Origin of the sequence: Mycolicibacterium pulveris (assembly GCF_010725725.1) — a bacterium.
GTDB classification, from domain to species: Bacteria; Actinomycetota; Actinomycetes; order Mycobacteriales; family Mycobacteriaceae; genus Mycobacterium; species Mycobacterium pulveris.
Window position 1 is genome coordinate 3,062,068 of the sequence record NZ_AP022599.1, and the last position, 55,141, is coordinate 3,117,208.

At 68.2% G+C, this 55,141-nt stretch carries 62 protein-coding genes and 4 tRNA genes (1 of these 66 cut by a window edge); 41 read left to right on the forward strand and 25 right to left on the reverse strand.

The features are described 5' to 3' along the window. The 4 genes in view from purB to G6N28_RS14845 are tightly spaced (each overlapping or abutting the next) and all read left to right on the forward strand, a layout consistent with a single transcriptional unit that may run on beyond the window. Positions 1–29 carry the 3' end of an adenylosuccinate lyase gene (gene purB / locus G6N28_RS14830; protein ID WP_163901456.1) on the forward strand. Its footprint begins 1,390 nt before the window's first position, so the window shows 29 of its 1,419 coding nt (coding positions 1,391–1,419); its start codon lies off the left edge, out of view; it ends in the stop codon at positions 27–29. Continuing rightward, positions 26–1,276 (forward strand): cytochrome P450, encoded by a 1,251-nt coding sequence (locus G6N28_RS14835; RefSeq protein WP_163901458.1) that lies wholly within the window; start codon positions 26–28, stop codon positions 1,274–1,276. The genes purB and G6N28_RS14835 overlap by 4 nt, the downstream gene beginning before the upstream one ends. Further along, on the forward strand, positions 1,273–2,250 hold the full coding sequence (locus G6N28_RS14840) for a tellurite resistance/C4-dicarboxylate transporter family protein (RefSeq protein ID WP_163901460.1): 978 nt from the start codon (positions 1,273–1,275) through the stop codon (positions 2,248–2,250). The genes G6N28_RS14835 and G6N28_RS14840 overlap by 4 nt, the downstream gene beginning before the upstream one ends. Next, positions 2,237–2,812 (forward strand): DUF1707 SHOCT-like domain-containing protein, encoded by a 576-nt coding sequence (locus G6N28_RS14845; RefSeq protein WP_163901462.1) that lies wholly within the window; start codon positions 2,237–2,239, stop codon positions 2,810–2,812. Before G6N28_RS14840 ends, G6N28_RS14845 begins: the two co-directional genes overlap by 14 nt. Positions 2,813–2,863: 51 nt before the next feature. On the opposite strand, the gene G6N28_RS14850 is transcribed toward G6N28_RS14845, so the two are convergent. Continuing rightward, a complete protein-coding gene (locus G6N28_RS14850) occupies positions 2,864–3,487 on the reverse strand; it encodes a hypothetical protein (RefSeq protein WP_163901464.1) in 624 nt (207 codons plus the stop codon). Between the two features lie 30 nt (positions 3,488–3,517). On the opposite strand from G6N28_RS14850, the gene G6N28_RS14855 reads away from it, so the two are divergent. Next, positions 3,518–4,423 carry a phosphoribosylaminoimidazolesuccinocarboxamide synthase gene (locus G6N28_RS14855; RefSeq protein ID WP_163901466.1) on the forward strand — a complete coding sequence of 302 codons (906 nt, stop codon included), beginning with the start codon at positions 3,518–3,520 and terminating at the stop codon, positions 4,421–4,423. Continuing rightward, complete coding sequence (locus tag G6N28_RS14860) at positions 4,420–6,525, forward strand: S9 family peptidase (protein ID WP_163901468.1); 2,106 nt, start codon at positions 4,420–4,422, stop codon at positions 6,523–6,525. Before G6N28_RS14855 ends, G6N28_RS14860 begins: the two co-directional genes overlap by 4 nt. Here the strand turns inward: G6N28_RS14860 and G6N28_RS14865 are convergent. Further along, complete coding sequence (locus G6N28_RS14865) at positions 6,487–6,933, reverse strand: DoxX family protein (RefSeq protein WP_163906265.1); 447 nt, start codon at positions 6,931–6,933, stop codon at positions 6,487–6,489. The genes G6N28_RS14860 and G6N28_RS14865 overlap by 39 nt on opposite strands. Positions 6,934–7,016: 83 nt before the next feature. Between G6N28_RS14865 and G6N28_RS14870 the strand changes: the two genes are divergently transcribed. The 4 genes from G6N28_RS14870 (at position 7,017) to G6N28_RS14885 (ending at position 10,513) form a co-directional block, all read left to right on the forward strand. Further along, positions 7,017–7,574: a TetR/AcrR family transcriptional regulator gene (locus G6N28_RS14870; protein ID WP_163901470.1), complete on the forward strand. Its 558-nt coding sequence runs from the start codon at positions 7,017–7,019 to the stop codon at positions 7,572–7,574. A 10-nt stretch (positions 7,575–7,584) separates the two neighbouring features. Beyond that, positions 7,585–8,082, forward strand: coding sequence for a glutathione peroxidase (locus G6N28_RS14875; protein ID WP_163901472.1), 498 nt, complete (start codon positions 7,585–7,587; stop codon positions 8,080–8,082). A 67-nt stretch (positions 8,083–8,149) separates the two neighbouring features. Then, on the forward strand, positions 8,150–8,854 hold the full coding sequence (locus G6N28_RS14880; protein WP_163901474.1) for a DUF2334 domain-containing protein: 705 nt from the start codon (positions 8,150–8,152) through the stop codon (positions 8,852–8,854). Between the two features lie 24 nt (positions 8,855–8,878). Then, on the forward strand, positions 8,879–10,513 hold the full coding sequence (locus tag G6N28_RS14885) for an FAD-binding dehydrogenase (protein ID WP_163901476.1): 1,635 nt from the start codon (positions 8,879–8,881) through the stop codon (positions 10,511–10,513). A 116-nt stretch (positions 10,514–10,629) separates the two neighbouring features. On the opposite strand, the gene G6N28_RS14890 is transcribed toward G6N28_RS14885, so the two are convergent. Then, the gene (locus G6N28_RS14890; protein WP_163901478.1) at positions 10,630–11,292 is read right to left on the reverse strand and encodes an MBL fold metallo-hydrolase; all 663 of its coding nucleotides are present in this window, start codon (positions 11,290–11,292) and stop codon (positions 10,630–10,632) included. A 44-nt stretch (positions 11,293–11,336) separates the two neighbouring features. Here G6N28_RS14890 and G6N28_RS14895 point away from each other — a divergent pair, with 44 nt between their 5' ends. Genes G6N28_RS14895 through purQ form a run of 3 tightly spaced genes read left to right on the forward strand, consistent with a single transcriptional unit; the run spans position 11,337 to position 12,949 of the window. After that, entirely contained in the window at positions 11,337–12,002 is a 666-nt protein-coding gene (locus G6N28_RS14895; RefSeq protein ID WP_163901480.1) for an ATPase, read from the forward strand. Between the two features lie 36 nt (positions 12,003–12,038). Beyond that, positions 12,039–12,278 carry a phosphoribosylformylglycinamidine synthase subunit PurS gene (purS, locus tag G6N28_RS14900; RefSeq protein ID WP_163901482.1) on the forward strand — a complete coding sequence of 80 codons (240 nt, stop codon included), beginning with the start codon at positions 12,039–12,041 and terminating at the stop codon, positions 12,276–12,278. Then, on the forward strand, positions 12,275–12,949 hold the full coding sequence (gene purQ, locus G6N28_RS14905; RefSeq protein WP_163901484.1) for a phosphoribosylformylglycinamidine synthase subunit PurQ: 675 nt from the start codon (positions 12,275–12,277) through the stop codon (positions 12,947–12,949). Before purS ends, purQ begins: the two co-directional genes overlap by 4 nt. An 83-nt stretch (positions 12,950–13,032) precedes the next feature. Here the strand turns inward: purQ and G6N28_RS14910 are convergent, their stop codons facing one another. Both G6N28_RS14910 and G6N28_RS14915 read right to left on the reverse strand, forming a co-directional pair. Next, on the reverse strand, positions 13,033–13,836 hold the full coding sequence (locus G6N28_RS14910; protein WP_163901486.1) for a family 1 encapsulin nanocompartment shell protein: 804 nt from the start codon (positions 13,834–13,836) through the stop codon (positions 13,033–13,035). Then, the gene (locus G6N28_RS14915) at positions 13,833–14,864 is read right to left on the reverse strand and encodes a Dyp-type peroxidase (RefSeq protein ID WP_163901488.1); all 1,032 of its coding nucleotides are present in this window, start codon (positions 14,862–14,864) and stop codon (positions 13,833–13,835) included. Before G6N28_RS14915 ends, G6N28_RS14910 begins: the two co-directional genes overlap by 4 nt. A 43-nt stretch (positions 14,865–14,907) precedes the next feature. On the opposite strand from G6N28_RS14915, the gene G6N28_RS14920 reads away from it, so the two are divergent. Then, positions 14,908–16,170, forward strand: coding sequence for a M18 family aminopeptidase (locus tag G6N28_RS14920; protein WP_163901490.1), 1,263 nt, complete (start codon positions 14,908–14,910; stop codon positions 16,168–16,170). Positions 16,171–16,177: 7 nt separating this feature from the next. On the opposite strand, the gene G6N28_RS14925 is transcribed toward G6N28_RS14920, so the two are convergent. Further along, on the reverse strand, positions 16,178–16,567 hold the full coding sequence (locus tag G6N28_RS14925) for a nuclear transport factor 2 family protein (protein ID WP_163901492.1): 390 nt from the start codon (positions 16,565–16,567) through the stop codon (positions 16,178–16,180). 67 nt (positions 16,568–16,634) lie between these two features. On the opposite strand from G6N28_RS14925, the gene G6N28_RS14930 reads away from it, so the two are divergent. Beyond that, a complete protein-coding gene (locus tag G6N28_RS14930; protein WP_163901494.1) occupies positions 16,635–16,985 on the forward strand; it encodes a VOC family protein in 351 nt (116 codons plus the stop codon). Positions 16,986–16,991: 6 nt separating this feature from the next. Here the strand turns inward: G6N28_RS14930 and G6N28_RS14935 are convergent, their stop codons facing one another. Then, positions 16,992–17,222, reverse strand: a complete 231-nt coding sequence (locus tag G6N28_RS14935) for a hypothetical protein (protein WP_163901496.1) — start codon at positions 17,220–17,222, stop codon at positions 16,992–16,994. Between the two features lie 107 nt (positions 17,223–17,329). Between G6N28_RS14935 and purL the strand changes: the two genes are divergently transcribed. The 3 genes from purL to G6N28_RS14950 are packed head-to-tail and all read left to right on the forward strand — an operon-like array spanning position 17,330 to position 21,986. Further along, positions 17,330–19,624 carry a phosphoribosylformylglycinamidine synthase subunit PurL gene (purL, locus tag G6N28_RS14940; RefSeq protein ID WP_163901498.1) on the forward strand — a complete coding sequence of 765 codons (2,295 nt, stop codon included), beginning with the start codon at positions 17,330–17,332 and terminating at the stop codon, positions 19,622–19,624. After that, positions 19,621–21,351, forward strand: a complete 1,731-nt coding sequence (locus tag G6N28_RS14945; RefSeq protein ID WP_235674579.1) for an alpha/beta hydrolase — start codon at positions 19,621–19,623, stop codon at positions 21,349–21,351. The genes purL and G6N28_RS14945 overlap by 4 nt, the downstream gene beginning before the upstream one ends. Further along, entirely contained in the window at positions 21,348–21,986 is a 639-nt protein-coding gene (locus tag G6N28_RS14950) for an Rv0804 family intramembrane glutamic endopeptidase (protein ID WP_235674580.1), read from the forward strand. The genes G6N28_RS14945 and G6N28_RS14950 overlap by 4 nt, the downstream gene beginning before the upstream one ends. A gap of 37 nt (positions 21,987–22,023) precedes the next feature. Here G6N28_RS14950 and G6N28_RS14955 read toward each other — a convergent pair whose 3' ends face one another. Continuing rightward, positions 22,024–23,226, reverse strand: coding sequence for an MCE family protein (locus G6N28_RS14955; RefSeq protein WP_163901500.1), 1,203 nt, complete (start codon positions 23,224–23,226; stop codon positions 22,024–22,026). A gap of 16 nt (positions 23,227–23,242) precedes the next feature. Between G6N28_RS14955 and G6N28_RS14960 the strand changes: the two genes are divergently transcribed. Both G6N28_RS14960 and purF read left to right on the forward strand, forming a co-directional pair. Further along, on the forward strand, positions 23,243–23,623 hold the full coding sequence (locus G6N28_RS14960; RefSeq protein WP_163901502.1) for a sterol carrier family protein: 381 nt from the start codon (positions 23,243–23,245) through the stop codon (positions 23,621–23,623). A 98-nt stretch (positions 23,624–23,721) separates the two neighbouring features. Next, a complete protein-coding gene (purF, locus tag G6N28_RS14965; RefSeq protein ID WP_163901504.1) occupies positions 23,722–25,239 on the forward strand; it encodes an amidophosphoribosyltransferase in 1,518 nt (505 codons plus the stop codon). A gap of 2 nt (positions 25,240–25,241) precedes the next feature. Here the strand turns inward: purF and G6N28_RS14970 are convergent, their stop codons facing one another. Beyond that, the gene (locus tag G6N28_RS14970; RefSeq protein ID WP_163906272.1) at positions 25,242–26,201 is read right to left on the reverse strand and encodes an NAD(P)H-binding protein; all 960 of its coding nucleotides are present in this window, start codon (positions 26,199–26,201) and stop codon (positions 25,242–25,244) included. 25 nt (positions 26,202–26,226) lie between these two features. After that, on the reverse strand, positions 26,227–26,667 hold the full coding sequence (locus G6N28_RS14975; protein WP_163901506.1) for a cupin domain-containing protein: 441 nt from the start codon (positions 26,665–26,667) through the stop codon (positions 26,227–26,229). Positions 26,668–26,774: 107 nt separating this feature from the next. Between G6N28_RS14975 and purM the strand changes: the two genes are divergently transcribed. Next, the gene (gene purM, locus G6N28_RS14980; RefSeq protein WP_163901508.1) at positions 26,775–27,848 is read left to right on the forward strand and encodes a phosphoribosylformylglycinamidine cyclo-ligase; all 1,074 of its coding nucleotides are present in this window, start codon (positions 26,775–26,777) and stop codon (positions 27,846–27,848) included. Between the two features lie 4 nt (positions 27,849–27,852). Here purM and G6N28_RS14985 read toward each other — a convergent pair whose 3' ends face one another. Together G6N28_RS14985 and ygfZ are read right to left on the reverse strand one after the other, a co-directional pair. Further along, the gene (locus G6N28_RS14985; RefSeq protein WP_082933132.1) at positions 27,853–28,020 is read right to left on the reverse strand and encodes a DUF3073 domain-containing protein; all 168 of its coding nucleotides are present in this window, start codon (positions 28,018–28,020) and stop codon (positions 27,853–27,855) included. Positions 28,021–28,146: 126 nt separating this feature from the next. Continuing rightward, positions 28,147–29,220, reverse strand: a complete 1,074-nt coding sequence (ygfZ, locus tag G6N28_RS14990; protein ID WP_163901510.1) for a CAF17-like 4Fe-4S cluster assembly/insertion protein YgfZ — start codon at positions 29,218–29,220, stop codon at positions 28,147–28,149. Between the two features lie 33 nt (positions 29,221–29,253). Between ygfZ and G6N28_RS14995 the strand changes: the two genes are divergently transcribed. After that, on the forward strand, positions 29,254–30,144 hold the full coding sequence (locus tag G6N28_RS14995; protein ID WP_163901512.1) for an aminodeoxychorismate lyase: 891 nt from the start codon (positions 29,254–29,256) through the stop codon (positions 30,142–30,144). A gap of 329 nt (positions 30,145–30,473) precedes the next feature. Then, the gene (locus G6N28_RS15000) at positions 30,474–31,316 is read left to right on the forward strand and encodes an ABC transporter substrate-binding protein (RefSeq protein WP_163901514.1); all 843 of its coding nucleotides are present in this window, start codon (positions 30,474–30,476) and stop codon (positions 31,314–31,316) included. Between the two features lie 4 nt (positions 31,317–31,320). Here G6N28_RS15000 and G6N28_RS15005 read toward each other — a convergent pair whose 3' ends face one another. The 7 genes from G6N28_RS15005 to lmeA all read right to left on the reverse strand — a co-directional run bounded on the left by G6N28_RS15005 (position 31,321) and on the right by lmeA (position 35,249). Further along, positions 31,321–31,950, reverse strand: a complete 630-nt coding sequence (locus tag G6N28_RS15005; RefSeq protein WP_163901516.1) for a nitrobindin family protein — start codon at positions 31,948–31,950, stop codon at positions 31,321–31,323. A 217-nt stretch (positions 31,951–32,167) separates the two neighbouring features. Further along, positions 32,168–32,470 (reverse strand): DUF1416 domain-containing protein, encoded by a 303-nt coding sequence (locus tag G6N28_RS15010; RefSeq protein WP_163901518.1) that lies wholly within the window; start codon positions 32,468–32,470, stop codon positions 32,168–32,170. A gap of 1 nt (position 32,471) precedes the next feature. Beyond that, a complete protein-coding gene (locus tag G6N28_RS15015; protein WP_163901521.1) occupies positions 32,472–33,305 on the reverse strand; it encodes a sulfurtransferase in 834 nt (277 codons plus the stop codon). Positions 33,306–33,341: 36 nt separating this feature from the next. After that, positions 33,342–33,818 (reverse strand): DUF4395 domain-containing protein, encoded by a 477-nt coding sequence (locus tag G6N28_RS15020; RefSeq protein ID WP_163901523.1) that lies wholly within the window; start codon positions 33,816–33,818, stop codon positions 33,342–33,344. A 92-nt stretch (positions 33,819–33,910) separates the two neighbouring features. Beyond that, positions 33,911–34,003 (reverse strand): Ms5788A family Cys-rich leader peptide, encoded by a 93-nt coding sequence (locus tag G6N28_RS27445; protein ID WP_407662030.1) that lies wholly within the window; start codon positions 34,001–34,003, stop codon positions 33,911–33,913. Positions 34,004–34,032: 29 nt separating this feature from the next. Next, on the reverse strand, positions 34,033–34,455 hold the full coding sequence (locus G6N28_RS15025; RefSeq protein WP_163901525.1) for a thioredoxin family protein: 423 nt from the start codon (positions 34,453–34,455) through the stop codon (positions 34,033–34,035). After that, positions 34,452–35,249 carry a mannan chain length control protein LmeA gene (gene lmeA, locus G6N28_RS15030; protein ID WP_163901527.1) on the reverse strand — a complete coding sequence of 266 codons (798 nt, stop codon included), beginning with the start codon at positions 35,247–35,249 and terminating at the stop codon, positions 34,452–34,454. Before lmeA ends, G6N28_RS15025 begins: the two co-directional genes overlap by 4 nt. 178 nt (positions 35,250–35,427) lie before the next feature. Here lmeA and G6N28_RS15035 point away from each other — a divergent pair, with 178 nt between their 5' ends. The 6 genes from G6N28_RS15035 (at position 35,428) to pstB (ending at position 41,126) form a co-directional block, all read left to right on the forward strand. Next, a complete protein-coding gene (locus G6N28_RS15035) occupies positions 35,428–36,213 on the forward strand; it encodes a winged helix-turn-helix transcriptional regulator (protein WP_163901529.1) in 786 nt (261 codons plus the stop codon). After that, on the forward strand, positions 36,210–37,091 hold the full coding sequence (gene mshD / locus G6N28_RS15040; RefSeq protein WP_163901531.1) for a mycothiol synthase: 882 nt from the start codon (positions 36,210–36,212) through the stop codon (positions 37,089–37,091). The genes G6N28_RS15035 and mshD overlap by 4 nt, the downstream gene beginning before the upstream one ends. Positions 37,092–37,220: 129 nt before the next feature. Continuing rightward, a complete protein-coding gene (gene pstS / locus G6N28_RS15045; RefSeq protein WP_179962202.1) occupies positions 37,221–38,339 on the forward strand; it encodes a phosphate ABC transporter substrate-binding protein PstS in 1,119 nt (372 codons plus the stop codon). Between the two features lie 46 nt (positions 38,340–38,385). Continuing rightward, the gene (gene pstC, locus G6N28_RS15050) at positions 38,386–39,429 is read left to right on the forward strand and encodes a phosphate ABC transporter permease subunit PstC (protein WP_163906275.1); all 1,044 of its coding nucleotides are present in this window, start codon (positions 38,386–38,388) and stop codon (positions 39,427–39,429) included. Further along, the gene (pstA, locus tag G6N28_RS15055; protein WP_163901536.1) at positions 39,426–40,340 is read left to right on the forward strand and encodes a phosphate ABC transporter permease PstA; all 915 of its coding nucleotides are present in this window, start codon (positions 39,426–39,428) and stop codon (positions 40,338–40,340) included. Before pstC ends, pstA begins: the two co-directional genes overlap by 4 nt. Positions 40,341–40,349: 9 nt before the next feature. Further along, positions 40,350–41,126 carry a phosphate ABC transporter ATP-binding protein PstB gene (pstB, locus tag G6N28_RS15060; RefSeq protein WP_163901538.1) on the forward strand — a complete coding sequence of 259 codons (777 nt, stop codon included), beginning with the start codon at positions 40,350–40,352 and terminating at the stop codon, positions 41,124–41,126. Positions 41,127–41,210: 84 nt separating this feature from the next. Here the strand turns inward: pstB and phoU are convergent, their stop codons facing one another. From phoU to G6N28_RS15080, 4 genes are all read right to left on the reverse strand, one after another. Continuing rightward, a complete protein-coding gene (gene phoU / locus G6N28_RS15065; RefSeq protein WP_163901541.1) occupies positions 41,211–41,879 on the reverse strand; it encodes a phosphate signaling complex protein PhoU in 669 nt (222 codons plus the stop codon). Positions 41,880–41,959: 80 nt separating this feature from the next. After that, positions 41,960–44,029, reverse strand: a complete 2,070-nt coding sequence (locus G6N28_RS15070; protein ID WP_163901543.1) for an LCP family protein — start codon at positions 44,027–44,029, stop codon at positions 41,960–41,962. Positions 44,030–44,228: 199 nt separating this feature from the next. Beyond that, a complete protein-coding gene (dusB, locus tag G6N28_RS15075) occupies positions 44,229–45,362 on the reverse strand; it encodes a tRNA dihydrouridine synthase DusB (protein WP_179962203.1) in 1,134 nt (377 codons plus the stop codon). A gap of 31 nt (positions 45,363–45,393) precedes the next feature. Beyond that, entirely contained in the window at positions 45,394–46,389 is a 996-nt protein-coding gene (locus G6N28_RS15080; protein WP_163901547.1) for an acyl-ACP desaturase, read from the reverse strand. A gap of 213 nt (positions 46,390–46,602) precedes the next feature. On the opposite strand from G6N28_RS15080, the gene G6N28_RS15085 reads away from it, so the two are divergent. From G6N28_RS15085 to G6N28_RS15095, 3 genes are all read left to right on the forward strand, one after another. Beyond that, complete coding sequence (locus G6N28_RS15085) at positions 46,603–47,037, forward strand: hypothetical protein (protein WP_235674581.1); 435 nt, start codon at positions 46,603–46,605, stop codon at positions 47,035–47,037. Positions 47,038–47,175: 138 nt separating this feature from the next. Then, the gene (locus G6N28_RS15090) at positions 47,176–47,574 is read left to right on the forward strand and encodes a hypothetical protein (RefSeq protein WP_407664963.1); all 399 of its coding nucleotides are present in this window, start codon (positions 47,176–47,178) and stop codon (positions 47,572–47,574) included. Positions 47,575–47,674: 100 nt separating this feature from the next. Beyond that, entirely contained in the window at positions 47,675–48,082 is a 408-nt protein-coding gene (locus tag G6N28_RS15095) for a PASTA domain-containing protein (RefSeq protein ID WP_163901553.1), read from the forward strand. A gap of 3 nt (positions 48,083–48,085) precedes the next feature. Here the strand turns inward: G6N28_RS15095 and G6N28_RS15100 are convergent, their stop codons facing one another. Then, positions 48,086–48,670 (reverse strand): TetR/AcrR family transcriptional regulator, encoded by a 585-nt coding sequence (locus G6N28_RS15100; protein ID WP_163901555.1) that lies wholly within the window; start codon positions 48,668–48,670, stop codon positions 48,086–48,088. Between the two features lie 72 nt (positions 48,671–48,742). Between G6N28_RS15100 and G6N28_RS15105 the strand changes: the two genes are divergently transcribed. The 5 genes from G6N28_RS15105 to nrdF all read left to right on the forward strand — a co-directional run bounded on the left by G6N28_RS15105 (position 48,743) and on the right by nrdF (position 53,924). Next, complete coding sequence (locus G6N28_RS15105) at positions 48,743–49,783, forward strand: oxygenase MpaB family protein (protein WP_163906277.1); 1,041 nt, start codon at positions 48,743–48,745, stop codon at positions 49,781–49,783. A gap of 46 nt (positions 49,784–49,829) precedes the next feature. Beyond that, complete coding sequence (locus G6N28_RS15110; RefSeq protein WP_163901557.1) at positions 49,830–51,032, forward strand: serine/threonine-protein kinase; 1,203 nt, start codon at positions 49,830–49,832, stop codon at positions 51,030–51,032. Positions 51,033–51,166: 134 nt separating this feature from the next. Beyond that, the gene (locus tag G6N28_RS15115) at positions 51,167–51,505 is read left to right on the forward strand and encodes a hypothetical protein (protein ID WP_163901559.1); all 339 of its coding nucleotides are present in this window, start codon (positions 51,167–51,169) and stop codon (positions 51,503–51,505) included. Between the two features lie 15 nt (positions 51,506–51,520). Beyond that, positions 51,521–52,735 carry an RtcB family protein gene (locus tag G6N28_RS15120; RefSeq protein ID WP_235674582.1) on the forward strand — a complete coding sequence of 405 codons (1,215 nt, stop codon included), beginning with the start codon at positions 51,521–51,523 and terminating at the stop codon, positions 52,733–52,735. 217 nt (positions 52,736–52,952) lie between these two features. Beyond that, the gene (gene nrdF / locus G6N28_RS15125; protein ID WP_407665015.1) at positions 52,953–53,924 is read left to right on the forward strand and encodes a class 1b ribonucleoside-diphosphate reductase subunit beta; all 972 of its coding nucleotides are present in this window, start codon (positions 52,953–52,955) and stop codon (positions 53,922–53,924) included. Positions 53,925–54,028: 104 nt separating this feature from the next. Here the strand turns inward: nrdF and G6N28_RS15130 are convergent. Beyond that, positions 54,029–54,101, reverse strand: a tRNA-Lys gene (locus G6N28_RS15130). Positions 54,102–54,222: 121 nt separating this feature from the next. Here G6N28_RS15130 and G6N28_RS15135 point away from each other — a divergent pair. From G6N28_RS15135 to G6N28_RS15150, 4 genes are all read left to right on the forward strand, one after another. Further along, positions 54,223–54,295: transfer RNA gene (locus G6N28_RS15135), tRNA-Glu, on the forward strand. A 35-nt stretch (positions 54,296–54,330) separates the two neighbouring features. Then, positions 54,331–54,407 (forward strand) — tRNA-Asp (locus tag G6N28_RS15140). 41 nt (positions 54,408–54,448) lie between these two features. Next, positions 54,449–54,525: transfer RNA gene (locus G6N28_RS15145), tRNA-Phe, on the forward strand. Positions 54,526–54,527: 2 nt separating this feature from the next. Further along, a complete protein-coding gene (locus G6N28_RS15150) occupies positions 54,528–55,121 on the forward strand; it encodes a TetR/AcrR family transcriptional regulator (protein ID WP_179962086.1) in 594 nt (197 codons plus the stop codon). Positions 55,122–55,141 lie beyond the last annotated feature (20 nt).

The window sequence follows — 55,141 nt, forward strand, 5'->3', positions numbered from 1 at the left end:
CCAAGTACACCTCCGGTGCCATCCTGTGACGTCGAGTCCGGGGTTGGACCGGATCGACTTCACCGATCTGGACAACTTCGCCAACGGCTTTCCGCACGACTTGTTCACCGTGCACCGGCGTGAGGCCCCGGTGTACTGGCACGAACCCACCGAGCACACCCCTGACGGTGAGGGCTTCTGGTCGGTGGCCACCCACGCTGAAACCCTTGCCGTGCTTCGTGATCCGGCGACATATTCGTCGGTGACCGGCGGTGACCGGCCGTACGGGGGCACGCTGCTGCAGGATCTGTCGATCGCCGGGCAGGTCCTCAATATGATGGACGACCCGCGACATGCCGAGGTCCGGCGGCTGGTCAGTTCCGGTCTCACCCCGCGGATGATCCGCCGTGTCGAGGACGATCTGCGGGCCAGGGCCCGACGGCTGCTGGACGCGGTGGCGCCGGGTGAGCCGCTCGACTTCCTGGTCGACATCGCCGCCGAACTGCCGATGCAGATGATCTGCATTCTGCTGGGAGTGCCTGAATCCGAACGGCATTGGCTGTTTCACGCCATCGAACCGCAGTTCGACTTCGGTCAGGCCCGCCGGGCCGAACTGGGACAGGTCGGCCAGATGTCGGCCGAGGAAGCCGGCTCCCGGATGTACACCTACGGCCAGGAGCTGATCGCGTCCAAGCGCGCCCAACCCACCGACGACATGCTGTCCGTCGTCGCCAACGCCACGCTCGACGAGGGCTTGTCTGTTCCCCTTTCGGAGATCGAACTGTATCTGTTCTTCAGCCTGCTGTTCAGCGCGGGAGCCGAGACCACCCGCAACGCGGTGGCGGGCGGGCTGCTCGCGTTGATCGAGCACCCCGACCAATTCGCAGCGCTGCGCGCCGATCTGGATCAGCTGCCCACGGCGGTCGAAGAGATGGTGCGCTGGACGTCGCCGTCGCCGTCGAAGCGGCGCACCGCGACCCGTGACACCGAACTGGCGGGCAGGCAGATCAGCGCCGGCCAGAAGGTGCAGGTCTGGGAGGGCTCGGCCAACCGGGACCCGGCGGTGTTCACGTCGCCAGACACATTCGATATCACCCGTAAGCCTAACCCGCACTTGGGGTTCGGACACGGTGTGCATTACTGTCTCGGCGCCAACCTGGCTCGGCTGGAGCTTCGCGTGCTGTTCGAGGAACTGCTGACCCGGTTCTCGTCGGCGCGCCTGGTCAAGCCGGTGGAGTGGACACGCAGCAACCGGCACACGGGTATTCGGCATTTGGTGGTCGAGCTGCGCGCGTGAAACCGGACGCGTTTGCCGCCGTCATGGCGACCGGCATCGTGTCGATCGCCGCGGCCGACCACGGCCACCACGTGATCAGCGACGGGCTCGGAGTGCTCGCCGCCGCTGGTCTGGTGATACTGGTTGCGGTGGCGGCGATCTCGTGGTCGAAACAGTCACCGGACGTGACCGATGTCGACGTGACAGTGCGGTTGTTCACGTTTGTGGCCGCGTGCGCGGTGCTCGACAGCAGGTTCATCTCGATCCGCGGTGTGCTGTGGACGCTCGGCCTGCTGGCGGCCACCACGTGGCTGGTGCTCGGCATGCTGCTGGTGCGCAACCTCGTCAGGAGCCGTTGGCACGAACTTCGTGAAAGTGCGCGCGGCGCTTGGGAGTTGCCCAGTGTCGGGACATCCGGTCTGGCGATCGTCATGGTCATGCTGGCGCGTCACACGGATTGGTATGCGTTACTGATCGCTGCCGTGGCGATGTGGGTGCTCGCGATGGCGGTGTACGCCGCGATGACCTGGCTGATCCTGGCCCGCGCGTTCGCGGCCAGGCTGGATCCCAACGGGTTCGAGCCCGACGCGTGGATCCTGATGGGCGGGCTGGCCATCGCGACACTGGCCGGCGACCACATCCACCACGACGCCACCGGACGGCTGGCCGAAGCGGCGTGGCTGGTCACCGTCGGAACCTGGGTGGTGGCCACGGCGTGGATTCCGCCGCTGCTGTACTTCGGTGTGCGCCACGCTCGGCGCCCGGATGCGCTGCGCTTCGCCGGGGTCTGGTGGGCGATGGTGTTCCCGCTCGGCATGTACTCGGTGGCCACGGACACCACGTCGGCCGAAACCGGTTGGGCTGCGCTGACGACGATCTCGCACGTGGTCTTCTGGATCGCGTTCGGCAGCTGGGCCATCGTGGCGGCCGCCGGGCTGTCGCGGCTGGGAAGCCAGACGCGGCTGCACCTACCCTCGAGGCATGGACTCAAATGACGCGAATTTGCGGGTGTCCGACAGCGACCGCGCCCACGTCCGCCAACTGCTCGAGAACGCGGTCGGTCAGGGCCTGCTCACGCTCGACGAGTTCGGTGAGCGCTTCGACGCGGTGCTGACCGCCAGGACCCGCGGGGATCTCCGAGCGGTGCTCGCCGACCTGCCGCACTCGCACCCGCCTGCGGTGACGCCCGGCGGCGACGAGCCGGTGCGCGGCCGGATGTCGACGATCACGCGGCGCGGCCAGTGGACCGTGCCGCCGCAGTTGCGGTTGAACACCCGGATGTGCGACACCACCCTGGATTTCACCAACGCGACCCTGCAGAGCCCGACCGTCGTGCTCGACATCGACGACTACTTCAGCTCGACCGAACTGATCCTGCCCGATGGCGCCACGGCGGATCTCAACGGCGTCGACATGCTTGCGGGCAGCGCCACCTTGAAGGTGCCCTACGGTCCGCGATCGCCGCAGTTGCACCTCGTCGCGCGGGGTCGGGTGCGGTTCGGGTCGGTGACGGCCCGGTACTCCTATGGGCGGGTGTGGCGGCGCATCTTCGGCTAGCAGCGATGTCGGTGCGTTTTGTCACGGTGAGCGTGACAAAACACGCCGAAATCACCGGCGGCGTAGCCGCTGCACGCCCGCGGCGCGCAACTCCAGCGCGGCCAGGCCCTGGATCGCCACCGCGTCGTAGTTGCGCCAGGCGCCCACCGGGTCCGCGTGTATCTGCGCCAGCTGCACCAGCGGCCGGTTGGCCAGCGCCCGCAGCGCCAACAACTGTTCGCCCGCAGGGGTGCGGGCCAGCGTGATCGCCGTCCACTTGCGGCGGGCGAACCGCACCCGCAGCATCAGCCACGGCATCGCGACGAACAGGATCGGCGGAGCCGCGACGGCGATCGCCAGCACCCACGCCAGCCACGACGCGGTGGTGTCGAGGTTGTGCCCCGCACCCGCGATTTGCAGCGCCGCCTCGCTGGCCGCCCGCAGTGGCGCGGCCAGGGCCTGGCCGATCAGGGGCACGTCGTCGGCTTGGCCGCCCGCGGCGTCGAGGTTGCCGGCGATGCCGTTCGCCCCGGCCTCGACCTCGCGGCCGACCGTGGCGATCGTGGACACCGCGGAGTGGACGGCCGCGCCGACCGATAACCACACGATGGTCCAGCCGAGCACGACGATGTCGCTGACGAACTGGCCGACGAAGCGGGAGGGCGTCGTGGCGTAGGGAAGAAACCGCGAACTCATGGGGTTGATGCTGCCCGATAGGCTGGCCGGGTGCGCCCCGCTCTGTCCGACTACCAACATCTGGCCAGCGGCAAGGTCCGCGAGCTGTATCGCGTCGACGACGAGACGCTGCTGTTCGTCGCCACCGACCGCATCTCCGCCTACGACTACATCCTGGACTCGCAGATCCCCGACAAGGGCCGCATTCTGACCGCGATGAGCGTGTTCTTCTTCGACCTCTTGAGCCGGTCGGGTGACGCGCCCAACCACCTGGCCGGGCCGCCCGACGACGAGCGCATCCCCGAGGACGTGCTCGGCCGCGCGTTGGTGGTGCAGAAGCTGCAGATGCTGCCGGTTGAGGCGGTGGCCCGCGGCTATCTGACCGGATCGGGTCTGATCGACTATCAGAAGACCGGGATGCTGTGCGGCATCCCGCTGCCCCCCGGCCTGAGCGAGGCCAGCAGGTTCCCCGAGCCGCTGTTCACCCCCGCGACGAAAGCCGAACTGGGGGAGCACGATGAGAACATCTCCTTCGAGGCGGTGGTGGACCTGATCGGTGCCGAGCGAGCCCATCAGGTGCGCGAACGCACGCTGCAGACCTACCGGCAGGGCGCCGATTACGCGCTCACCAAAGGCATCATCATTGCCGACACGAAGTTCGAATTCGGCGTGGACGCCGACGGCACCCTACGGTTGGCCGACGAAGTGTTCACCCCCGACTCGAGCAGGTACTGGCGCGCCGACGACTGGCAAGAGGGTGTTGTGCAGCAGAGCTTCGACAAACAGTTCGTCCGCAATTGGCTCACCAGCCCCGAGTCCGGATGGGACCGCCACGGCGACACCCCGCCGCCGGCCCTGCCGCAGCACATCGTCGATGCGACGCGGGCCCGCTATATCGAGGCCTACGAACGTATCTCGGGTCGCAAGTTCGACGATTGGATCGGGTCTGCCGCGTGAATCCACCAGAAGCCAAACGCATCGAACACCGGCGCGAGCATCACGGCGACGTCTTCATCGATCCCTACGAATGGCTGCGCGACAAGTCCAATCCCGAAGTCATCGAGCACCTCAACGCGGAGAACGCCTACACCGAACACGTCACCGCGCATCTGGCCCCGTTGCGCCAGACGATCTTCGAGGAAATCAAGGCCCGCACCAAAGAGACCGACCTGTCCGTGCCGACCCGGCGCCTGAACTGGTGGTACTACGCCCGCAGCTTCGAAGGCAAGCAGTACAGCGTGCACTGCCGCTGCCCGGTCGAAGACCCCGACGACTGGACCCCGCCGGTGCTCGACGAGAACACCGAGATTCCCGGCGAGCAGGTGCTTCTCGACGAGAACCTCGAAGCCGACGGGCACGACTTTTTCGCGCTGGGCGCCGCGTCGGTGAGCCTTGACGGGCACGTGCTGGCGTATTCGGTGGACGTCAAGGGCGACGAGCGCTACACGTTGCGGTTCAAGGACTTACGCACCGGGGAGCTGTTCGACGACGAGATCGAGAACATCGCCGCCGGTGTGACGTGGGCGGCCGACAACCGCACGGTCTACTACACGACCGTCGACGACGCATGGCGTCCCGACACCGTCTGGCGCCACCGCCTCGGATCCGGGCTGCCCGCCGAACGCGCCTATCACGAACCCGACGAACGGTTCTGGCTTGCGGTGGGCCGTACCCGAAGCGACAAGTACATCCTCATCGCCGCGGGCAGCGCCGTCACCACGGAGATTCGCTACGCCGACGCGCACGATCCGCAGGCCGAGTTCACCACGGTGTGGCCGCGCCGCGAACTCGTCGAGTACTCCGTCGAACACGCCGTCGTCGGCGGCGAGGACCGGTTCCTGATCCTGCACAACGACGGCGCGGAGAACTTCACGCTCGTCGAGGCGCCGGTGGCAGACCCCACCTCGACGCGCACGCTGATCGAGCACCGCGACGATGTGCGGCTGGACTCGGTGGACGCCTTCGAAGCACACCTGGTCGTCGGGTACCGCGGCGAGGCGTTGCCGAAGATCCAGCTGTGGGCCGTGCACGCCGACGGCAGCTACGGGCGTCCGCAGGACATCACCTTCGACTCCGAGCTGACGTCGGCGGGCCTTGCCGGCAACCCGAACTGGAGCTCACCGAAGCTACGGATCGGCGCCACCTCCTTCGTCACCCCCGTGCGGATCTACGATCTGGACCTGCAGACCGGCGAACGCACGCTGCTGCGCGAGCAGCCGGTGCTCGGCGACTACCGCCCGGAGGATTACGTGGAGCGCCGGGATTGGGCCGTGGCGCCGGACGGCGTCCGTGTGCCGATCTCGATCGTGCACCGCATCGGCCTGCAGTTCCCGGCGCCGACGCTGCTGTACGGCTACGGAGCCTACGAGATGTGCGAAGACCCCCGGTTCTCCATCGCGCGGCTGTCGTTGCTCGACCGCGGAATGGTGTTCGCGGCCGCGCATGTTCGCGGCGGTGGCGAGCTCGGCAGGCACTGGTACGAAGACGGCAAGATGCTGAACAAGAAGAACAGCTTCACTGACTTCATCGCCGTCGCAGAGCATCTGGTGCAGACCGACGTCACGCGCCCGGAGAACCTGGTGGCGCACGGCGGCAGCGCGGGCGGGCTTCTGGTGGGTGCGGTGGCCAACATGGCACCCGAGCTGTTCGCAGGCGTCCTGGCCGTGGTGCCCTTCGTGGACCCGCTCACCACGATACTCGACCCGTCGCTGCCGTTGACGGTCACCGAATGGGACGAGTGGGGAAATCCCTTGGAGGACAGGGACGTCTACGAGTACATGAAGTCCTACTCGCCCTACGAGAACGTCGAAGCCAAACGGTATCCGAAGATCCTGGCGATGACATCGCTCCACGACACCAGGGTCTACTACGTCGAGCCGGCCAAATGGGTGGCCGCCCTTCGGTATACCAAGACCGACAACGAGCCGGTGCTGTTGAAGACCGAGATGAACGCGGGCCACGGCGGAATCAGCGGGCGCTACGAACGCTGGAAGGAAACCGCCTTCCAGTACGCCTGGCTGCTAGATGCCGCCAAGGCCGACCACGGCGGCGGCGCCTAAGAACAGCACCTGCTCGGCGGTGCGCAGGTCCAGCCGGGTCGTCATCGACTTCGGCGCGTTGGGCATCCGCGCGGCATAGACGTTCGCGGGGAACATCACCAGCAGAAGCACGAACAGGCCCACCGCCGCGGCCACCCGGGTCGGTGGATACAGCAGCCCGGCGGCCCCGACCAGCTCGAGCACGCCGGTGACCGTCACCAGCAGCGCGGGCGCGGGCAGCCGCGGCGGGACGATCGCGATCATGTCGCGGCGCAGCGGGTTGACGAAGTGCGCGACACCGGTGAGCACGAACATCGCGGCCAGGCCCACGGCGATCGCCGAGGGCCAACTGTCGACGAAGCCGACACCCAGCCGACCGGCCAGCCGGGCGGCGAGCGTGCTCAGGACGAGGGTGACGACGACGATCATGACGAACTCCAATCTTGACAGTGACAAGTTCACGATAGGAGGCAATCTAGCCATTGTCAAGATTGCGGCGTTACCATGGTGCCGTGACCAAGGCGTCCTACCACCACGGCGACCTGAGGGCCGCCATCCTGGCGCGCGCCGCCGAGCTCGTTGCCGAGCGCGGCGCCGACGGCGTCTCGCTGCGCGAGCTGGCCCGCGCGGCCGGCGTCTCCCATGCCGCACCCGCGCATCACTTCACCGACCGCCGCGGGCTGTTCACCGCGCTGGCGGCCGAGGGCTGGCGGTTGCTGGCGGCCGAGCTCGCCGAGGCGACACCGGAGTTCATCGACGCCGCGCTGGCCTACGTGCGGTTCGCACTCGACCATCCCGGTCACTATGCGGTGATGTTCGACCGGTCGCTGGTCAACCCCGAGGACCCCGAGCTGATCGCGGCCGTTGGTGCGGCGGGAAGTGAACTGGCCCAGGGCGTCGGCACCCTCGCCGACGACAGGGCGATCGCCGACCCGCAGGCCGCGGCGCTGGCGGCATGGTCTCTGGTGCACGGGTTTTCGCTGCTGTGGCTGAACAAGACCATCGCCACCGACGACGATCCGATCGCACTGGTGCACCGCGTCGCGGGCATGTTGTTCAAGAACGAGTAGCGTGCCAGTCATGACCGACACACCGTTGACCGACATCCCGCTGACCACCCTCGACGGCAAGGCCACCACGCTCGGGCAACTGGCCGACGGCGCCGCGCTGGTCGTCAACGTCGCCTCCAAGTGCGGCCTGACCCCGCAATACACGGCGCTGGAGCAGTTGGCGAAGGACTATCGCGATCGTGGGTTCACCGTGATCGGGGTGCCGTGCAACCAGTTCATGGGCCAGGAACCCGGCACTGCCGAGGAGATCCAGGAGTTCTGCTCGACCACCTACGGCGTGACGTTTCCGCTGCTGGCCAAGACCGACGTCAACGGGCCCCAGCGCCATCCGCTCTATGAGCAGTTGACCAAGACGCCCGACGCCGACGGTGAAGCCGGCGACATCCAGTGGAACTTCGAGAAGTTCCTGCTCGGTCCGGGTGGCAAGGTGGCCAAGAGGTTCCGGCCCCGCACCGAGCCCGACGCGCCCGAGGTGATCGCCGCCATCGAAGAGGTCTTGCCGCGGTAAGCCTGCGGCCAATTGCCGTCCGGGTGTCGGTCACCATCGCGACACCTGACGTCGCCATACTGCAGGCGTGGCCGGGCAACTGATCGTCTCGCTCTCCGGGATCCGCGACCGTACGCTGCCCGACGTCGACGCGTTCTGTGCGCAACTGGACGCGCGCGGGGTGCCGGCGTCGTTCCTGGTGGCGCCCCGGCTCAAGGGCGGCTACCGGATTGAGGCCGACGCGCCCACCGTGGACTGGCTGACGGCGCGCCGTGACGGCGGTGACGCCGTCGTGTTGCACGGCTTCGATGAGGCCGCGACCAAGAAGCGCCGCAGCGAATTCGCGACGCTGCCCGCGCACGAGGCGAGCCTGCGGCTGCTCGGCGCCGACCGCGTGCTGGAGCACGTCGGCCTGCGCACCCGGCTCTTCGTCGCACCGGGCTGGACGGTATCGCAGGGCACCATGACGGCGTTGCCGCGCAACGGGTTTCGCCTTGTCGCCGGGTTGAGCGGAATCACCGACCTGGTCCGCCGGACGACGGTGCGCGCCCGGGTGCTCGGCGTCGGCGAGGGCTTCCTGTCCGAACCCTGGTGGTGCCGAACGCTGGTGCTGTCCGCGCAACGCACCGCGCGTCGCGACGGCGTCGTGCGGATCGCGGTCGCCGCCCGACATCTGCGCAAGCCCGGACCGCGGCAGGCGATGCTCGACGCCGTCGACCTCGCGCTCCTGCACGGATGTGAAGCCACCGTCTACCGGTGGCGGCCGCACCCCGCGTTGCCGGCCGCGGCATAGCCCCGGCCCGCTAACGTGGCGGCCATGGCAGATGCTGACGTCATCGTCGTAGGAGCCGGGCTCGCCGGGCTGGTCGCGGCGTGCGAAGTCCTCGACCGCGGCCGTCGCGTGCTGATCGTGGACCAGGAGAACGCCAACAATCTCGGCGGCCAGGCGTACTGGTCGTTCGGGGGGCTGTTCTTCGTCGACAGCCCCGAACAGCGCAGGCTCGGCATCCGGGACAGCCACGAGCTGGCGCTGCAGGACTGGCTCGGCACGGCGGGATTCGACCGGCCCGAGGACCACTGGCCGCGGCGGTGGGCGCACGCCTACGTCGACTTCGCGGCCGGCGAGAAGCGCAGCTGGTTGCGCGAGCGCGGATTGCGGATCTTCCCGCTCGTCGGGTGGGCGGAACGCGGCGGCTACGACGCACGCGGGCACGGCAACTCGGTGCCGCGGTTCCACATCACCTGGGGCACCGGGCCGGCGCTCGTCGACATCTTCGCGCGCCGGCTGCTCGGATCGCCCGCGGTGACGTTCAAGCACCGCCACCGCGTCGACGAGCTGATCGTCGAGAACGGCGCGGTGGTCGGGGTGCGCGGCGCGGTGCTGGAACCGTCGAACTCGGCCCGCGGTGTGGCGTCGTCGCGAAACACCGTCGGCGACTTCGAGTTCCGCGCCGGCGCCGTCGTCGTCGCCAGCGGCGGCATCGGTGGCAACCACGACCTGGTGCGGCAGAACTGGCCCAAGCGGATGGGCCGGGTACCCGGCCAACTGCTGTCGGGTGTGCCCGCGCACGTCGACGGGCGGATGATCGGCATCGCCGAGACGGCGGGCGCGCGGGTCATCAACAGCGACCGCATGTGGCACTACACCGAGGGCATCACCAACTACGATCCGATCTGGCCCAGGCACGGCATCCGCATCCTGCCAGGCCCGTCGTCGCTGTGGTTGGATGCACACGGAAACCGCCTGCCCGCACCGCTGTATCCCGGCTTCGACACGCTCGGCACGCTGGAACACATCGCGCAGACGGGCCAGGACTACACGTGGTTCATCCTCAACGCCCGCATCATCGCCAAGGAGTTCGCGCTGTCGGGCCAGGAGCAGAACCCCGACCTGACCGGTCGCAGCATCCGCGAAGTCCTGCGCCGGGTGCGAAGAGGGGCGCCGGCACCGGTGCAGGCCTTCGTCGACCGCGGGGTGGACTTCGTCAGCGCGAACACGTTGCGCGACTTGGTTTCCGCGATGAACGACGTGCCCGATGTGCTACCGCTGGATTACTCAACGGTGGAAGCCGAGGTCACCGCCCGTGACCGCGAGGTGGCCAACACGTTCACCAAGGACATGCAGATCGCCTCGATCCGGGTGGCGCGCAACTACCTGGGCGACCGGGTCAGCCGCGTCGTCGCCCCGCACCGGCTCACCGACCCGAAGGCGGGCCCGCTGATCGCGGTGAAGCTGCACATCCTGACACGAAAATCGTTGGGCGGCTTGGAAACCGACCTGGACTCGCGGGTCCTCAAGCCCGACGGCAGTGTGTTCGATGGGCTGTATGCCGCGGGGGAGGCCGCCGGGTTCGGGGGCGGCGGGGTGCACGGCTACCGCTCGCTGGAGGGCACCTTCCTCGGCGGCTGCGTGTTCTCCGGCCGGGCCGCGGGCCGCGCCGCGAGCTCCTAGGGGGACACCGCTTTGACGGGCTCTCAACGGGCGAGCAGACGTGTACACCCCCTGTTGGGCCCCGAAAAGGGGGTGTACACGACTGCTCGCGGTCAGGAGGCCCGCGCCGCCGCCCCTTAGAAGGCGACCCCGTCCTCCTCGGGAAGCACCCGGAAATCGGTGTCGGTCATCTCCGAGAGCCGGTCGTAGAAGATGCCGCGGGCGCTCGGGTCGATGATCGCCTGGTGGATCGGCACCGCGTGCGTCGGCCCCACCGCACGCAGATAGTCCACCGCCTCGGAGATCTTCATCCACGGCGCCGCCGCGGGAGTCGCCAGCACGTCGACCGGCTCGCCCGGGGTGAACAGCGCGTCGCCGGGGTGCATCAGGCGCGCCGCGTGGGTGCCATCGCCGATCAGATAGGAGATGTTGTCGATGACGGGGATCTCGGGATGGATCACCGCGTGCCGACCTCCGGCCCCGCGCACGGTCAGATGCCCGATCCGCAGCTCGTCGCCGACATGGACGGCCTGCCACGGCGCGCCGAGTTGCGCGGCGGTCTGCGGGTCGGCGTACAGCGCGGCCTGCGGGTTCGCGTCGAGCAGCGCGGGAAGGCGCTGGGTGTCGGCGTGGTCGGGATGCTGATGGGTGATCAGGATCGCCGAGAGCCCGGTGATGCCCTCGAAACCGTGTGAGAAGACGCCGGGATCGAAGAGAACGGTGGTGTCGGACCCGGAATCCCCGGAATCGTTTGTGAACTTCGCGAGTAAGCATGAATGTCCGAAATGGGTCAATTCCATACCTATATTGTGGCGGCGCACGGCTGTCAGGGGGTGGTGGAAGCGTGCGGATGATGCTCGCGGTGGTGCTCGCGGCCTGCGGTCTGGCCGTCATACCAGGTCCGACGGCGCCAGCCGCTCCGGGGATCTGCCCGCCTGCCTGCGACACGATCCCCGATTCGGCCTGGATGGTGTCCACCGCGATCCCGCTGTATCCGGTGTATCGCTGGCCGGGACTGGCCGGTCTCGCCGTCACCGCGACCGCGCCGCGGTTCGCTTTCGAGGAGGCCTGCGCCAGCCCGCCCGTCGTCGCCGACCCCCGCGACTACGCCGTCGCCGCGCGGGCGACGGTGCCCAACCCGCCGGGCGAGTGGCAGCTGCAGGCACAGGTGGTGCACTGGCGCGGACCCACGTCGCAGGGCGGCCCGACGGCGGCGCAGACCCTCGAAGTCGCCAAGACCCGGTTACGCAGCTGCCAGCTGACGGCGCCGTCCGTGTCGCCGTCGATCATCACCGACGGGCCCGATCGGGTCGCCGCGGTGATCAGCGTGGGCGGTCAGCGGGTGATGCACCAGTACCTGCTGGCGCACCCGGACAGCAGCAGCGTCGTCGAGCTGGCCCTGTGGGCTTCGGTGCCACCGCGGGTGCCTTGGTCACCGGTGGCGGACGCGCAGGTCTTCGATGCCATGGCGGCCCCGCTGTGCCAGGCGTACGTCGGATCGTGCCGGTGACGCGCAGGGGCTGAACTCGCCGGTACAATTGTCGCCGTGGCAAGGGTGGTGGTGCACGTGATGCCCAAGGCGGAGATTCTGGACCCGCAAGGGCAGGCGATTGTCGGCGCGCTTGGCCGTCTGGGTTTCAAGGGCGTCTCAGATGTGCGGCAGGGCAAGCGATTTGAACTCGATGTCGATGACAACATCGACGATGACACGTTGGCGCAGATCGCCGAATCGCTGTTGGCGAACACCGTCATCGAGGACTGGTCGGTGACCAGGGAGCAGTCATGAGCGCGCGTGTGGGCGTCATCACATTCCCCGGCACGCTCGACGACGTCGACGCCGCGCGGGCGGTGCGGCTCGCAGGCGGTGAGGCGGTGAGCCTCTGGCACGCCGACACCGATCTCAAGAACGTCGACGCCGTCGTGGTTCCCGGTGGGTTCTCCTACGGTGACTATCTGCGCGCGGGCGCCATCGCGAAGTTCGCGCCGGTGATGGGTGAGGTGATCACCGCGGCGGAGCGCGGTATGCCAGTGTTGGGGATTTGCAACGGGTTTCAGGTCCTCTGTGAGGCGGGCCTGCTGCCTGGCGCGCTGACCCGAAACGCGGGTCTGCATTTCGTTTGCCGTGATTTGTGGCTGCAGGTGGTGTCGAACTCGACGGCGTGGACGTCGCGCTACGAGCGCGGGGCCGACATCCTGGTTCCGCTGAAGTCGGGCGAGGGTCGCTATGTGGCCAGCGAGAAGGTGCTCGATGAGCTCGAGGCCGAGGACCGCGTGGTGTTTCGCTACCGCGACAACCCCAACGGCTCGCAGCGCGACATCGCGGGGATCTGCTCGGCCAACCGGCGGGTGGTCGGGTTGATGCCGCACCCCGAGCACGCCACCGAACCGTTGACCGGCCCGTCAGACGACGGGCTTGGCATCTTCTACTCCGCGCTGGACGCGGTGCTGGCCGCCTGACCCCGGCGCGCGAGCGTGCGTAAACTCGCACTTTTTGTCGGCGTGTCGCCCTCTGACACGCACGCTCGCGGCGAATAGGGAGGTCAGTCGGCGCTCAGGGCGACCGAGGCCTCCGAGGTGTAGCACAGGAACGTCAGCGTCTCCTCGAGGTAGAGCTGCACGGTCCCGGCGTCGTGCGACAGATACCCGATCGACACGTCGGTGCCGATCTGCAGGTCGAAATCGCCCCCGCGCGTGGACAGCACGAACGCGCCGTCGATGGCGGGCGCCCAGATGATGTCGCCGCCGCCGATCAGCCGGTTGAGGTGCTCGCGGATCGGATAGCCGTGTTCGGTGGTCTCGCTGACCTTGGTGTAGGCCTCTGCCGACAGCAGCACCGAATACGGCCCCCCGACGCCGGCCAACCGCAGCTCCGAGAGGGCCTGGGCGATGACGTCGGCGAAGTCGCGGGGATCGTCGGGCAGCGCGAGCGCCGGGTTGGAGCTGCACCTGCGGATGCCCTCGATGGACGCGGCCTCGTAACCCTCGAAGATCGCCCGGTCCTCGACGAACGCCAGCTTCTGGGCGGCCTCCTTGACCGGATCCCAGTCGGAGTCCTGCGAGCCGCGCTCGACGTCGTCGATCGCCGACCGCGTCACCGTGAACGGCACCCGCAGCCGCACCAGCGGCTGGCTCTCACGCAAGTGGGCCACCACACCCTCCCCGGGCGGCGCCACGTCGCGCAGATGCCCGGTGCTGACCGCGGCCACCACGGGGCCGCCCGGCTCGCTGACGTCGACGACGCGCCGTCCGGCGATGTGCCGGCGGAACGTCCGGCTTGCCTCCAGTTCGATTTCGGCCCAGGCCAACTCGGTGATCGGAGCGAGGTCGCGATACAGGTTGTTCATGGGGTTCCTTTCAGGCTGCCGATGCCTAGTGAGCCGTCATAGTCGACCGGGCTTACCACCTCAGGAGGCGGGGCCTCCTCGGTCGCCGGTGAATCCGGAAGCGGCGGTGGGTCGTTGAGGAAATCGACGATCGGGGTGAAGAACAGCGTGCCGGTGACCGCGGTGGAGAAGTCCAGGATGCGGTCGGTGTTGCCCGGTGGATCGCCGAGAAACATGTTCTCCAGCATCCGCTCGGTGACCTCGGGCGTGCGGGAGTAACCGATGAAATAGGTGCCGAACTCGCCCTTGCCGACCTCGCCGAACGGCATGTTGTGCCGCACGATCTTGAGCTCGTTGCCCTCGTCGTCCTCGACGACGTTCAGGGCCACATGGGAATTCGCGGGCTTCATCGCGTCGCTGAGCTCGATGTCGTCCTGTTTGGTGCGGCCGATGACCCGTTCCTGCTCGGACGTGGGCAGCGCGTTCCAGGCTTCCATGTCGTGCACGTACTTCTGCACATGCACATAGCAGCCGCCCGCGAAATCGGGGTCCTCGTCACCGATCTGCGTTGCGCTGCGGGCCAGCGGGCCGTCGGGGTTCTCGGTGCCGTCGACGAACCCCAGCAGGTCGCGGTTGTCGAAAAACCGGAAACCGTGCACTTCGTCGACGACATGCAGCGCACCGTCGGCCGCGTCGATGAGCCGGCTCGCCAACTCGAAGCACACATCCATCGACTCGGCCCTGATGTGAAACAACAGGTCTCCGGGGGTGGACGGGGCGCGGTGGCGGGGGCCGTCGAGCTCTTTGAACGGATGCAGTTCGGCGGGCCTGGGACCGGAGAACAGCCGGTCCCAGGCGTCGGAGCCGATCGACGTCACCACCGACAGGTTCTTGGTCGGGTCGCGAAATCCGATCGCGCGCACCAGACCCGAGATGTCGGGCAGCGCGTCGTGCACCGATTGCTCGCCACCTTCCTCGATGGTCGCCACCAGAAAAATGGCCGCGGGTGTCAGCGGCGCCAGTACGGGTTGCGGTAGGGGATCGGGCACGTGTTTGACCTTAACGTGGTCGCGTCGGCAAAGATGGATAACTATGTCTGCAAGTCCGCAGGGCCTGTGCGAGTTCATCGACGCGTCACCGTCGCCGTACCACGTCTGCGCGACGGTGGCCGAGCGGTTGCGCGCGGCGGGGTTTCGCGAACTCTCCGAAGAGGACGCCTGGCCGACCGAGGGGCGCTTCTTCAGCGTGCGGGCCGGCTCGTTGATCGCGTGGCAGACCGGCGCGCCCGGGCTGCCGTTCCGCATCGTCGGCGCCCACACCGACAGCCCCAACCTGCGCGTCAAACAGCACCCCGACCGGGTCGTCGCCGGTTGGCGGGTGGTCGCGCTGCAACCCTACGGCGGGGCGTGGCTGAACTCCTGGCTGGACCGCGACCTTGGCATCAGCGGCCGGCTGTCGGTGTACGAGGGGGACCGGCTGGTGCACTCGCTGGTCCGGATCGACGAGCCGATCCTGCGGGTGCCGCAGTTGGCCATCCACCTGGCCGAAGACCGCAAGGCCGTCGCGCTGGACCCGCAGCGGCACGTCAACGCGGTCTGGGGGGTGGGCGGCGAGACGCGGTCGTTTCTGGGCTACGTCGCGCAGCGCGCCGGCATCGACCCGGCCGACGTGCTCGGCGCGGACCTGATGACCCACGATCTGACGCCGGCACGGCTGATCGGGGCCGACGGCGAGCTGCTCAGTGCGCCGCGGCTGGACAACCAGGCCTCCTGCTACGCCGGGCTCGAGGCGTTTCTGGCGGCTGCGGAGTCGGGGTCGCGCGGGTATCTGCCGGTGCTGGTGTTGTTCGACCACGAGGAGGTCGGCTCGCAGTCCGCGCACGGTGCCCAGTCCGATCTGCTGCTCACCGTGCTGGAGCGCATCACGCTCAGCGAGGGCGGCGGACGCGAGGAGTTCCTGCGGCGGCTGCCGGGCTCGATGGTGGCCTCCGGCGACATGGCCCACGCCACCCACCCCAACTACCCCGAACGCCACGAACCCGGCCACCTCATCGAGGTCAACGCCGGGCCGGTGCTCAAGGTGCAGCCGAACCTGCGCTACGCCACCGACGGACGCACGGCCGCGGCGTTCGCGCTGGCCTGCGCGCAGGCCGGGGTGCCGCTGCAGCGGTACGAACACCGCGCGGATCTGCCGTGCGGATCGACGATCGGGCCGATGACCTCGGCGCGCACCGGCATCCCGACCGTCGACGTGGGCGCGCCCCAGCTGGCCATGCATTCGGCGCGCGAGGTGATGGGCGCCGGGGACGTCGCGGCCTACTCCGCGGCGCTGCAGGCGTTTCTGGCGCCGGCCTGATTCCGGCTCAGGCGGCGTCGACCTCGTCGTAGCGGATCACGTTTTCCACCACGACGCCGTCGCGGGTGCGGACCCGGTCCAGCCCCCGGATCACGAACCGGCCGTCGGGCCCGGTGCCCTGGCCGGTGTAGTGCAGGAACACCAGCTGTTCGCCGGCGGCGCTGCCCGGCACGGTCGCGCTGTCGACCAGCTGCAGCCGCAGATCGGGAATGGTGGCCACGAGCTCGGTGATCTTGCCGACGTAGGCCTCCCGCCCGCGCACCGGTGTCGGGTCGCCCTGCCAGTACCCGACGACGTCGTCGGCGAGGATGTCCTGGATCAGCGACGGGTCCGGTGCGGCCCAGAAGGCCGCCCAGATGTCGGCGCTGAACTTCGGTGGAGTGTGGGTAGCTGTCATGGCATCAGCCTGCGGGCCCGCCGGGGTCGTTTCAATTACCCGGCAGGTAATCCGTAGGGTTTCGCGTATGGCTCTCAACGTGGAGATGGTCACGCTGGACTGCGACGATCCCGACGAGCTGGCCCGGTGGTGGGCGCAGGCGGTGCAGGGCGAAGTAACGGCCTTCGCGCCAGGGGAATTCGTGACGGTCACCCGCGCGGGCGCGCCGACGCTGGGCTTTCAGCGGGTGCCCGATCCGACGCCGGGCAAGAACAAGATGCACCTCGACTTGACCGCGGACGACGTGGAGGCGGAGGTGAAGCGGCTGGTCGGGTTGGGTGCCCGCGAAACCGGCAGGCACAGCTTCGGTGCGGACTTCAGCTGGGTGGTGCTCGCCGATCCCGCGGGCAACGCGTTCTGTATCGGTGCGACAGGCTGACCCAGGTCAGCCGAGCCGCTGCGCGAGCAGTTCCTTGGCCATCTCGGCGCCCTTGCGGCTGTCGGCTTGAGCCTTCAAGAACAGCTCCACCACCGCGTTGTCGCCGTCACGCTTGGCGTCTTCGATGAACGTCTCCATCTTCAGCGCGTTGCTGAGGCACTGCTCGGTGAACCAGATGAGGTTGTAATCCTTGTCTTTGGTGCCGGTCACGTGGCCGGACTCCGACATCGTGGTCATGTGTCACCTTCCTTTCTTTTGCGTGACGTAGTGGGGGCTACCCGCCGAGCCCGCGCGGAAACACATGTCGGAAGGCTGCCGGTGGCGCCCCAAACTAGACTGGTGGCGTGACGTCCGGGCTCTCTTCTGAGGTCGACACCGTCGACCACGCCGCCGCCACCCCAGAACACCCGCAGCCGTTCCGCGAACTCGGCCTCAAAGACGACGAATATCAGCGGATCCGCGAGATTTTGGGCCGTCGGCCGACCGACGCCGAGCTGGCGATGTACTCGGTGATGTGGAGCGAACACTGCTCCTACAAGTCCTCCAAGGTGCACCTGCGCTACTTCGGCGAGACCACCACCGAGGAGATGCGCGCGTCGATGCTGGCCGGTATCGGTGAGAACGCAGGCGTGGTGGACATCGGCGACGGCTGGGCGGCCACCTTCAAGGTCGAATCGCACAACCACCCGTCCTACATCGAGCCGTACCAGGGTGCGGCCACCGGCGTCGGCGGCATCGTCCGCGACATCATGGCGATGGGCGCGCGACCGGTCGCGGTGATGGACCAGCTCCGGTTCGGCCCTGCTGACGCGCCCGACACCCGCCGCGTGCTGGACGGCGTCGTGCGCGGCATCGGGGGGTACGGAAATTCGCTGGGCCTGCCCAACATCGGCGGCGAAACGGTGTTCGACGCCTCCTATGCCGGCAACCCGTTGGTCAACGCGCTGTGCGTCGGGGTGCTGCGCAAGGAGGACCTGCACCTGGCGTTCGCCTCGGGTACGGGCAACAAGATCATCCTGTTCGGCGCGCGCACCGGCCTCGACGGTATCGGCGGCGTGTCGGTGCTGGCCTCCGAGACCTTCGGCGGCGACGAGAGCGGGCCCGGCCGCAAGAAGCTGCCGAGCGTGCAGGTGGGCGACCCGTTCATGGAGAAGGTGCTCATCGAGTGCTGCCTGGAGCTGTACGCCAACGACCTGGTGGTCGGCATCCAGGACCTCGGTGGCGCCGGATTGTCCTGTGCCACTTCTGAGCTCGCGTCGGCCGGCGACGGCGGGATGACGATCGAGTTGGAAAAGGTGCCGCTGCGCACCCCCAACATGACCCCGGCGGAGATCCTGTCCAGCGAGTCGCAGGAACGCATGTGCGCTGTCGTGGCGCCGGAGAACGTGGAGAAGTTCCTCGAGGTCTGCCGCAAATGGGACGTGCTGGCCACCGTCATCGGCGAGGTGACCGAGGGGGACCGGCTCAAGATCACCTGGCACGGTCACACCGTCGTCGACGTGCCCCCGCGCACGGTGGCGCACCAGGGCCCGGTCTACGAGCGCCCGGTACAGCGCCCCGACACCCAGGACGCGTTGAACGCCGACACCACCGCGAAGCTGCCGCGCCCGGCCACGGGCGAGGAGCTGAAGGCGACTTTGCTTGCGGTGCTGGGCAGTCCGCATCTGTGCAGCCGCGCGTTCATCACCGAGCAGTACGACCGCTATGTGCGGGGCAACACCGTGCTCGCCGAGAACGCCGACGGCGGTGTGTTGCGCGTCGACGAGGCGACCGGTCGCGGCATCGCGGTGTCGACCGACGCGTCGGGCCGCTACACCGCGCTCGACCCTTACACCGGCGCGCAGCTGGCGCTGGCCGAGGCCTACCGCAACGTCGCCGTCACCGGCGCCACCCCGGTGGCGGTGACCAACTGCCTCAACTTCGGTTCGCCGGAAGATCCCGGGGTGATGTGGCAGTTCAGCGAGGCGGTGCGCGGCCTGGCCGACGGCTGTGTCGCGCTTGGTATTCCGGTCACCGGCGGCAACGTCAGCTTCTACAACCAGACCGGGTCGACGGCGATCCTGCCGACGCCGGTGGTCGGCGTGCTCGGCGTGATCGATGACGTCCAGCGCCGGATCCCGACCGGCTTCGGCGCCGAGCCCGGTGAAACGCTGATCCTGCTCGGCGACACCCACGACGAGTTCGACGGCTCGATCTGGGCGCAGGTCACCGCCGACCACCTCGGCGGGGTGCCGCCGCGCGTGGATCTGGAGCGCGAGAAGCTGCTCGCCGAGGTGCTCGCCGCCGCATCACGCGACGGGTTGGTGTCGGCGGCCCACGACCTGTCCGAAGGCGGCTTGATCCAGGCCGTGGTCGAGTCGGCGCTGGCCGGGGAAACCGGTTGCCGCATCGTACTTCCCGAGGGTGCCGATCCTTTCGTCACGCTGTTCTCCGAGTCGGCGGGGCGGGTGCTCGTCGCGGTACCGCGCACCGAGGAGAGCCGGTTCCGGGCGATGTGTGAGGCGCGCGGGTTGCCCGCGACCCGGATCGGGGTCGTGGACCAGGGCAGCCAAGACGTTCAGGTGCAGGGCCTGTTCACGGTCAGCCTGGAGGACCTGCGGAGCACGTCGGAAAGTGTGCTTCCCAGGTTGTTCGGGTGACACAGCGCACCGATCGCGAACGACATCCGCTGTACATCTGGGCTTGGCGCCTGATTCGGCTCGACTTCGTCGGCATCGCGTTCGGCGCGCTGTTCTTCTGCCTGTCGCTGACCCCGTCGTTGCTGCCGCGCGACTGGCTGTTTCAGGGGCTGACCGGTGGTCTCAACGCCGCGATCGGCTACGGCATCGGGGTGTTCGTCGGAAGCATGGTGCGCCGCTTCGTGTTACGGGGCCGGTCGTGGTGGCCGCCGCCGAAGCGGGTGCTGTGGGTGCTCAAGACCGTGGTCGTCGTCGGGTCGGCGGGGGCCTGCCTGCTGATGCTGATTCCCGCGGCGGCCTGGCAGCGACAGATTTCGGCGGTCATGGGCATCGAGGGACCCGAGACACCGGCCTATCTGCGCACGCTGACCGCGGCGGTCCTCGCCAGCGCCGCGCTGGTGGCCGCGTCCCGCGTGGTGCTCGACGTGATCAAGACCATGGCGCGGTTCTTCATCCGGCGCTGGCGCCTCAACGACGAAGTGGCCCTGTTCATCGGGACGGCGATCGTCGTCGTGCTGGTCATCCTGCTGGTCAACGGCGTGCTCATCCGCGGCTTCCTGGCCGGCGCCAACCGGGTGTTCCAGCCGCAGAACACCACCACCCGAGCGGGCATCACCCAGCCGCTGGAACCCGAAAGATCAGGCAGCCCGGAGTCTTTCGCCGCGTGGGACACGTTGGGGTATCAGGGCCGCAACTTCGTCGGCACCGGCCCGGACGTCGACGAGTTGACGCGGCTCAACGGCGCCCCGGCCCAGGTGCCGATCCGCGTCTACGTCGGCCTGCAGACCGCCGACACCGACGAGCAGCGGATAGCCGTGCTGATGAGCGAACTCGAACGCACCGGCGCGTTCGACCGCGAAGTGCTGGTGATCATCCCCACCACCGGCACGGGGTGGGTCAACCCCATCTCCGCACGCGCGGTGGAGATGATGTACAACGGCGACACCGCGCTGGTCGCGTCGCAGTATTCCTTTCTGCCGAGCTGGATCTCGTTTCTCGGTGACCAGGAAAAGTCGATGAAATCCGGGCGCATGATGATCGACGCCGTGCACAAGCGGTGGGCGCAGCTGCCGCCGGACCGGCGACCGAAACTCATGCTGTACGGCGAAAGCCTCGGCTCGATGGCCGGTCAGGGCGCGTTCGGCTGGCTGCCCGACATCTCGCGGATGGGTTTCTCCTCGGTGCTGTGGGTGGGCCCGCCGAACGCCAGCCCGCTGTGGAAGGCGTTGATCGCAGGGCGCGACCCCGGCACACCCGAGGTGCAGCCGCGCTACGACAACGGCCGCACGGTGCGGTTCTCGCAGGCCATCGACACCGCCCAGATCGCCAAGGTCACCGAGGAGCCGTGGGAGGGCACCAGGGTGCTGTTCTTGCAGCATCCTTCCGATCCGATCGTGTGGTGGTCCGAGGATCTGTTGTTCACCCGGCCCGACTGGCTCAAGGAGCCGCCGGGGCTCGACCGCAGCCCGTCGATGCGGTGGTACCCGATCGTGACGTTCTGGCAGGTCGCCGCGGATATGACCAACGCGAGCTCGGTGCCGGACGGGCACGGCCACAACTACGGCGAGTACATCCTCGACGGCTGGGTGGCTGTCGCCCCGCCCGAGGGCTGGACACCCGAGGACACCGAACGACTCCGCGTCGCGATGCGCAAGGCCATCGCGGCGGCAGAGGACCTCGTGAAGTGAGTGCCGGCAAGCGTGCCGCGGCGCTGGGCCTGGCGGCCGGGCTGGTCGGGTGGGGTCTGGTGGTGCCCCGGTTCCCGTCGCGCTGGCATCCCGTGCCGCACACCGTCGTCGCGACGACGCTCGCAATGCTCAGCGGGGCCCCGCTGGGACTGAAGCCGCCGCAACTGTGGTCGGGGCTGCGGCTCGGGGCGGCCACGGCCGCTTCGGTGTCCGCCGGCGTCGCCGCCACGACCGCGTTGCCGCGGGCGCGTACGGAACTCAGCGGCCGTGCCCTGCCCGACGGGGTGCTGCGCTGGCTGCTGGTCGGGATACCGCTGGGCACGGTGTGGTCGGAGGAGGCGGCCTATCGCGGCGCGCTCGGCACCGTTGCCGCCGAGGCGTTTGGGCCGGGCGGCGGGAGGCTGCTTCAGTCGGCGGCGTTCGGGCTGTCCCACATCGCTGACGCGCGCGGCACCAGCATGCCCGTGCTGCCCACCGTGCTGATCACCGGCGCGGCCGGCTGGCTGTTCGGGTGGCTGCACGACCGCGCGGGCAGCCTGCTCGCGCCGATGCTCGCGCATCTGGCTATCAACGAAGCCGGCGCGGTGGCGGCCCTATGGGCGCGAGCAGACGCCAACACCCCCAAAAGCGGGTGAAAAAGGGGGTTTTCACGTCTGGTCGCCGGAATAACCGTTACGGGTTGATCGTGAGCTCGCCGACCTGGCGGCCCCACACGTACTCGATGTACATCGGCTGGCCGAGCTCGAGGTGGTTGTAGGGGGCGATGCTGGCGCCGGTGTCCATCACCAGATACGGTGCCGGCCACAGCTCCCGGGTGATCTTCTGCCAGCAGCCGGGCCGGCCTTCCGGCCCGCCGCGGGCGTTCACCCGCGGCAGGTTGTCGGGATAAATGTAGGGGTTGGCTGCGCCGGCGATGGTGCCCGACGAGGTGGCCAACGAGTAGCCGTTGCCGCCGAGCGTACGCGCCACCACCTCCTCCATCTCGTAGGCGGTGCGGATGCTGCACAGCAGCATGCCGCGGTAGTCGTCGAGGAGCTTGCTGGTCGGCAGCAGGTCGGCGGTGCCACGCACGAGGTACGGCCCGCTGCGTTCGAAGGTGTCGGCGCCGACGTCGCCGAACCCCAACGCCGCCATCAGCGCCGCGTCCAGTTCGTTGCGGTGCTCGTTGACCGTGGCCGCCGACGTCGCCGCGTGCTCGAGCCCGTCCCACAGATCCGGCGACGCGTCGGCGTACACCTCGCCGAGGTCAGCGAGCAGGCGGGTGTCGTCGCGGATGTGCGGCATCCGGGCGTTGAGGTCGGCCAAGATGTCGTTGCCGTCGATGAGGGACTCGCCGAACCGGTGGCCAAGCCCGGTCAGCGCCTCGGCCGTCGCGGCCAGTGTCTGGTTCAGCTTGACCGGGTCGACCTGCTCGGCGATCTCGGTCACCGTCTCGAACAGCGTGTTGAACTCGGTGGTCACCGCGGTGGCCGTGATCACGCCGTGCTCCGAAATCCGTTCGCGGGAAGGGTCTTTTGGCGCGGCCAACGACACGTACTTGTTGCCGAACACCGTCGTCGCGCGGATGTCGGCGTGCACGTTGGCCGGAATCACCGCGAGGTAGCGCGGGTCGACGTCAAGGGTGAGACCGGCCGTCGCAGTGCCGTCGTCGACCAAGCCGATGCGGACGACCCGGCCGATCTCCACGCCGTTGTAGGTCACCTTCGCGCCGCGCTCGACCACCAGACCCGCCCGGTTCGACACGACGGTCAACTCGGCCTTCGGCGTCAGGTCGCCACGAAACTGCAGGTAGATGAGGCTTGCCGCGATCGCGGCAATGATGACCAGGCTTGCACCCGCCACCTTGTACGGCGGATTGTGGCGGTCGATGGACACTTTGAGAATCTAGGGTATGGCCGGCCGTCGTGGTGTCGATCCAGCGAAGACGCGTACCGCTGTGACCGCGGTGCTGGAGTGGCTGCGCAACGAGTCCCGACCGGCGCCGACGCGCGGCGAGTTGGCGGAGGCGGTGCGGTTGACCGCCCGCACGTTGGCGGCGACGGCGCCCGGGTCGAGCGTGGAGGTCCGGGTGCCGCCTTTCGTTGCGGTGCAGTGCGTTGCGGGTCCCGCCCACCGGCGGGGCAACCCACCCAACGTCGTGGAGACCGACCCGCGCACCTGGCTGCTGTTGGCCACCGGGATGCTCACCGTGGCCGACGCCGTCGCAGGCGGCACGCTGAAACTGTCGGGGGCGCGGGCCGGCGAGATCGAGCAGTGGCTGCCGGTCACGTGAGCGGATGTGTCCGGTGACACTCGGCCGCGATGCCGACTTTCGGCGCAGGAGCCCGTAAGCTGGTGACGTCACCAACGCCCCGATGGAGCAGCCCTATCGTGACTGGCCCAGAGCCCGAGCCAAGAGAAGAATGCGGCGTCTTCGGTGTCTGGGCGCCGGGTGAAGAGGTCGCCAAACTCACCTACTACGGGCTCTACGCGCTGCAGCACCGCGGCCAGGAAGCCGCGGGTATCGCCGTCGCCGACGGTTCGCAGGTGCTGGTGTTCAAGGATCTCGGGCTGGTCAGCCAGGTTTTCGACGAGCAGACGCTGGCCGCCATGGAGGGCCACGTCGCGATCGGGCACTGCCGCTACTCCACGACCGGCTCCACGACCTGGGAGAACGCCCAGCCGGTGTTCCGTAACACCTCGGCGGGCACCGGTGTCGCGCTCGGCCACAACGGCAACCTGGTCAACGCCACCGAGCTGGCGGGCCGGGCCCGCGAGGCCGGGCTGCTGGACACCCGCGGCGCACCCGCCGCCACCACCGACTCCGACATCCTCGGCGCGCTGCTGGCCCACGGCGCGGCCGACGCGACGCTGGAGCAGGCCGCGCTCGAGCTGCTGCCGACGGTGCGCGGGGCGTTCTGCCTGACGTTCCTCGACGAGAACACGTTGTACGCGGCGCGCGACCCGTACGGGGTGCGCCCGCTGGTGCTGGGCCGGCTGGACCGCGGCTGGGTGGTCGCGTCGGAGACGGCGGCGCTCGACATTGTCGGCGCGTCGTTCGTCCGCGACATCGAACCCGGTGAGCTGCTGGCCATCGACGCCGACGGGGTGCGCTCCACCCGGTTCGCCAATCCCGAACCCAAGGGCTGCGTCTTCGAGTACGTCTACCTGGCCCGCCCGGACAGCACGCTGGTCGGCCGCTCGGTGCACAAGACCAGGGTCGACATCGGCCGTGCGCTGGCCCGCGAGCATCCCGTGGACGCCGACCTGGTGATCGGTGTGCCGGAGTCAGGCACGCCGGCCGCGGTCGGCTACGCGCAGGAATCCGGCATCCCGTTCGGGCAGGGGCTGACCAAGAACGCCTACGTCGGCCGCACGTTCATCCAGCCGTCGCAGACCATTCGTCAGCTGGGCATCCGGCTCAAGCTGAACCCGCTGAAGGAAGTGATCCGCGGCAAGCGGTTGGTGGTCGTCGACGACTCGATCGTGCGTGGCAACACCCAGCGGGCGCTGGTCCGGATGCTGCGCGAGGCCGGCGCCGTCGAGGTGCACGTGCGCATCGCCTCGCCGCCGGTGAAGTGGCCGTGCTTCTACGGCATCGACTTCGCCACCCCGGCCGAGCTGATCGCCAACGCGGTCGAGAACGGGGGCGAGATGCTCGAGGCGGTGCGCCACGCGATCGGCGCCGACACGCTCGGCTACATCTCCCAGCACGGCATGATCGCCGCCACCGAACAACCGGCCTCGCGGCTGTGCAGCGCGTGCTTCGACGGCAACTATCCGATCGAGCTGCCCGGTGAGACGGCGTTGGGCAAGAACGTGATCGAGCACATGCTGGCCACCGCGGCGCGCACCGGTGTTCCGGTGCAAGCGGAAAACGACAACGTCTCCGCGCTGCGCAGGCCCTGACGTCAGGGCCTGCCGACGTGCGCCCAGCGCGGATCGCTTGGTAGCGGACCGATTTCCAACGCGCGTGCCACCGCGTCCCGATATCCGGTCAGGCCGCCAGGCGGAGGTGCGATCACGCTGTCGATGTCGTGCTCGGACGCGGTGGCGTCGCACTCGAGCGATTCGACGAGCGGACGCGCCAGCCCGGCGGGCATCGGGGTGACCAGCCCGATCCACCAGCTCGCGATCGACGGCGTCAGCCAGGGCAGCACCACGATCAGCCGCCGCCGCAACCCGGCCACCTCGGCGTACACCTGCATCGCCTCGCCGTACTCGAGTACGTCCGGGCCGCCGATGTCCCAGGTGCGCGACGTCGGCACCGCGGTGTCGGCCGCCTCGGCCAGGTAGTGCAGCACGTCGTCGATCGCGATCGGCTGCACCTTGTTGTGCACCCACTTCGGTGCGGTCATCGCGGGCAGGCGGTTGGTCAGATGCCGGATCAGCTCGAAGGACGCCGAGCCGGAACCGATCACGACGCCGGCCTGCAACACCACCGTCTCGACCCCGGACTCGATGAGGATGTCGCCGACCGCGGTGCGCGAGCGCAGGTGCGGGGAGAGTTCCACGCCGGACGGATGCAGCCCGCCGAGGTAGACCAGGCGTCGCACCCCCGCGCGCCGCGCGGCCTCGACCACGTTGCGGGCCGAGCGGGCTTCTTCGGCCACGAAATCCGACGAGGTGCCCATCGAGTGCACGAGGTAGTACACGACGTCCATGCCGTCGAATGCCGCGCTCAGCGACTCGGTGTCACCGAGGTCTCCACGCGCCACCTCGACGTCGCCGCGCCAGCCGACATCGCCGAGTTTGGCGGGGTCGCGGGCCAAGGCCCGTACGGCACGTCCGCGGTGGAGCAACAGGGGGACCAGGCGGCCACCGATGTAGCCGGTGGCCCCGGTCACCAGGCAGCGAATCGCGTCAGACACCCCTGCGGGATCGCCGTTTTCGGCGTCAGGCAAACCCGCAGCCCGGATCGGGCGCGTCCTCCGACAGCGGAGTGCCTGGCGGCTGGATGTAGACCACCACCATCACCAGCGGAACCGGCCCGAGGTTGCGCCCGATGTGGACGTGGTCGGGGCCGCTGGCCTCGCTGATCGGCGCACCCGGCGGATAGATGCCGTCGACCGTACAGTTCGCCGTGTCGTGGGTCAGCGTGCCGTCCTGGATGACGCCGAAGACCTGGCCGTCGTGGTAGTGCCAGCCGGTGCTGCCGCCGGGGGCGATGGTGATCTCGCGGGTGATGTATTCGACGCCGTCGACGGTGGCCTCGGAGATGGTCACCGCCTCGACGCCGACCGACGGGGTGGCGACGGCCGAGGGGGCGCCGCTGAACGCCGCCACGACCGTCGTGAGGGCAACCGCGGGCATCACGCCCGAGCGAACTCGTGTCATAACCGGTCAGATTGGCACATCGACGGCGGTTTCGCCGGTTGGACGCGTGCAGGGTATCTGTGAAGGCGGTTACCGCGCCGGGCGCCGCGACGGTAGCCTTGCTCTCGATGACCGAACGCGCCGAACCTGTCGGCATCTCCTACGCGTCTGCCGGGGTGGATATCGAAGCCGGGGAGCGCGCCGTCGAACTTCTCAAGCCCTTGGCCAAAAAGGCCACCAGACCAGAGGTCCGGGGTGGGCTGGGCGGGTTCGCCGGGCTCTTCGCGTTGCGCGGTGGCTACCGCGAACCGGTGCTGGCCTGCTCGACCGACGGGGTCGGTACCAAGCTCGCCGTCGCACAGGCGATGGACAAGCACGACACCGTGGGCATCGACCTGGTCGCGATGGTGGTCGACGACCTGGTGGTGTGCGGCGCGGAACCGCTGTTCCTGCAGGATTACATCGCGGTCGGTCGCACGGTGCCCGAGCGGATCAGCGAGCTCGTCAGCGGCATCGCCAACGGCTGTGTGATGGCCGGTTGCGCGCTGCTCGGCGGCGAGACCGCCGAACATCCCGGGTTGATGGCGCCCGATCACTACGACGTCTCGGCCACCGGGGTCGGCGTGGTGGAGGCCGACGACGTGCTGGGCCCCGATCGGGTCAAGCCGGGCGATGTGATCATCGCGATGGCGTCCACCGGGCTGCACTCCAACGGCTACTCGCTGGCGCGCAAGGTGCTGCTGGAGATCGACCGGATGAACCTGGCCGGCCACGTCGAGGAGTTCGGCCGCACGCTCGGCGAGGAACTGCTCGAGCCGACCCGCATCTACGCCAAGGACTGCCTGGCGCTGGCCGCCGAAACCCAGGTCCGCACGTTCTGCCACGTCACCGGTGGTGGGCTGGCGGGGAACCTGGAGCGCGTCATCCCGCACGGCCTGGTCGCCGAGATCGACCGGGGCACTTGGACACCCGCACCGGTGTTCGGGATGATCGCTCAGCGCGGCCGCATCGAGCGGGCCGAGATGGAGAAGACGTTCAACATGGGTGTCGGCATGGCCGCCATCGTCGCGCCGGAGGACACCGACCGCGCGCTGGCGGTGCTGACCGCACGCCACCTGACCTGCTGGACGCTAGGCACCATCAAGAAGGGTGGAAAGGACGCTCCTCGAGCCAAACTCGTCGGGCGTCACCCGCGCTTCTAGGCGGCTAGGGGCGCCATTCGTCCTCGTCGGCCCAATCGTCGCCGTTGAGGTGGTCGTCGTCGGGTGCTCCCGACAGCTCTCGCTGAAGCCGTTCGAAGTCGGTTTGTGGAGAGCTGTACTTGAGCTCACGAGCAACCTTGGTCTGCTTTGCCTTAGCCCGGCCGCGGCCCATGGGGGAACCCCCTCGCGCAATAACGGAGCGGCCCAATTTTGAGGCGGCTCCGGTCTGAATGTCGTTTATCGTCCTGCGCACAGCTTACCGTGCCTGGCTGCGACGTGCTGGCAGGGTGTCACCCGGTCAACGGTTCCCGCTGCGTAACCGCTCGACGGCGCGTCGGCCCGCCCCGACGGTATCGGCGGGCGGCATCGAATCCGGGTCGATCACGGCCGCGGCGGCCACCTCGCCTCCGGTGACCAGCTCGGTGTCGGCTGGCAGGCCGCGCTTCAGCAGGGCGAGTGCGATCGGGCCTTCGTCGACATGATCGACCACGGTGCCGATACGCCCGACCGGGCGCCCGCCGGCCAGCACCGGATCACCGGTCGCGGGCCGGTCCGTGGCGCCGTCGAGGTGCAGCAACACCAGCATGCGCGGCGGTTTGCCCAGGTTGTGGACCCGCGCGACGGTCTCCTGCCCGCGGTAGCAGCCCTTGTCCAGGTGCACCGCCGACCCGATCCAACCCACCTCGTGGGGGATGGTCCGCTCGTCGGTGTCCACGCCGAGCCGGGGCCGGCGCGCGGCCACCCGGTGCGCCTCGAAAGCCCACACCCCGGCCTGCCGTACGCCGGCGTCGACGAGCCGCTGCCGCCACGCGGCGGCCTGCTCACGCGGCACCACCAGGTCGAGCTCCAGGCCGGGCCCGCGCAGCCTGCGCAGAAAGCCGCCGTCGGGAAGGGCCGTCGCGGTGGCTTCAGCCGGTAGCGAACCGACGCCGAGCGCGGCCAGCACCGTGGGATCGGCCAGCCGGGGCCCCAGCAGGGACAGCACCGCGAGGTCGGCGGTCTCGACGGTGACGTCGGCCCAGAACACCATCCTGCGCAGGTAGGTCAGCAGCGGTTCGCCGCGTGCGGGCTCGGTGTCCAGGTAGGTGACGCCGCCGAGCTCGGTCTGGACCCAGTGATCTTCCACCCGGCCCTGGCCGTCGAGGCTCAGGTTGTCGGTGACCGCGCCGTCCGGCAGTTCGCTGACGTGCTGGGTGGACAGGCTGTGCAGCCAGGTCTGGCGCTCCGCTCCGGTGAGGGTGATCACCGCCCGGTGCGAGCGGTCGATGACGACGGCGTCGGTGCCCGCGGCGCGTTGCTCGCCCAGCGGATCGCCGTAGTGCCAGACGGCGCCTGCGTCGGGTCCGGTGTCGGGTGCGGAAACGGCTGCCATGTCCTCAACTTTACGGCGCTACGCTTCTTGGCCATGGCGAGCCAAAACGCCGCCGTCGTCGTGACGCTGGACGGTGAGCTGCACGACCCGGCCGAACCGCTGCTGTACGCCGACGACCTCGCCGCGGTGCGCGGCGACGGGATCTTCGAGACGCTGCTCGTGCGCGACGGCCGCCCGTGCCTGCTGGAGGCGCACCTGGCCCGGCTGACCCAGTCCGCGCGGCTGTGCGATCTGCCCGCCCCGCAGCTGCCGAAGTGGCGCCACGCCGTGGGCGTCGCGGTCGAACGCTGGCTTGCCGGCTCCTCCGAGGAGGGCGTGCTGCGGCTGGTGTACAGCCGCGGCCGGGAAGCGGGCACGGCGCCCACCGGGTACGCGACGGTCGGCGGGCTGCCCGCCCGCGTGGCGTCCGCCCGTGCGCACGGCGTGGCCGCGATCAGCCTGCCGCGCGGGCTGTCGGCCGAGGGCACCGCCGAGATGCCGTGGCTGCTGGCCGGCGCGAAGACGCTGTCGTATGCGGTGAACATGGCGGCGTTGCGGCACGCCGAACGGCACGGCGCCGACGACGTCATCTTCGTCGGCTCCGACGGCTACCTCCTGGAAGGGCCGCGCTCGACGGTGGTGCTCGCCACCGAATCCGAGCGCGGCGGTGCGCGGCCCACCCTGCTCACGCCGCCGCCGGAGTTCCCGATCCTGCGGGGCACCACCCAGCAGGCCATGTTCGACGTGGCCCGCGACAAGGGCTACGAGTGTGAGTACCGGGCGCTGCGACCAGCGGATCTGCTTACCGCACAAGGGATTTGGTTGGTGTCCAGCATCACCCTCGCCGCGCGCGTGCACACCCTGGACGGCAAGGCGTTGGCCCCGTCGCCGTTGGCCGGTGAGTTCGCCGAGCTGATCGACGCCGCCGTCGTCAGCGATCGCTGACCGCGTCACGGTCCGAAAACCGCTTGTCGCTGCCGCGGTGCACGGGTAGCTTCGGCCGTACACAGGGAAGGAGGTGGTCCGACAAATTGAGTGACTTATGGACTTGTGAGGTGGCTGCGAGCTAGCAGCGCCAGGGGAATGAGCTGACGGCTCTTCGCATTCTGCGCGCGCTGGCGAATTCCCCGCAGTCACCCGGCCCCCGAGCCCCTCGGTGTTGTCCAACCAGGAACCAACGGCTCGGGGGCCGACCCATCTCCGGACCCGGACCGGTAGGAAAACGTTGCCGCATCGAGCTTGGCTTGCATCGCGCGCTGGGCGATGATGCGGCCATGCGCATCGCATGGAGGCTCGGCGCGTTGCTCGCCGTGCTCGTCGCGCTCGTCTCGTGTGCCCCGATCTCCCGTGACCCGGCCCCGCGCGCAGAGGACTGCCGCACGGACCGCTTGGCCACCCTCTACAAGGGCGTGTTCACGTTCGGCACCGACCAGCCGGTCTATCCCCCGTGGTACATCGGCGACGACCCGAGCAACGGGGAAGGGTTCGAGTCGGCGCTGGCGTACGCGGTCGCGGCCAGGATGGGCTACAGCGGCGAGGAGGTCCGCTGGGTTCGGGTGCCGTTCAGCGAGGCGCTCGCCGCCGGCCCGAAGTCCTTTGACGCCAACCTTTCTCAGTTCTCCATCACCGATCAGCGCAGGGCCCTTGTCGACTTCTCCTCGCCGTACTTCGACGTGACCCAGGCCGTGGTCACCGTGAAGTCGTCGCCCGCCGCGCAGGCGACCAGCCTCGAGGACCTGAAATCACTGCGGCTGGGCACCCAGGTCGGCACCACCAGTTACACCGCGGCCATGTCGATGGGCAGCGCCAGCCTGGTCGAGGTCTATCACACCACGAGCGATGCGAAGCTGGCGCTGCGCGAAGGGGAGATCGACGCCATCGTCGCCGACCTTCCGACCGCGTTCGCGGTGGCCGACGAGATCCGGGACGGCGTGATGGTCGGTCAACTTCCCGCCACCGAAGACGATGTCGAGCAGTTCGGGATCGTCCTGCACAAGGACAGCCCGCTGACGCGCTGTGTGTCCCTTGTCGTCGACGAACTGCGCGCCGACGGCACCCTGGCACAGCTGCAGAACACCTGGCTGGCCGATGCCGGTAAAGCGCCGATGCTGACCTGAGGGGCTATCCGGCGAAACGCGACAGCCGCGCCGACAGATGCGGCACCAGACCGCCGTCGGCGTCGACCCGTTCCTCGACGTAGCCCAGGTCGCCGCCCTCGATGATGCCGTAGAGCCGCTTGGCGCCGCCGACCAGCACTCCGGACTTCGTGCGGGCCAGGGCGTCGGTCGCCAGTTCCCACGACGACTGGGAGAGCGGACGGCCGTAGAACAGTTCGACGTAGCCCGAGGAGTGCGCCAGAAGCAGTTCGATGGCCTGGGACTCCGACGCATCCGCCGGGTCGTTGACGAAGCGCCAAAAGCCCGATTCGCGCAGCCACGGCCGGTCGTACTGGCCGGACTCGGTCAGCCGCCAGGACCGGGCTTCCCAAATCAGATAGTCGGCACCGCTGTGGGAGACCACGATCTGTTGGCCGAACCGGTAGTCACCGTCGGCGTCGCGGCCTTCGCCCTCACCGCGCCACACCCCGACGAGGGGCAGCAGCGCCAGCAGCGCGTCGCTGAGGTCGGCGCCCTCACGCAGGTTGGCCGTGTCGGGTGGGCCGGGCAGGTCGGCGAATACCGGGATGTTGCGTGAGGCGGTCGCTTTGGCCCGCTCGGCCGCCGCTGCGATGGCTTCGTCGCCGGAGGTCACGACTCGTCGGTGACCAGCCGGTACAGCGCGTACAGCGCGAACCAAGTAATCACCACAACCGCTGTCACCAGCAGTATCTCGAAGAACAACACCACGCCGTCGAGTCTAGTCAGCGGCGCGCGGCCAAGCACACGGGCCCGGCCGCCGAACGTGAGGTTGTGTGCGAGATCTCGGCGGATCCTTCGGACACAACCTCACGTTCGAGCGAACAGAGGGCCTAGGCGACCTTGACGTCGACCTCGTGGATGCCCGCGCCGGTCGGCGCGACGCTGGCATCGCCATTGCCTGCCGGCGACAGCGCACGCAGCGTCCAGGTGCCGGGCGCGGCGAAGAACCGGAAGTCGCCGGTGGCCGACGCGACGACCTCGGCGGTGAACTCATCGGAGCTGTCGAGCAACCGCACGAACGCACCGCCGACGGCCTGACCCGAGCCGTCCACGACACGGCCGGTGATCACCGTCTCCTTCTCGAGATCGACGCTGGCGGGCAACGTCAGTCCTTGTCTGGGTGCAGAGCACATATCAACTTCCCAACTCGATCGGGGCCCCCACCAGGGAGCCGTATTCCGTCCAACTGCCGTCGTAGTTCTTGACGTTCTTGTGTCCGAGGAGCTCCTGCAGCACGAACCAGGTGTGCGACGAGCGCTCACCGATGCGGCAGTAGGCGATGGTCTCCTTCTGGCCGTCGAGGCCGGCTTCGGCGTACAGCTTGGCCAGTTCCTCGTCGGACTTGAATGTGCCGTCGTCGTTGGCGGCCTTGCTCCACGGAACGTTGATGGCGCCGGGGATATGCCCGGGCCGCTGGCTTTGCTCCTGCGGCAGGTGCGCGGGAGCGAGGATCTTGCCGGAGAACTCATCGGGGGAGCGCACGTCGACGAGGTTCTTCTGGCCGATCGCGTCGATCACCTCGTCGCGGAACGCGCGGATGCTGTTGTCCGGCGCCTTGGCGGTGTAGGTGGTGGCGGGCCGGTTCGGCACATCCTTCACGAGCGGACGACCGTCGAGCTCCCACTTCTTGCGACCGCCGTCGAGCAGCTTGACGTTCTCGTGGCCGTACAGCTTGAAGTACCAGTAGGCGTAGGCGGCGAACCAGTTGTTGTTGCCGCCGTAGAGGATCACGGTGTCGTCGTTGGAGATTCCCCGCTCGGACAGCAGCTTGGAGAACTGCTGCTGATCGACGAAGTCGCGACGCACCGGATCCTGAAGGTCGGTCTTCCAGTCGATCTTGACGGCGCCCTCGATGTGGCCGTCGTCGTAGGCGCTGGTGTCTTCATCGACCTCGACCAACACGATGTTCGGAGCGTTGAGGTTGCTCTGGACCCAGTCGGCCGAGACCAGGACGTCGGAGCGTGCCATGTATGAAATCCTTTCGCTTGCTTGGGCTTTGAATCCCTATACGGGTGAGGGAACGCCCGGGTTCCTGCGAACCCGTGCGACGAGCGGATAGAGCTGACAGCCAAGGCAGATGCCGAAAGCTGCGTTGAGCAACGCCGCCACCAACGCCAGGCCGGTGGCGAGCAGTCCCAGCGCCGACAGGCCGGCGGCGAAGCCGACCGCGCCGACGGCGGCGAACACCAGGCCGACCAGCTGCGCGAACCCCAGCGGCGGTACCGGCTCGCGTTCGGTGACCGGGCCCAGCCGCGGTGCGATCAGGTGGGCGAACACCCGACCGTAGGGGTGACGACGCGGTCCGAATGCGGCGCCGACAGCGAACACCGCGGCCTGCGCACCCAGCACCGCCGCGGCGCCGAGGTGGCTGACCGTCGACACCAGAAGGGCGAGCACCAGCACCGCCGTGGTCACCCACGCGGTGAACCTGGGGCCGCGCACATCCACCTGGGGGACGGCGGGTCGGGTGTCGGTCGGCATCAAGTCACACTCCTGTTGCAGTTGGGCCGGGCTGATGGCGGGCAGACCAGAACGGCTGCCCAGAGCGAGCGCGCCAGATCGCGCAGCTGCGCTCAGCAGCTACAACAACAACAGAAAGAACCCGCGACGCGGCACAGATCTACTGCGCGGCGCTTGGTGAGCATCGGCTCAAGGCGGGCGGACACGCCGCACAGCTTACCCAATGACCCAGCGCTCAGGCCAACAGCGGTGTCAGCACCTTGCGCAGGTCGGCCGCCGTCGGCACCCCCGACGTGCGGTACCGAGGCCGCCCATCGGCATCGAAGATGATCGTCGTCGGCAGCGAGAGCACCGAAAGCCGTTGGGCCGCCTCGGGGTTGGTGTCCATGTCGATCTCGACGTGCGAAACCCGCGGCAGCTCGTCGCACACCTGGTCGACGACCCGGCGCACCCCCGCGCACGGCCCGCACCAGGGTGCGCTGAAGTGCAGCACGGTCGGCCCGCTGGTCGACAAGCCCAGCCCGCTGGTGTCGATATTGGCGGCTTTTTCTCCCGCTACGCGCAGCTGAGCGCGCAGCGCGATCAACCGGCTGATCACGTAGGCGACCCCGAAGGCGGCCACCAGCACCGCGATCACCAGCACCCAGGAAGAGCTCATGACAAATTGAACTCGTCGAGCGCCACGGTTACTCCCTCGGCGATGCCCTCGATGATGACGTCGGAGCCGCGCGCCCCCTGCGCCGTCGGCGCCAGCCCGAACGGCAGCTTCTGGCCCGGCACGCTCGTCGAGAACGCCGCCAGCACCGCAGCCTGCTTGTCCTCGGGAACCTCCTGGTCAGCGGTGCCCGGGCCGGTCAGCACGTGGGTGGCCGTCATCACCAGCGTGGTCTGGTCGGGGCCGACGACCTCGAGGTCCACCGCGATGCTCACCTTCTCGTGATACCCGGCCTTGGCCGGCGTTCCGGTGAACACCAGCCCCCGATTGCTGGAAATACCCGATTCGGTGGTGCCGCCGGTGGAGTCGTTGCTTTCCCGCGTCGGCGCCTCGACCAACAGGTCGGTGATGCCCATGAACCGGCCGATATGCGTGGAGTCGATGATGATGCGGCTTTCGGCCTTGCCGACGGGCAGCCGGGCGTCCGGGCCGATCAGCCACGACGCCTCGGTGAGGTCGATGTCATGCAGCGTCGCCTCCAGCGACGCCTTGCCGACCACCGGGTGATCGACGCTGGCCGCCCGGATCTCGATCTCGTCGTAATGACGGTCGGCCGCCTGGGTGATGAACGGGAACCCCAGGATCGCCGCCGACGGGTCGTGCTGCAGGTTCGCGGCCGTGCGCACGCTTCTGGCCAGGTGATATTCGGCGTAGATGGCCGCACCGAAATCCGCTCCGGCCGCGCCGACGACCACGGCGACCACGGTTGCCAGCACCCCGATCAGCAGCTTGCGCACCCGCACATTCTGGCCCACCGCGCTTTATCGACCGGTTCGGCGCGGCCAAAGGCCAGGTGTCACGCTATCGTTAGATGACTAACGGTCGGGTAACGGCCGCATGTCAAGCATGAATCCGGGAAGTCACCAGCGACACCGTTGTCATCGGCGAGGTCCCCAATGGCTGCTGGAGGGCCAGTTGGATCTACTGCTATTGACCGTCGACCCACGGCCTGAGTCGGTGCTGCCGTCGTTGGCCCTGCTGCCGCACACCGTGCGCACCGCACCGACCGAGGTCTCGTCGCTGCTCGAGGCGGGCAGCGCGGACGTGGCCATCGTCGACGCGCGCACCGATCTGGCCGCCGCCCGCGGGCTGTGCCGCCTCCTCGGCACCACCGGCACCTCGGTCCCTGTGGTGGCCGTGGTCAACGAGGGCGGCCTGGTTGCTGTCAACGTGGAGTGGGGGCTCGACGAAATCCTGCTGCCGAGTACCGGGCCCGCCGAGATCGACGCCCGCCTGCGGCTGCTGGTCGGCCGTCGCGGCGGGGTCGCCAATCAGGAAAACGCGGGCAAGATCACGCTCGGTGAGCTGGTGATCGACGAGGGCACCTACACCGCGCGGCTGCGGGGCCGGCCACTGGACCTCACCTACAAGGAATTCGAGCTGCTGAAGTATCTGGCCCAGCACGCGGGCCGGGTGTTCACCCGCGCGCAGCTGCTTCAGGAGGTCTGGGGATACGACTTCTTCGGCGGCACCCGCACCGTCGACGTGCACGTGCGGCGGCTGCGCGCCAAGCTCGGCCCCGAATACGAGTCGCTGATCGGCACCGTCCGCAACGTCGGCTACAAGGCCGTGCGTCCCGCCCGCAGCAGCCGCCCGCCTGCCGCGGCCGAGCTGGTCGACGACGTCGACGACGACGAACCCCACGAATCCATGCCCGACGCGGTGCCCGACTCGCTGGCTGACCCGCTGCGCAGCCAGTGACGGCGCTTCAGTGGCGTGCTGGTCTGTCGGCTGACGACCAGCGCGCGATTCGCGAGCTGGTCGACGCGGCCACCGCCGCCGACGGTGTCGCCCCGGTCGGTGATCAGGTGCTGCGGGAGCTGGGGCACGACCGCACCCGGCATCTGCTGGCCGTCGCGGACGGCGCGATCGTCGGCTACCTCAACCTGACCCCCGAGCCGGCCATGGCCGAGCTCGTCGTGCACCCCGAGGCCCGCCGGCGCGGGATCGGGTCGGCGCTGGCACGCACCGGCCTCGCCGCAGGCGGCGTGGGCACCCGCATCTGGGCCCACGGCAACCTGGCGCCCGCCCGCGCCACCGCCGCCGCGCTGGGCCTGGTGGTGGTGCGGGAACTGCTGCAGATGCGCAGGCCGCTCACCGATCTGCCGCCCGTCACCCGCCCTGAGGGTGTGCGCATCGCCACCTACTCCGGACCTGCCGACGACGCCGAGCTGATACGGGTGAACAACGCCGCCTTCGACTGGCATCCCGAACAGGGCGGCTGGACCGAATCCGACTTCGCCGAGCGCCGCGACGAAGCGTGGTTCGACCCGGCCGGGTTGTTTCTGGCGTTCGACGACCAGACCGGTGCGCTGCTCGGCTTCCACTGGACGAAAATTCACACCGCCGATCTGGGCGAGGTCTACGTCGTCGGCGTCGACCCCGCCGCCCAGGGCCGCGGCCTCGGCGGCGCGCTCACCCTGATCGGCCTACACCACCTTGCCGAACGGCTGTCGGACAGCTCACAACCGACGGTGATGCTTTACGTCGAGGCGGATAACTCCGCGGCGGTAAAGACCTACCAGAGACTGGGTTTCGAGATTTTCGCCGTCGACGCCGCCTACGCGGCCGACCAGTGACCCACGGCACCTGTTCACCTTCCGTTAACCTCCCATCCCCGTGGCGTCCACCACGGCCGCATACGTTGCCGGAGGACTCAAGCCGTTAACCAGCCTCGACCGAAAGTGGGATTCGTGAAGCTCTTCAGCATGGGCACGGGCGCGCCGCTCGGCAAGGTTCTGTCCGCCACGGCGATCGCCGCGCTGACCCTGTCCGCGTGCGGCAGCGACGACAATGTCGCCACGACGCAGCCCGGTGAGACCGGAACCGACAACGCGTCGGCGCAATGCGGTGGCAAGAACGAGATCACGGGCGAGGGTTCGACGGCGCAGCAGAACGCCGTCGCGGTCTTCAACCAGGTGTGGGGCCAGATGTGCGGGGGCAAGAACATGTCGTACAACCCGACCGGGTCGGGTGCCGGACGCCAGCAATTCATCGCGGGTCAGGTCGACTTCGCCGGCTCGGACTCCCCGCTGTCCGAGGAGCAGGTGCAGCCGGCCGCCGAGCGCTGCGACGGAAACCCGGCGTGGCACCTCCCGCTGGTGTTCGGGCCGGTCGCGATGGCCTACAACCTCGAGGGCGTCGACGGTCTCGTGCTCAACGCGGACGTGCTGGCCAGGATCTTCCAGGGCCAGATCACCAACTGGAACGACCCGGCGATCGCCGCGGTCAACGGCGGCGCCACGCTGCCCGACGCCCCGATCACGCCGATCTACCGGTCGGATTCGTCGGGCACCACCGACAACTTCCAGAAGTACCTGGCCGCCGCGGCGCCGCAGAGCTGGACCAAGGGCGCCGGCAGCGAATTCCAGGGCGGCGCCGGTGAGGGCGCCCAGAAGTCGGCGGGCGTCGTGCAGGCCGTCCAGGCCACCCCCGGATCCATCGGCTACGTGGAGAAGGGCTTCGCCGAGCAGGCCGGGGTGCCGTTCGCGGCGATCGACAGCGGCGCGGGCGCGGTGGAGCTGACCGACGAGTCGGCCGGTAAGGCCATCGACGCTGCGACGTTCGCCTCGGAGGGCAACGATCTGGTGCTGGACCTGAACTCGCTGTACGGCACCCAGGAGCCCGGTGCCTACCCGCTGGTGCTGGCCACCTACGAGATCGTCTGCTCGGGTGGCTACGACGCCGACACGTCGGCCGCGGTCAAGTCCTTTCTCACCGCGGCCGCATCCGGGCAGGGCCAATCAGGGCTGCCCGCCGCCGGCTACGTCCCGCTGCCCGACCGGTTCAAGGAGCGGTTGCTGACGGCCGTGGACGCAATACAGTAGTCGGGCTGCAACCGATAACGGAGCGGCGAGGATGGACACCAGATCGATGATTGATGGGGTCGATGTGACAACGCCGAATCCGTCGGACGCAGGTTCCGGCGAGGCGATGGCCCAGCCGTTCGGCGAGCCGGAACCCGTCCCCCTCGATCCGTCGCGAAACGCGAAGGTCCGGTTGGGAGATCGGATTTTCCGCGGGCTCGCGGAAGGTTCGGGCGTCTTCATCGTCGCCCTCATCGCGGCGATCGGCTTCTTCCTGCTGTGGCGGGCTGTCCCGGCGCTGGCCCGCAACGAGGAGAACTTCTTTCTCTACGGCGGCAATTGGATCACCACCGACACCTCGGCCATGCACTTCGGGGTGCTGGACCTGCTGCAGGTGACGGTGTTCGTATCGGTGTTCGCGCTGGTGCTGGCGATGCCGGTGGCGCTGGGTATCGCGATCTTTTTGACGCAGTACGCGCGGCGACGGTTGGCGGGTCCGCTGGCCTACATGGTCGACCTGCTGGCCGCGGTGCCGTCGATCATCTACGGCGTGTGGGGCCTCTACGTGTTGGCTCCGGTGCTTGCGCCGGCCGCGCAGTGGCTCAACGTCAACCTGGGTTGGTTGTTCCTGTTCAAGACGGGCACCGCCTCGGTGATCGGCGGCGGGACGATCTTCACCGCGGGCATCGTGCTGGCGGTGATGATCCTGCCGATCATCACCGCGGTCACCCGGGAGGTGTTCGTTCAGACGCCGCGCGGCCAGATCGAGGCCGCGCTGGCGCTGGGCGCGACCCGCTGGGAAGTGGTGCGCACCACGGTGCTGCCGTTCGGCATGTCGGGCTACATCAGCGGCGGCATGCTCGGCCTGGGCCGTGCGCTGGGCGAGACGATCGCGCTGCTGATCATCCTGCGCGGCACCCAGGAGGCGTTCGGCTGGTCGCTGTTCGACGGTGGCTTCACCTTCGCCAGCCTGATCGCTTCCGCCGCTTCGGAATTCAACGACCAGTTCAAGGCGGGCGCCTACATCTCCGCCGGTCTGGTGCTGTTCGTGCTGACGTTCGTGGTGAACTCGCTGGCCCGGGCCGCGGTCGCAGGAAAAGGTGCCAAGTGACGACAACGCTCGATCGGCCGGTGAAGGCCACCACGTTCCAGGGTGTGAGCCTGCGGCGCAAGATCACCAACAACATCGCGACGGTGTTGGTGACGCTGTCGGTGCTGATCGCGTTGATCCCGCTGCTGTGGGTGCTGTACTCGGTGATCGCCAAGGGCATCAAGGTGATCGCGTCGGCGGAGTGGTGGTGGAATTCGCAGGCGGGCATGACGGCGTTCATGGCCGGCGGCGGGGCCTACCACGCGATCGTGGGCACGCTGCTGCAGGGCCTGGTGTGCGCGGCCATCTCGATTCCGATCGGTATCTTCGTCGCCATCTACCTGGTCGAGTACGGTGGCGGCACCCGGATGGGCAAGCTCACCACGTTCATGGTGGACATCCTCACCGGCGTCCCCTCGATCGTGGCGGCGCTGTTCATCTACGCGCTGTGGGTTGCCACGCTCGGATTCGAGCGGTCCGGCTTAGCGGTGTCGCTTTCCCTTGTGCTGCTGATGATTCCGGTGATCGTGCGCGCCACCGAGGAGATGCTGCGCATCGTGCCGATGGATCTGCGCGAGGCCAGCTACGCGCTCGGTGTTCCGAAGTGGAAAACCATTGTGCGCATTGTCGTTCCGACGGCACTGTCGGGCATCGTCACCGGCATCATGCTGGCGCTGGCGCGGGTGATGGGCGAGACCGCACCGCTGCTGATCCTCGTCGGCTACAGCCAGGCCATCAACTTCGACATGTTCAGCGGGTTCATGGGGTCGCTACCCGGCATGATGTATGACCAGACCTCGGCGGGCGCAGGCGCCAACCCGGTGCCCACCGACCGGCTCTGGGGTGCCGCCCTGACGCTGATCCTGCTGATCGCCGTTCTCAACGTGGGCGCGCGCCTGCTGGCAAAGCTGTTCGCGCCCAAGAAGGTTTAGGAGCCTGACATGGCAAAGCGGTTGGACCTCAAAGACGTCAACATCTACTACGGTGCCTTCCACGCCGTCGCCGACGTGTCGCTGGCCGTTCCGCCGCGCAACGTGACCGCGTTCATCGGCCCGTCGGGCTGCGGCAAGTCCACTGTGCTGCGGACGCTCAACCGGATGCACGAGGTGATCCCCGGCGCCCGCGTCGAAGGATCCGTGCTGCTCGACGGGGAGAACATCTACGGCGCGGGCGTCGACCCGGTCGGGGTCCGCAAGACCATCGGGATGGTGTTCCAACGGCCGAATCCGTTCCCCACCATGTCGATTCGTGACAACGTGGTGGCCGGCCTCAAGTTGCAGGGCGTGCGCAACAAGAAGACGCTCGACGAGGTCGCCGAACGCTCGCTGCGCGGGGCGAACCTGTGGACCGAGGTGAAGGACCGGCTCGACAAGCCCGGTGGCGGCCTTTCGGGCGGCCAGCAGCAGCGGCTGTGCATCGCCCGCGCCATCGCGGTGCAACCCGACGTGCTGCTGATGGACGAACCGTGCTCGGCCCTCGATCCGATTTCCACGCTGGCGATCGAGGAGCTGATCGCAACGCTGAAACAGGAATTCACCATCGTCATCGTCACGCACAACATGCAGCAGGCCGCCCGGGTGAGCGATCAGACCGCGTTCTTCAACCTCGAGGCCACCGGTAAACCGGGCCGGCTGATCGAGATCGACGACACCGAGAAGATCTTCTCCAACCCGAGCAAGAAGGCCACCGAGGACTACATCTCCGGCCGCTTCGGCTGATCCCGCCGCGAGGGTGCGTCCTCATCCGCTGAGCGCGGCGCGTCGCGGATGAAACCGCACAGTCGGCGGGAGACCCGACGACGATCAGCGCGACGCCGGCAGGTCTTCCTCGTCGGGGTGTTTGCCGGTGACCTGGAAGATCACCCGGCGGGCCACCTCGACCGCGTGGTCGGCGAAGCGCTCGTAGAACCGGCCGAGCAGCGTCACGTCGACGGCCGCGGCCACGCCGTGCTTCCACTCGCGATCCATCAGCACCGTGAACAGATGCCGGTGCAGGTCGTCCATCGCGTCGTCTTCTTCTTGGATGCGGGCGGCCTTCTCCGGATCACGCGTGACCAGCACCTCTTGCGCGCTGTTACCCAGTTCGACTGCCACCCGGCCCATTTCGGCGAAGTAGCCGTTGACCTCCTCGGGCAGCGCGTGCTGCGGGTGGCGGCGCCGCGCGATCTTGGCGACGTGCAGGGCCAGCGCGCCCATCCGGTCGACGTCGGCGACGATCTGAATGGAGCCGACGATGGCGCGCAGATCACCGGCAACCGGCGCCTGCAGAGCAAGCAGCACGAACGCCGCTTCCTCTGCCCGCGCGCTCATCGCGGCGATCTGTTCGTGGTCGGTGATCACCTGCTCGGCCAGCACCAGATCGGCTTGCAGCAGGGCCTGGGTCGCGCGTTCCATCGCAGCGCCTGCCAGCCCGCACATCTCGCCGAGCTGCGCCGTCAAGGCATCCAGTTGCTCGTGGTACGCGGTACGCATACCCGCCACCCTACGGTCTTTTCGGCCCGGGCGTCACGCGCGAAGCGGTGAACGACAGGTGAATCCGACCTGGCAAACAGCTAATCGCAGGTGGTGTCGGCCGCGTTGGTGACGGCCAGGTCGTCTGGCAGCGCGGTCGGTGTGCTGTTGGTGCCGCGCACGACATGGACCTGCACGGGGGAGCCGCTCGGCGATGGTGTGTGCACCGAGTTGAAGTCGTTGCCGAGCACCACCTGGACGATGTCGCCCTTGCCCGTCACCCGCTCGATGGTCGGGTTGGCGAACGCCGAGGCCACCGTCGCGGCGGCTTCCTCGTTCCCCGGTGAGAAGAACACCGTCGTCTCGTCCAGCGGGCCCGGGTAGTCGTCGGGCGTCGTGACGTTGAAGCCGTGGGTCTGCAGCGCGCTGGCGGCGCTGGCGGCCAGACCGCTGCGGCCCGTGGAGTTCGACACCTGCACGGTGATGTCCTGCGGATTGGTGGTGACCGCATTGACCAGCTCGCTGGATTCGAAGGCGCCCTGGCCCGGTGTCTGGCTCATCAAGTCGGTCGACGACTCGGGTGCGCCCGGCACCGGGGTGTTGTCGGCGTTGCGCTCCTTGGGCAGTGGTTCGTCGTTGATGATCGCGTCGAAGATCGCCCTGGTGTCTTCCTCGCGCAGGTGCTCGTTGCCCCACTCGTCCATGTAACCGGTGGTCGGCACGGTCAGAAATGTGATGCGACCGGCCGCGATGCCCTGGATCGACTGCCCGAGCGTGACAAGGTCCTTGGTGTCCATGTTGTCGACGTAACTGTCGTTGATGAACATGTTGACCACGTTGTTGAGCTTGGACAGCGAGAAGAACACTTCCTTGGAGATCAGCGAGCGCAACAACGAGGACAAGAACAGCTGTTGACGCTTGATCCGCCCGTAGTCACCGTTGCCTTCGGTGGTGATCTGCCGGGCGCGTACGTACTGCAGCGCGGTTTGACCGTCGACGATCTGACGCCCCGCCCGCGGTAGCACCGTGCCGACCTCGTAGTCCTCAAGCGGGGTGGTGCTGCATACCTCGACGCCGCCGAGCGCGTCGACCATCTTGGAGAAACCGGCGAAATCCACTGCCATGAACCGGTTTATCGACAGCCCGGAGATCTTCTGGATGACCTTCACCAGGCACTTGGGCCCGCCGACGGCGTAGGCCGAGTTCAGCTTGTACTCGGTGTAGACCTTCTCGGCCCCGTACATGGGTGAGTCCGGGTCGGTGATCGGTCCGTACTCGCGGGTGTGCGGATCCCACGGTTCGCACTGCATCGGTTCGATCTCGAGGTCACGGGGAAACGACACCCCGACGACGCGTTCGCGGTTGGCGGGGATGTTCACCAGCATCACGGTGTCCGAGCGGGCGCCGGCGGCGTCTTCGGGGGTGCCCGCGCCGATTTCGCTGTTCTCTCCCAGCCGGCTGTCCACCCCGACGATCAAAAAGTTCTCGTCGCCGAACTGCGCGTTCGGGTCGACGATGTCGCGGGAATCGGGATCCAGCGCCGAGATCCGGTTGAGCATGTTGTTCTTCGTGGTCTGCCACTGCCACGCCCCGCCGGTGAGGACCAGCGCCAGCACCGCCATCGCCGCTGCGGCCACCCGACCCGCCATCATCGTGGAGCGCAGGGCCCGGCGACGATTCGGCCGGTCGGGCCGGTCGCTGCCGCGCCGGGCGACGACGTGCGCTGGCGCCACCCGGCGGTGCCTGCGGACCGCGGACAGATCCGGCAGGTCCGGTGAGCGCAACTGGACGGCCGGAATGATTTCGGTGTCGTGCTCGTCGTCCGGCAGCGGCCGCGGCTCTTCGGTGTCGGGTACCGCTGCGATGATCTCGGTGACCGGTGCCGGTTCGTCGGGTTCGGCGCGGCGGCGCCGCAACTTTTCGGGCACGGCGGTGTCGCCCCGGACGCGGGCGATCAGGTCGGCGACGGTGATGCCGTCCGTGTGGCTTCCGGGGCCCGGCCCGGCGCCATCGCCGCGTCCAGCTCGGCTTCTGCGTTCCCACGGCGCGGCGCCTGGTTTCGGGCGGGCGCTTCGGGTAAGCCATCGGTTGTCGTCGGCGGGATGGCCGGACTCCGACGAACCACGGGGGCCAGGAGTGGCATCAGCACCAGGGCTGTCGCCGTCACTCATGATCCCACCGGCCTCCGACCCATAGTCGCCGCACACTTTGCGCATGAACGTCCGCGGTGCCGCATGCCGTGTGCCAGCACTCGCGGGGCTCCGATCGGAGCCCATACCGAACAAGTTCCATATCGTACTGAGACATCCTGAGAGTTGTGATGTCGGAGTCGTCTCAGTATCGAGACAACTTCGAGACGCCCGAGCCGGCTCAGCCCCCCGAATGCATGACCTCGGCACCGGCGGGAACCGTGCAGTCGTCGGGATCGGCCAGCCAGCCCTCGGGTAACGCCACGGATGCCGAGGAACCCTGACGGCCACGGGGGCCCTGCGCCGCGGCGGGGAAAGGCACGTCCGCATCGAGCTGGCCGAGCAGATCTTCGAGCTCTGCAACCGTCTTGACCAGCGCCAACGCTCGCCGAAGCTCGGCACCGGCCGGAAATCCGTGCAGGTACCACGCCACGTGCTTGCGGATGTCGCGCATCCCCTTGTCCTCGCCGAAGTGGGCGGCCAACAAGTCGCCGTGGCGCAGCAGGATCTCGGCGACCTCACCCAGGTTCGGCGGGGTCGGCAGCGGTTTGCCGCTGAAGGCCGCCGACAACTCGGCGAACAGCCACGGGCGGCCCAGGCAGCCGCGCCCGATGACGACCCCGTCGCACCCGGTCGAAGCCATCATGGCCAGCGCGTCCTCGGCCTCGAAGATGTCGCCGTTGCCCAGCACGGGAACGTCGGTGACGTGCTCTTTCAGCGCGGTGATGTGCTGCCAGTCCGCTTTGCCGGAGTACCGCTGGGCCGCGGTGCGGGCGTGCAGCGCGACGGCGGCCGCGCCTTCCTCGGCGGCGATGCGCCCGGCGTCGAGAAAGGTGTGATGTTCGTCATCGATGCCGACGCGGAACTTCACGGTGACCGGGATGTCGGTGTTGTTCGTCGCGGCCACGGCGGCCTTGATGATCTGGCCGAACAGCTTGCGCTTGAACGGCAGCGCGGCCCCTCCGCCGCGCCGGGTGACCTTGGGCACCGGGCAGCCGAAGTTCATGTCGATGTGGTCGGCCAGGCCTTCGTCGGCGATCATCTTGGCCGCGTCGTATGTGTACTTCGGATCCACGGAGTACAGCTGCAGCGACCGCGGCGACTCGTCGGGGCCGAACGTCACCATGTGCATGGTGGCCGGGTGACGCTCGACGAGCGCCCGCGCGGTGACCATCTCGCAGACGTAGAGCCCGCTGACCGTCCCGGCGCGCGCGATCTCGAGCTCGCGGCACAGGGTGCGGAAGGCCACGTTCGTCACGCCGGCCATCGGGGCCAGCACGACCGGGCTGGCCAGCCGGATGTCGCCGATGCTCAGCGAGCGGGTTTCGGCTGCAACGGTCATGCGGTCACGACGACCTTGCGAGCACCCTCTGCGCGGTGAGCTTCTCGGCCTTGCGGGCCTCGCGTTCGAGGCGGCGCTGCTTGGAGATCTCGAACTTGTCGCAGGCCTCCTCGAGTTCCTCGACCAGCTTGCCGAGGTCGTCACGCATCCGCGCGGCCTCGCCGGTGAAGTCCTCGCGTTCGAAGATGCGCCACCTCTTCAGCACCGGCATCACGACGTCATCCAGGTGGATGCGCGGGTCGTAGACGCCGCCGACCGCGATGATCACGGCCTTGCGGCGGAACTCCGGCACCGTGAACCCTGGCATCTTGAAGTTGCGCAGCACCCGGTGCAGCGAGTGCATCGCCTGGTCGGGGGCGATCTCGAAGCCGGCCTCGGAGACGTCGCGGTAGAAGATCATGTGCAGGTTCTCATCGGCGGAGACCCGGGCCAGCAGCTGGTCGGCGACGGTCTCGTTGCAGGCCTTGCCGGTGTTGCGATGCGATACGCGGGTGGCCAGCTCCTGGAACGTCACGTAGATGACCGAGTCGAAGAGGCTCTCGGCGAACAGGTCGCCCTGTTGGTTCTGGCCAGGGGAGAAGCCGCGGGTGACCTGCTCGAGACGCAACTGCTCGAGCTGCACCGGGTCGACAGCGCGGGTGACGACCAGATAGTCGCGCAGCGCGATGCCGTGGCGGTTCTCCTCAGCGGTCCAGCGGTTGACCCACTGGCCCCAGGCCCCGTCCATGCCGAAGTTCATCGCGATCTCGCGGTGATAGGAGGGGAGGTTGTCCTCGGTGAGCAGGTTCTGAACCATCGCGACCTGAGCGAGCTCAGAAAGCTTCGCCTCCTCGGGGTCCCAGTCCTTGCCGCCGAGGGCGTAGTAGTTCTTCCCGTCGGACCACGGGATGTAATCGTGCGGGTTCCAATCCTTCTGCATCGACAGGTGCCGGTTGAGATTCTTCTCCACGACGGGCTCGAGTTCACGCAGGAGGTGGAGGTCGGTCAGGTTCTCGTGCATGGCCCCTCCAGTTATCTGTACCTGTAAGTAGCAGTCAGAGTATCTGTGTACCCCGGTGACATTCAAGTTACGCAGCGGCCCTGTCACATCTGCATCACAAGGCTCTTCTGCAGGCGGTACGATGCGTCTCAACGCCCAGCGAGCAAATCGCTCGGCGCGACGGCAGCACACGCGACGACGCGGAGGTTCTCGAGCTTGAAGATGGTCAGGGTTGTGGCGAGCGCTGTCGCCGCAGCATCGGTGGCCGGCAGCGCCCTTTTCGCAGGGGCGGGGGTCGCCGAGGCCAATCCGCCCGATGTGGTCAACCGCACCTATCAGGACGCCAAGAGGATTATCCAGCGGTCAGGCGGAAAAGCCGTAGTGGCGACCCGTACCGGCAATGCACTGGCCGAGTCGAGGTGCTTGGTCACCAACGCGTGGGAGGCCGCGGTTCGCCGGCCCAACCGGCGCGGCCGTCCGGTGGCCAACAAAGACATCATGGTCGCGCTGAACTGTAACGGCGAGCTGGCCGCGGCGGGCACGGCAGGAAACTCGGCAGCCAGCCCCGCCGGGCGGGCGGCAAAGGAAGAGCAGCAGCGCAAGGCGGAGAAGGCCGCCAGGGACAGGGCCGCGCGGCAGGCCGCCGCCGCCCGGCAGGCTCAGCAATAGGCTCGGGTCGCCCGGCGCACGTCAGCGTCTGATTTCCGCCGATGGACCGGCCGCTCGAGTGGCGGCTCACTCCTTACCGCCATACGATTTCCAGTATCGGTCCGGCGGTGTTGCCTGGGCGTTTGGAGGCCGGCAGACGTGAACAAGCTCATAGCTTTCGGAACAGGACCCATGTTCGTCGCCGCGATGGGGTGCGCGGTCATGGTGGGCGCCGACGTGGCGAGCGCCGAGCCAGATGTGGTGGGCCAGAAATATTCGGATGCGACGACGGCGATCAAGAACAGCGGGGGCACCGCCGTCGTCGCCTCCCGGGTGGGTGACCGGCTTTCGGAGGACGACTGCATCGTCACCAACGCCTGGGAGGCGTCATTCGTGCGCGACGGCAGCGCCGACAGCGGCGAGGTGATGCTGTCGCTGAACTGCAACGGTGACTACGCGACGGCAACCGAACCCGGCGCCTCCGTGCAACACCCGCTGGGCCGGGACGCCATGGCCGCGGATGAAGAAGAAGCCGCCGAGGAAGCCCCGAGTTCCTGACCGTCGATGGCGCTCAATGGCCCGTCGCCACAACATAATTAACACAATGTCAACGTAGCCGTCCGACGGCGTTCACATCGCGGCGCCAAAGTAGTCGGCGATGATGAGACGAATTTCGCTTCGGGTCGGGGCGGTGACGTTCGGGACCGCAGCGCTCTTGCTGATCGGAATACCCACTGCCGCAGCCGATTACGTGGGGCAGAGCTACGCCGATGCCTCCGCTGAGATGAACGAGGCCGGGCTGAACCCGATTGTCGTCACCCGGGTGGGCGACCAGTTGGCAGAGGACGAGTGCATCGTCACCGGCGCTTGGGAGCCGTCGCTCCTGCGGGGCGTCGGAGACGGCTTCGAGTACTCCGAAGACGAGATCATGGTGTCGTTGAACTGCGCGGGCGCGTATGCGTCGGAGACGAATCCCGGTGCCTCCGTGCAGCATCCGCTGGGACGTGCGGCCAAGTCCGAGGCCGAAGAGGAAGCTGCCGAGGGGGAGAGCTCCGAAGAGGAGTAGCGGTCAACGGCTGGGCGCCCGGCCGAGCAGCATGCCGACGCAATAATCGATGAACTGCTCGCGGGTGACCGTCAGGCGACCGTCCAGGTAGGCGGTGAACAAGGCGGTGAGCGCGCCGATCAGCCCGGTGGCCACCATGGCCGCCAGCGCGGGTTCGGTGATGCGGGTGAGCTTCTGCTGCAGCAACTCGATGAAGTTCGGCATCCATTCGGCACCGGAGCGGACCAACACGGGCTCGACCTCCGGCGCCAACAGCAGAACCCGACCGCCTGCCGGATCGTCGACCATCAACTCGACGAAGCGCTCGACCGCCTCGCGCGGCGTCTCCGCCGTCGTCAACGTGGCCATCGCCCGCGCGCACACGTCGTCGTAGACCGCGCGAACGAACTCGTCACGATCGGCGAAGCTCTCATAGAAGTAGCGCTCGGTCAGCCCCGCCGCCCGGCAGACCGCACGCACGGTGAGCGCCGGCCCCTCCTCGCTGCCCAGCAGCGCCACCCCGGCGGCGACGAGTTCGTCGCGGCGCAGCGCCTGACGGTCCCGTAGTGGGACGCCGGACCACCGGCCGCGTCGTTGACCCGAAGGCACATCGCTCCTAAGCTCGACTATGACAACGTCTGTAGTCAGAATCTACCGTCTGGCTGGATGGGAAGCTCATCAGTGACTCAAGATACGTCCGATGCATGCCCGGTGTCCTGGGGGCACCACCGCCCGCCCGCAGGGCAGGGGGACGAGTCATCGGAGATGGCCGCCGGATGCCCGGTTTCCGGCGGGGGATACGGCACGCTGCCGGAGCCGCTCGGGCCGGACTCGCTGACCTGGAAGTACTTCGGTCAGTGGACCGGCATGCTGCAGGGGCCGTGGGCCGGTTCGATGCAGAACATGCACCCGCAGCTGGGCGCGGCCGTGAAAGATCACTCGATCTTCTTCCTGGAGCGGATGCCGCGACTGTTCCGCTCGGTCTATCCCATCGGTGGCGTGGTGTTCGACGGTGATCGCGCGCCCCGTACCGGAGCGGAGGTGCGCGACTATCACATCGGCATCAAAGGCGTCGATGAGCAGGGGCGCCGATACAACGCGCTGAACCCCGAGGTCTTCTACTGGGCGCACGCGACGTTCTTCAAGTCGACCTTGCTGGCCGCCGAATGGCTCGGCGGCGGGCTCACCGAAGCCCAGAAGCGCCAGCTGTTCGACGAACACATCGCCTGGTACCGGATGTACGGGATGAGCATGCGCTCGGTGCCCGAGACCTGGGAGGAATTCCAGGAGTACTGGGATCACATGTGCCGCAATGTTCTGGAAAACACCTGGGCGGCAAGGGAAGTCATGGACCTTTCCACGATGCCCAAACACCCCTCGCTGGAGTGGGTGCCGGACTGGGCGTGGCGGCTGAACCTGAAGGTCATGCAGCGTGTGCTGACGTTCTTCGCGGTGGGTCTCTACGACCCGCCGGTGCGCGAGCTGATGGGCTACTCCTGGTCACCTCGCCAAGAATGGCTGCATCGGCAGTTCGGCAACCTGGTCTATCGGATCACCAAGCTGTTGCCCAAGCGCATGCTGATGCACCCGCGGAAACGCTCGGCGTGGGATCGGGCACACGGCCGGCTGTCGGCGGACGCGCCGCTGGTCGAGACGCCTGCGCGCAACCTGCCGCCGGTGGAGTACCGCGACAACCCGCACTACTACAGCCCGAAGGTCTGACCCCGCAGAGGTTTGCACTCCGCTCGCGGGGGCTAGCTTTACCGGTATGCAGGCGCCAGAGATTCTTGGCGGCCGGTACGAACTGCGCAGCGTCCTGGGTCGGGGCGGCATGTCGGAAGTACGCGACGGTTGGGACACCAGACTCGACCGGCCGGTGGCGATCAAGCTGCTGCATCCGATGCTTCTCGCCGATCCGGTGACCCGGGGCCGGTTTGAGCGCGAGGCCCGGGCAGCCGCCGCGTTGAGCCATCCGAACATCGTCGCCGTGCACGACAGCGGCGAGCACAACGGCACACCGTTCATCGTGATGGAGCGGCTGTCGGGGCACACCCTTGCCGACCTGATCGCTGGCGGACCGCTTCGGCAACCGCAGTTGCGCTTCATTCTCGACGATGTGTTGTCGGCCCTGGCCACCGCGCACACCGCCGGAATCGTGCACCGCGACATCAAACCGGCGAACATCTTGTTCAGCGACTCCGGGCATACCAAGGTCGCCGACTTCGGGATCGCGAAAAGCGCTGCCACACCCGACACGGTGACCGGTCAGATCGTCGGCACGATGGCCTATCTCAGCCCGCAGCGGATCGCCGGGGCGCCGGCCACGGCGTGCGACGACCTCTACGCGCTCGGCGTCGTCGGCTACGAGGCGTTGACCGGTCGGCGGGCTTTCCCGCAAGAGAACCTCGCGGAGCTGGCGCGAGCGATCACCGACGGTGCGCCGGCGCCGGTGGCGGCGCTGCGCCCGGATGCGGACCCGGTGCTGGCGGCGACGGTGGAGCGGGCGATGGCACCTGACCCGCGCTGGAGGTTCGGCAGTGCGCAGTCGATGAGCGCCGCCCTGGCGGGGCGCTTCGAGCCGCCCGCGGGGCATCGCCCGCCGACCAAGGTATTGGCTGCCCCGTTGCCTGCGCCGACGACGATGGCGGTGCGACCGCCGGCTCCCAAAAACCGCACCCGGGTACTGCTAGGGGTGGCCGCGGCGTTGGTCGCCGTGGTGGTCACGTTGGCGGCGGTGATCGCCGAGTCCGCGTCGCGCCCGCCGCCGGCCCCGGCCAGCACCAGCACAACGGTGCCCACGACGCCTCCGCCGCCGTCGCTGCTGCCGCCACCTCCGCCGCCCGCGCCGGCCCAGGTCGAGCAGGGTCCGCCGTGGAACAGCCGCGGCGAGAACGGGAGGGGCCCCAAAGGACCGAAGGGACCAAAAGGCCCGGACGGGCCGAGGGGCCCGAGGGGCGGCGACGACGACTGAACACTCTGATGTAGACAGGACTACAGCCCCTGTAGTCAGCGCTACCAAGCGAGCGGTGGACTGGTATGAACATGAACGCCCTGCACCGACCGGGCGCGATCGCACTGACAACAACCCGTCGCTGGGGTGGGTACATGAACGGTGAAGCGAAAGTCTGGCTCGTCGAGCACGATATCGAGCTCGATCCGGCTGCGACGAAGCGCTTCGCCAACGTCTGGCGCGACGTCGCTGGAGTCGACGACCACATCCGCGACACAGCGCTGCTGGCGGCGGCGAGGTATTTGGCCGGCGAGGCGACGCCGGCCAGTGTCGGCAAGACGCTGGCTCGTGCGCGCAGCCGGGTCGCCGCCCAGTGGGTGGCGGCGAAGGTCGTCGCCAAGCTGGCCGTCGGCGACGGCGCTGCCGAGGCCGCGACGGCCCGTGAGGTCGGCGTCGACCGCATGGCGCTGCGCCGGTGGCTGGGCAAGCGATAGCACCAGGAGGACTTTGTGACAGCAATCGTTACCGACCGGCTCGTCAACTTCGCCAGCGAGGTCGATGACCAGACCATCGAGCAGGCCGAGCAGACGGCCACGATGCCGTTCGTCTATCCGCACGTTGCGCTGATGCCCGATGCGCACTTTGGGAAGGGCAGCAGCGTCGGCACGGTCATCCCGACCGACGGTACCGTGATCCCGGCCGCCGTCGGCGTCGACATCGGCTGCGGGATGATCGCCGTGCGCACCACGTTCGACGCTGGAAGCATCGCCGGGTTGGGCCTGTCCAAGCTGCGAAGCTCGCTAGAGTCGGCAATCCCGATGAGCGCGGGCAATTACAACCGCCGCCTCGGCCGGTACAAGTTCACACAGCAGCGCATCAGCGAGCTCGAGGACAAGGCCCGGCGCGAGAACGTCGACCTGTCGCACTCGCCGAAGTGGCGGGAACAGCTCGGCACCCTCGGCGGCGGCAACCACTTCATCGAGCTGTGTCTCGACGATCGCGACCGGGTGTGGCTCTTCCTGCACAGCGGCTCGCGTGGCGTCGGCAACAGGATCGCGCAGAAGCACATTCGCAAGGCCCAGGACATCTGCGCGAAGAACTCGGTCGCACTGCCGCATCGTGACCTCGCGTACCTGACCGAGGGCACCGAAGCCTTCGACGAGTACATCCGCGAGCTGCGCTGGGCGCAGCACTTCGCGCTGTTGAACCGCGGCGAGATGATGGACCGTTTCGCTCAGGCCTTCGCCCGCTGGACCAGAAACGACATCGCCAGCGCCGATGACCCGATGGCGCTGTGGCATGCCGACTTCGAGGTTGAGCGCATCAACACGCACCACAACTACACTCGGCGCGAGGTCTACGGGGGCCGCGAGGTCTGGCTGACCCGCAAGGGCGCCATCGACGCACACGAGGGCGTGCGCGGCCTGATCCCGGGCTCGATGGGCACCCGGTCCTATGTCGTGACCGGCAAGGGCAACCCCGACGCGCTGTGCAGCGCACCCCACGGCGCCGGGCGGCGCTACTCGCGTACCAAGGCGCGCAAGCTGTTCACCGCCGCCGACCTCGACAAGCGTATGAAGGGCATCGAGTACCGGCCCGGCAACGATTGGGTCGACGAGATCCCCGACGCCTACAAGCCGATCGACGTCGTGATGCGCGACGCCGAGTCGATGGTGACTATCGACGCCGAGCTTCGCCAGATCCTCAACGTCAAGGGCAAGTAAGCAGGAGATCAGGGCGTCGGCGGCCGAGCCGGCGGGTCGAACGGCACTGACACCGGAATACGAAGAAAGTTACCCGATTTCGGGCTCACCCGCGGGGGTGGGTTAGATCTGCAGACACGGCGATGATCTCACCCCGGCGCGGCAGGGCAGCGGATACAGTTGGACCCGGCGCGGCCCCGAGACCGCAGCACCGCTTCACGTGGGGGTAGGAGGAAACATATTGAGCACCAAGGTGATTGACCGCGTCCGTGCTGTCAACTGGAATGACATCCAGGACGAGGTCGACCTTCAGGTCTGGAACCGTGTCACCACCAACTTCTGGCTGCCCGAAAAGATTCCGCTGTCCAACGACGTTCCGGCGTGGCACACGCTGACGCCGAACGAGCAGCAGGTCGTCATCCGCGTGTTCACCGGGCTGACGCTGCTCGACACCATTCAGGGCACCGTCGGCGACGTCGAGATGATCGAGGACGCCGTCACCCCGCACGAAGAGGCGGTGCTGGGCAACTTCATCTTCATGGAAGCTGTGCACGCCAAGAGCTACAGCTCGATCTTCTCCACGCTGTGCTCTACCAAGGAGATCGACGAGGCGTTTCGCTGGTCGGAAGAGAACCCGCACCTACAGCGCAAGGCCGAGATCCTCGTGAACTACTACCGGGGCGACGACCCGCTCAAGAAGAAGATCGTCTCGGTCATGCTGGAGAGTTTTCTGTTCTATTCCGGCTTCTATCTGCCGCTGTACTGGGCGGCCCGGGCGAAGCTGACCAACACCGCCGACATCATCCGGCTGATCATCCGCGACGAGGCGGTCCACGGGTATTACATCGGCCACAAGTTCAAGCGCGCCCTGGAAGCCGAATCGCCGGAGCGACGGGCGGAACTCCATGAGTATGCCTATTCGCTGCTGATGGATCTCTACGACAACGAGGTCGAATACGCCCAGGATCTCTACGACGGGATGGGCGTCACCGAGGCCGTCAAGGCGTTCATGCGCTACAACGCGAACAAGGCGCTGCGCAACCTCGGCTACGATCCGCTGTTCCCGGCCGACGACTGCGAGGTCGCGCCGGAGATCATGGCCCAGCTCGACCCCGGCAGCCTCGAAACGCACGACTTCTTCTCGGGCAGCGGTAGCGCCTACGTCATCGGCCGTATGGAGGAAACCGCAGACTCGGATTGGGCCTGGTGACCCGGCATCACCGAAGGCGCCCGCGCGGAACCCAGCGCCACCGCACGGTGGGGAAGACCGACGCCACACACCACCAGTCATCTGCGGCAACGGGCCTGACCAAGTGCCCCCACCAGGACTCGAACCTGGGACCTGCGGATTAAAAGTCCGTAGCTCTACCAACTGAGCTATAGGGGCGCGAGCAACAGGATACTGGTAACCGGACAGCCCGCTCGTTTGAGGATTGGGGTGCAGGTACCCTAAGCTATCGAGGCTCCCAACGACATGGCGTTGTGAGTACCCCGGAGAGATTCGGCTGGCCCCCTTCGTCTAGCGGCCTAGGACGCCGCCCTTTCAAGGCGGTAGCGCGGGTTCGAATCCCGTAGGGGGTACACGCGACGCACGTACGATGGAAGTCGCACAGTAAGGCCCTGTGGCGCAGTTGGTTAGCGCGCCGCCCTGTCACGGCGGAGGTCGCGGGTTCGAGTCCCGTCAGGGTCGCCAGTACGGCGGGCATGTCGGTTTTTCGACAACCGGTGCCGTCCGGCCAGGTAGCTCAGTTGGTACGAGCGTCCGCCTGAAAAGCGGAAGGTCGCCGGTTCGATCCCGGCCCTGGCCACCAGGATGAATAGCGTGACGACGGCCGATTTCCGCCAGCGATTGCTCGACGCCCTCGAAGAGTCCATCGCCGAGGTCGGCTACCCGAAGACCACGGTGGCCGACATCGTCCGGCGGGCCAAGACCTCGCGGCGCACCTTCTACGAGCACTTCGACAGCAGAGACGCCTGCTTCATCGCGCTGCTGACCGAGGCCAACGCCGATCAGGTCGCCAAGATCACGGCCGCGGTGGACGCCGAAGCGCCCTGGCGCACCCAGGTGCGCCAGGCCATCGAGGCGTGGATCGCCTCCGGCGAATCCCGGGCGGCGCTGATGCTCAGCTGGATTCGCGACGTGCCTGCCCTGGGCAGCGCGGCCCGCGGACTTCAGCGCGAGGCGATGGAGAACTTCATCGCGATGGTGCACGCTCTCGGTGACACCAGTGAGTTCCGCGCCGCGGGCATCGGCCCGGTGTCGCGTCAGCGCATCATCATGCTGCTGGGCGGTCTGCGCGAGCTGGTTGCCATCACGGTCGAGGAGGGCGGGCGCATGACCGATATCGCCGACGAGGCCGTCGAGGCGTCGATCGCGCTCCTCACCCCCGCCCTGCCGGCCAGCTGACCTTGTCAACGGCGGTACTG

Bases quoted from the DNA above. Each gene is read 5' to 3' on its own strand.
- G6N28_RS15010 (WP_163901518.1), bottom strand. From the start codon at position 32,470: ATGTGCTCTGCACCCAGACAAGGACTGACGTTGCCCGCCAGCGTCGAT.
- G6N28_RS14975 (WP_163901506.1), bottom strand. From the start codon at position 26,667: ATGACACGAGTTCGCTCGGGCGTGATGCCCGCGGTTGCCCTCACGACG.
- ygfZ (WP_163901510.1), bottom strand. From the start codon at position 29,220: ATGGCAGCCGTTTCCGCACCCGACACCGGACCCGACGCAGGCGCCGTC.
- G6N28_RS14885 (WP_163901476.1), top strand. From the start codon at position 8,879: ATGGCAGATGCTGACGTCATCGTCGTAGGAGCCGGGCTCGCCGGGCTG.
- G6N28_RS14930 (WP_163901494.1), top strand. From the start codon at position 16,635: ATGGCTCTCAACGTGGAGATGGTCACGCTGGACTGCGACGATCCCGAC.
- G6N28_RS14850 (WP_163901464.1), bottom strand. From the start codon at position 3,487: ATGAGTTCGCGGTTTCTTCCCTACGCCACGACGCCCTCCCGCTTCGTC.
- G6N28_RS14985 (WP_082933132.1), bottom strand. From the start codon at position 28,020: ATGGGCCGCGGCCGGGCTAAGGCAAAGCAGACCAAGGTTGCTCGTGAG.
- G6N28_RS14920 (WP_163901490.1), top strand. From the start codon at position 14,908: ATGTCTGCAAGTCCGCAGGGCCTGTGCGAGTTCATCGACGCGTCACCG.
- purM (WP_163901508.1), top strand. From the start codon at position 26,775: ATGACCGAACGCGCCGAACCTGTCGGCATCTCCTACGCGTCTGCCGGG.
- pstS (WP_179962202.1), top strand. From the start codon at position 37,221: ATGGGCACGGGCGCGCCGCTCGGCAAGGTTCTGTCCGCCACGGCGATC.
- G6N28_RS15150 (WP_179962086.1), top strand. From the start codon at position 54,528: ATGAATAGCGTGACGACGGCCGATTTCCGCCAGCGATTGCTCGACGCC.
- G6N28_RS14925 (WP_163901492.1), bottom strand. From the start codon at position 16,567: ATGACAGCTACCCACACTCCACCGAAGTTCAGCGCCGACATCTGGGCG.
- purQ (WP_163901484.1), top strand. From the start codon at position 12,275: ATGAGCGCGCGTGTGGGCGTCATCACATTCCCCGGCACGCTCGACGAC.
- G6N28_RS14845 (WP_163901462.1), top strand. From the start codon at position 2,237: ATGGACTCAAATGACGCGAATTTGCGGGTGTCCGACAGCGACCGCGCC.
- G6N28_RS14935 (WP_163901496.1), bottom strand. From the start codon at position 17,222: ATGACCACGATGTCGGAGTCCGGCCACGTGACCGGCACCAAAGACAAG.
- G6N28_RS15015 (WP_163901521.1), bottom strand. From the start codon at position 33,305: ATGGCACGCTCCGACGTCCTGGTCTCGGCCGACTGGGTCCAGAGCAAC.
- G6N28_RS15095 (WP_163901553.1), top strand. From the start codon at position 47,675: ATGATGAGACGAATTTCGCTTCGGGTCGGGGCGGTGACGTTCGGGACC.
- G6N28_RS14875 (WP_163901472.1), top strand. From the start codon at position 7,585: ATGACCGACACACCGTTGACCGACATCCCGCTGACCACCCTCGACGGC.
- G6N28_RS15070 (WP_163901543.1), bottom strand. From the start codon at position 44,029: ATGAGTGACGGCGACAGCCCTGGTGCTGATGCCACTCCTGGCCCCCGT.
- G6N28_RS14995 (WP_163901512.1), top strand. From the start codon at position 29,254: ATGGCGAGCCAAAACGCCGCCGTCGTCGTGACGCTGGACGGTGAGCTG.
- pstC (WP_163906275.1), top strand. From the start codon at position 38,386: ATGATTGATGGGGTCGATGTGACAACGCCGAATCCGTCGGACGCAGGT.
- G6N28_RS15110 (WP_163901557.1), top strand. From the start codon at position 49,830: ATGCAGGCGCCAGAGATTCTTGGCGGCCGGTACGAACTGCGCAGCGTC.
- G6N28_RS15000 (WP_163901514.1), top strand. From the start codon at position 30,474: ATGCGCATCGCATGGAGGCTCGGCGCGTTGCTCGCCGTGCTCGTCGCG.
- G6N28_RS14865 (WP_163906265.1), bottom strand. From the start codon at position 6,933: ATGATCGTCGTCGTCACCCTCGTCCTGAGCACGCTCGCCGCCCGGCTG.
- phoU (WP_163901541.1), bottom strand. From the start codon at position 41,879: ATGCGTACCGCGTACCACGAGCAACTGGATGCCTTGACGGCGCAGCTC.
- G6N28_RS14890 (WP_163901478.1), bottom strand. From the start codon at position 11,292: ATGGAATTGACCCATTTCGGACATTCATGCTTACTCGCGAAGTTCACA.
- G6N28_RS15025 (WP_163901525.1), bottom strand. From the start codon at position 34,455: ATGAGCTCTTCCTGGGTGCTGGTGATCGCGGTGCTGGTGGCCGCCTTC.
- G6N28_RS15115 (WP_163901559.1), top strand. From the start codon at position 51,167: ATGAACGGTGAAGCGAAAGTCTGGCTCGTCGAGCACGATATCGAGCTC.
- G6N28_RS14960 (WP_163901502.1), top strand. From the start codon at position 23,243: ATGGCCGGCCGTCGTGGTGTCGATCCAGCGAAGACGCGTACCGCTGTG.
- pstB (WP_163901538.1), top strand. From the start codon at position 40,350: ATGGCAAAGCGGTTGGACCTCAAAGACGTCAACATCTACTACGGTGCC.
- G6N28_RS14910 (WP_163901486.1), bottom strand. From the start codon at position 13,836: ATGAACAACCTGTATCGCGACCTCGCTCCGATCACCGAGTTGGCCTGG.
- G6N28_RS15080 (WP_163901547.1), bottom strand. From the start codon at position 46,389: ATGCACGAGAACCTGACCGACCTCCACCTCCTGCGTGAACTCGAGCCC.
- G6N28_RS15020 (WP_163901523.1), bottom strand. From the start codon at position 33,818: ATGCCGACCGACACCCGACCCGCCGTCCCCCAGGTGGATGTGCGCGGC.